Source organism: Kribbella amoyensis, assembly GCF_007828865.1.
Lineage (GTDB): Bacteria > Actinomycetota > Actinomycetes > Propionibacteriales > Kribbellaceae > Kribbella > Kribbella amoyensis.
Genome location: NZ_VIVK01000001.1, coordinates 5,740,510 through 5,798,032, shown reverse-complemented (window position 1 = coordinate 5,798,032; position 57,523 = coordinate 5,740,510). Strand labels below are relative to the sequence as shown.

Annotated in this window: 53 protein-coding genes and 1 pseudogene (1 of these 54 cut by a window edge); 29 read left to right on the top strand and 25 right to left on the bottom strand. The window is 70.6% G+C overall.

Going from position 1 to position 57,523, the window contains the following annotated elements; genetic code table 11:
• Positions 1-97: 97 nt before the first annotated feature.
• On the bottom strand, positions 98-928 hold the full coding sequence (locus FB561_RS27105; protein WP_145811457.1) for a phytanoyl-CoA dioxygenase family protein: 831 nt from the start codon (positions 926-928) through the stop codon (positions 98-100).
• Positions 929-1,000: 72 nt separating this feature from the next.
• Here FB561_RS27105 and FB561_RS27100 point away from each other — a divergent pair, with 72 nt between their 5' ends.
• From FB561_RS27100 to FB561_RS27090, 3 genes are read left to right on the top strand one after another with little or no spacing between them, the layout of a single operon-like run.
• Complete coding sequence (locus tag FB561_RS27100) at positions 1,001-1,876, top strand: helix-turn-helix transcriptional regulator (RefSeq protein WP_145811455.1); 876 nt, start codon at positions 1,001-1,003, stop codon at positions 1,874-1,876.
• 49 nt (positions 1,877-1,925) lie between these two features.
• Positions 1,926-3,101, top strand: a complete 1,176-nt coding sequence (locus FB561_RS27095) for a tyrosine-type recombinase/integrase (RefSeq protein ID WP_238335085.1) — start codon at positions 1,926-1,928, stop codon at positions 3,099-3,101.
• A 20-nt stretch (positions 3,102-3,121) separates the two neighbouring features.
• Entirely contained in the window at positions 3,122-5,017 is a 1,896-nt protein-coding gene (locus FB561_RS27090) for a DUF2207 domain-containing protein (protein ID WP_145811451.1), read from the top strand.
• Positions 5,018-5,074: 57 nt separating this feature from the next.
• Here FB561_RS27090 and FB561_RS27085 read toward each other — a convergent pair whose 3' ends face one another.
• The 4 genes from FB561_RS27085 to FB561_RS27070 all read right to left on the bottom strand — a co-directional run bounded on the left by FB561_RS27085 (position 5,075) and on the right by FB561_RS27070 (position 9,043).
• Positions 5,075-5,608: a ferritin gene (locus tag FB561_RS27085; RefSeq protein WP_145811448.1), complete on the bottom strand. Its 534-nt coding sequence runs from the start codon at positions 5,606-5,608 to the stop codon at positions 5,075-5,077.
• Positions 5,609-5,671: 63 nt separating this feature from the next.
• Positions 5,672-6,082, bottom strand: a complete 411-nt coding sequence (locus FB561_RS27080; RefSeq protein ID WP_145811445.1) for a hypothetical protein — start codon at positions 6,080-6,082, stop codon at positions 5,672-5,674.
• A 16-nt stretch (positions 6,083-6,098) separates the two neighbouring features.
• Positions 6,099-7,997: a DUF2264 domain-containing protein gene (locus tag FB561_RS27075; protein ID WP_145811442.1), complete on the bottom strand. Its 1,899-nt coding sequence runs from the start codon at positions 7,995-7,997 to the stop codon at positions 6,099-6,101.
• Positions 7,994-9,043 (bottom strand): hydroxyacid dehydrogenase, encoded by a 1,050-nt coding sequence (locus FB561_RS27070; protein WP_238335084.1) that lies wholly within the window; start codon positions 9,041-9,043, stop codon positions 7,994-7,996. The genes FB561_RS27075 and FB561_RS27070 overlap by 4 nt, the downstream gene beginning before the upstream one ends.
• Positions 9,044-9,215: 172 nt before the next feature.
• On the opposite strand from FB561_RS27070, the gene FB561_RS27065 reads away from it, so the two are divergent.
• Positions 9,216-10,130 (top strand): proteasome assembly chaperone family protein, encoded by a 915-nt coding sequence (locus FB561_RS27065; RefSeq protein ID WP_145811440.1) that lies wholly within the window; start codon positions 9,216-9,218, stop codon positions 10,128-10,130.
• Positions 10,131-10,203: 73 nt separating this feature from the next.
• Here FB561_RS27065 and FB561_RS27060 read toward each other — a convergent pair whose 3' ends face one another.
• The gene (locus FB561_RS27060; RefSeq protein WP_145811439.1) at positions 10,204-10,695 is read right to left on the bottom strand and encodes a DoxX family protein; all 492 of its coding nucleotides are present in this window, start codon (positions 10,693-10,695) and stop codon (positions 10,204-10,206) included.
• 158 nt (positions 10,696-10,853) lie between these two features.
• On the opposite strand from FB561_RS27060, the gene FB561_RS27055 reads away from it, so the two are divergent.
• Positions 10,854-11,699: an acyl-CoA thioesterase gene (locus tag FB561_RS27055; RefSeq protein ID WP_145811437.1), complete on the top strand. Its 846-nt coding sequence runs from the start codon at positions 10,854-10,856 to the stop codon at positions 11,697-11,699.
• Positions 11,700-11,869: 170 nt separating this feature from the next.
• Entirely contained in the window at positions 11,870-13,108 is a 1,239-nt protein-coding gene (thrS, locus tag FB561_RS27050; RefSeq protein WP_145811435.1) for a threonine--tRNA ligase, read from the top strand.
• 40 nt (positions 13,109-13,148) lie between these two features.
• Here the strand turns inward: thrS and FB561_RS27045 are convergent, their stop codons facing one another.
• Complete coding sequence (locus FB561_RS27045; protein ID WP_202880749.1) at positions 13,149-13,745, bottom strand: CGNR zinc finger domain-containing protein; 597 nt, start codon at positions 13,743-13,745, stop codon at positions 13,149-13,151.
• A gap of 90 nt (positions 13,746-13,835) precedes the next feature.
• On the opposite strand from FB561_RS27045, the gene FB561_RS27040 reads away from it, so the two are divergent.
• Positions 13,836-14,615 carry an MBL fold metallo-hydrolase gene (locus FB561_RS27040; protein ID WP_238335083.1) on the top strand — a complete coding sequence of 260 codons (780 nt, stop codon included), beginning with the start codon at positions 13,836-13,838 and terminating at the stop codon, positions 14,613-14,615.
• A pseudogene (locus FB561_RS27035) lies at positions 14,596-15,804 on the top strand (MFS transporter); the annotation flags it as partial. The gene FB561_RS27040 and the pseudogene FB561_RS27035, both read left to right, overlap by 20 nt.
• A 28-nt stretch (positions 15,805-15,832) precedes the next feature.
• Here the strand turns inward: FB561_RS27035 and FB561_RS27030 are convergent.
• A complete protein-coding gene (locus FB561_RS27030) occupies positions 15,833-17,029 on the bottom strand; it encodes a M20 metallopeptidase family protein (protein ID WP_145811430.1) in 1,197 nt (398 codons plus the stop codon).
• On the bottom strand, positions 17,026-17,952 hold the full coding sequence (locus FB561_RS27025) for a 5'-3' exonuclease (protein ID WP_145813407.1): 927 nt from the start codon (positions 17,950-17,952) through the stop codon (positions 17,026-17,028). The genes FB561_RS27030 and FB561_RS27025 overlap by 4 nt, the downstream gene beginning before the upstream one ends.
• 77 nt (positions 17,953-18,029) lie before the next feature.
• Here FB561_RS27025 and FB561_RS27020 point away from each other — a divergent pair, with 77 nt between their 5' ends.
• Positions 18,030-18,470 (top strand): Lrp/AsnC family transcriptional regulator, encoded by a 441-nt coding sequence (locus tag FB561_RS27020; protein ID WP_145811429.1) that lies wholly within the window; start codon positions 18,030-18,032, stop codon positions 18,468-18,470.
• A gap of 11 nt (positions 18,471-18,481) precedes the next feature.
• Here FB561_RS27020 and FB561_RS27015 read toward each other — a convergent pair whose 3' ends face one another.
• Genes FB561_RS27015 through FB561_RS27005 form a run of 3 tightly spaced genes read right to left on the bottom strand, consistent with a single transcriptional unit; the run spans position 18,482 to position 21,244 of the window.
• Positions 18,482-19,117, bottom strand: a complete 636-nt coding sequence (locus FB561_RS27015) for a class I SAM-dependent methyltransferase (RefSeq protein ID WP_145811427.1) — start codon at positions 19,115-19,117, stop codon at positions 18,482-18,484.
• Between the two features lie 60 nt (positions 19,118-19,177).
• Positions 19,178-19,720, bottom strand: a complete 543-nt coding sequence (locus FB561_RS27010) for an MOSC domain-containing protein (RefSeq protein WP_145811425.1) — start codon at positions 19,718-19,720, stop codon at positions 19,178-19,180.
• A gap of 51 nt (positions 19,721-19,771) precedes the next feature.
• Entirely contained in the window at positions 19,772-21,244 is a 1,473-nt protein-coding gene (locus FB561_RS27005) for a KamA family radical SAM protein (RefSeq protein WP_145811423.1), read from the bottom strand.
• Between the two features lie 160 nt (positions 21,245-21,404).
• Here FB561_RS27005 and kdd point away from each other — a divergent pair, with 160 nt between their 5' ends.
• The 8 genes from kdd to FB561_RS26965 all read left to right on the top strand — a co-directional run bounded on the left by kdd (position 21,405) and on the right by FB561_RS26965 (position 30,180).
• A complete protein-coding gene (gene kdd / locus FB561_RS27000) occupies positions 21,405-22,448 on the top strand; it encodes an L-erythro-3,5-diaminohexanoate dehydrogenase (protein ID WP_145811420.1) in 1,044 nt (347 codons plus the stop codon).
• 4 nt (positions 22,449-22,452) lie between these two features.
• On the top strand, positions 22,453-24,054 hold the full coding sequence (locus FB561_RS26995; protein WP_145811418.1) for an amidohydrolase: 1,602 nt from the start codon (positions 22,453-22,455) through the stop codon (positions 24,052-24,054).
• Complete coding sequence (gene kamD / locus FB561_RS26990; protein WP_145811415.1) at positions 24,051-25,619, top strand: lysine 5,6-aminomutase subunit alpha; 1,569 nt, start codon at positions 24,051-24,053, stop codon at positions 25,617-25,619. Before FB561_RS26995 ends, kamD begins: the two co-directional genes overlap by 4 nt.
• Positions 25,616-26,374, top strand: a complete 759-nt coding sequence (gene kamE, locus FB561_RS26985; protein WP_145811413.1) for a lysine 5,6-aminomutase subunit beta — start codon at positions 25,616-25,618, stop codon at positions 26,372-26,374. Before kamD ends, kamE begins: the two co-directional genes overlap by 4 nt.
• Positions 26,371-26,760 carry a 3-aminobutyryl-CoA ammonia lyase gene (kal, locus tag FB561_RS26980; RefSeq protein WP_145811411.1) on the top strand — a complete coding sequence of 130 codons (390 nt, stop codon included), beginning with the start codon at positions 26,371-26,373 and terminating at the stop codon, positions 26,758-26,760. The genes kamE and kal overlap by 4 nt, the downstream gene beginning before the upstream one ends.
• A gap of 495 nt (positions 26,761-27,255) precedes the next feature.
• A complete protein-coding gene (gene lnt / locus FB561_RS26975) occupies positions 27,256-28,821 on the top strand; it encodes an apolipoprotein N-acyltransferase (RefSeq protein WP_145811409.1) in 1,566 nt (521 codons plus the stop codon).
• A gap of 99 nt (positions 28,822-28,920) precedes the next feature.
• Positions 28,921-29,667, top strand: coding sequence for a polyprenol monophosphomannose synthase (locus tag FB561_RS26970; protein WP_202880921.1), 747 nt, complete (start codon positions 28,921-28,923; stop codon positions 29,665-29,667).
• A gap of 3 nt (positions 29,668-29,670) precedes the next feature.
• The gene (locus FB561_RS26965; RefSeq protein ID WP_145811407.1) at positions 29,671-30,180 is read left to right on the top strand and encodes an FxsA family protein; all 510 of its coding nucleotides are present in this window, start codon (positions 29,671-29,673) and stop codon (positions 30,178-30,180) included.
• A gap of 96 nt (positions 30,181-30,276) precedes the next feature.
• Here the strand turns inward: FB561_RS26965 and FB561_RS26960 are convergent, their stop codons facing one another.
• A complete protein-coding gene (locus FB561_RS26960) occupies positions 30,277-30,666 on the bottom strand; it encodes an RNA polymerase-binding protein RbpA (RefSeq protein ID WP_145811405.1) in 390 nt (129 codons plus the stop codon).
• Between the two features lie 236 nt (positions 30,667-30,902).
• Between FB561_RS26960 and FB561_RS26955 the strand changes: the two genes are divergently transcribed.
• Genes FB561_RS26955 through FB561_RS26940 form a run of 4 tightly spaced genes read left to right on the top strand, consistent with a single transcriptional unit; the run spans position 30,903 to position 34,701 of the window.
• Entirely contained in the window at positions 30,903-32,231 is a 1,329-nt protein-coding gene (locus tag FB561_RS26955) for an efflux RND transporter periplasmic adaptor subunit (protein ID WP_145811403.1), read from the top strand.
• Positions 32,221-32,913: an ABC transporter ATP-binding protein gene (locus tag FB561_RS26950; RefSeq protein ID WP_145813403.1), complete on the top strand. Its 693-nt coding sequence runs from the start codon at positions 32,221-32,223 to the stop codon at positions 32,911-32,913. The genes FB561_RS26955 and FB561_RS26950 overlap by 11 nt, the downstream gene beginning before the upstream one ends.
• A complete protein-coding gene (locus FB561_RS26945; protein WP_145811401.1) occupies positions 32,913-34,142 on the top strand; it encodes an ABC transporter permease in 1,230 nt (409 codons plus the stop codon). The genes FB561_RS26950 and FB561_RS26945 overlap by 1 nt, the downstream gene beginning before the upstream one ends.
• A 13-nt stretch (positions 34,143-34,155) precedes the next feature.
• Complete coding sequence (locus tag FB561_RS26940) at positions 34,156-34,701, top strand: DUF5666 domain-containing protein (RefSeq protein ID WP_145811398.1); 546 nt, start codon at positions 34,156-34,158, stop codon at positions 34,699-34,701.
• A gap of 111 nt (positions 34,702-34,812) precedes the next feature.
• Here FB561_RS26940 and FB561_RS26935 read toward each other — a convergent pair whose 3' ends face one another.
• Complete coding sequence (locus tag FB561_RS26935; protein ID WP_145811397.1) at positions 34,813-36,186, bottom strand: MFS transporter; 1,374 nt, start codon at positions 36,184-36,186, stop codon at positions 34,813-34,815.
• 105 nt (positions 36,187-36,291) lie between these two features.
• On the bottom strand, positions 36,292-36,687 hold the full coding sequence (locus FB561_RS26930) for a Rid family hydrolase (protein WP_145813401.1): 396 nt from the start codon (positions 36,685-36,687) through the stop codon (positions 36,292-36,294).
• 96 nt (positions 36,688-36,783) lie between these two features.
• Between FB561_RS26930 and FB561_RS26925 the strand changes: the two genes are divergently transcribed.
• Positions 36,784-37,761 (top strand): helix-turn-helix transcriptional regulator, encoded by a 978-nt coding sequence (locus FB561_RS26925; RefSeq protein WP_145811395.1) that lies wholly within the window; start codon positions 36,784-36,786, stop codon positions 37,759-37,761.
• A gap of 27 nt (positions 37,762-37,788) precedes the next feature.
• Here the strand turns inward: FB561_RS26925 and FB561_RS26920 are convergent, their stop codons facing one another.
• Positions 37,789-38,541 carry a glycerophosphodiester phosphodiesterase family protein gene (locus tag FB561_RS26920; RefSeq protein WP_202880748.1) on the bottom strand — a complete coding sequence of 251 codons (753 nt, stop codon included), beginning with the start codon at positions 38,539-38,541 and terminating at the stop codon, positions 37,789-37,791.
• A 26-nt stretch (positions 38,542-38,567) separates the two neighbouring features.
• On the opposite strand from FB561_RS26920, the gene FB561_RS26915 reads away from it, so the two are divergent.
• Both FB561_RS26915 and FB561_RS26910 read left to right on the top strand, forming a co-directional pair.
• Positions 38,568-39,704 (top strand): aminotransferase class V-fold PLP-dependent enzyme, encoded by a 1,137-nt coding sequence (locus FB561_RS26915; protein WP_238335081.1) that lies wholly within the window; start codon positions 38,568-38,570, stop codon positions 39,702-39,704.
• A 45-nt stretch (positions 39,705-39,749) separates the two neighbouring features.
• Positions 39,750-40,391: a class I SAM-dependent methyltransferase gene (locus tag FB561_RS26910; protein ID WP_145811391.1), complete on the top strand. Its 642-nt coding sequence runs from the start codon at positions 39,750-39,752 to the stop codon at positions 40,389-40,391.
• On the opposite strand, the gene FB561_RS26905 is transcribed toward FB561_RS26910, so the two are convergent.
• Genes FB561_RS26905 through FB561_RS26890 form a run of 4 tightly spaced genes read right to left on the bottom strand, consistent with a single transcriptional unit; the run spans position 40,392 to position 46,345 of the window.
• Positions 40,392-41,243, bottom strand: a complete 852-nt coding sequence (locus tag FB561_RS26905; RefSeq protein WP_145811389.1) for a carbohydrate ABC transporter permease — start codon at positions 41,241-41,243, stop codon at positions 40,392-40,394.
• Entirely contained in the window at positions 41,240-42,166 is a 927-nt protein-coding gene (locus tag FB561_RS26900; protein WP_238335080.1) for a carbohydrate ABC transporter permease, read from the bottom strand. Before FB561_RS26900 ends, FB561_RS26905 begins: the two co-directional genes overlap by 4 nt.
• Positions 42,167-42,171: 5 nt before the next feature.
• Positions 42,172-43,491 (bottom strand): ABC transporter substrate-binding protein, encoded by a 1,320-nt coding sequence (locus FB561_RS26895; RefSeq protein WP_145811385.1) that lies wholly within the window; start codon positions 43,489-43,491, stop codon positions 42,172-42,174.
• A gap of 37 nt (positions 43,492-43,528) precedes the next feature.
• A complete protein-coding gene (locus FB561_RS26890) occupies positions 43,529-46,345 on the bottom strand; it encodes a family 78 glycoside hydrolase catalytic domain (protein WP_145811383.1) in 2,817 nt (938 codons plus the stop codon).
• A gap of 183 nt (positions 46,346-46,528) precedes the next feature.
• On the opposite strand from FB561_RS26890, the gene FB561_RS26885 reads away from it, so the two are divergent.
• Positions 46,529-47,464, top strand: coding sequence for a helix-turn-helix transcriptional regulator (locus tag FB561_RS26885; RefSeq protein WP_145811380.1), 936 nt, complete (start codon positions 46,529-46,531; stop codon positions 47,462-47,464).
• Here FB561_RS26885 and FB561_RS26880 read toward each other — a convergent pair whose 3' ends face one another.
• Together FB561_RS26880 and FB561_RS26875 are read right to left on the bottom strand one after the other, a co-directional pair.
• The gene (locus tag FB561_RS26880; protein WP_145811378.1) at positions 47,465-47,923 is read right to left on the bottom strand and encodes a PGPGW domain-containing protein; all 459 of its coding nucleotides are present in this window, start codon (positions 47,921-47,923) and stop codon (positions 47,465-47,467) included.
• Between the two features lie 87 nt (positions 47,924-48,010).
• Positions 48,011-50,131: a peptidoglycan DD-metalloendopeptidase family protein gene (locus FB561_RS26875; RefSeq protein ID WP_145811376.1), complete on the bottom strand. Its 2,121-nt coding sequence runs from the start codon at positions 50,129-50,131 to the stop codon at positions 48,011-48,013.
• Positions 50,132-50,313: 182 nt separating this feature from the next.
• Here FB561_RS26875 and lpdA point away from each other — a divergent pair, with 182 nt between their 5' ends.
• Positions 50,314-51,711 (top strand): dihydrolipoyl dehydrogenase, encoded by a 1,398-nt coding sequence (gene lpdA / locus FB561_RS26870; protein ID WP_145811374.1) that lies wholly within the window; start codon positions 50,314-50,316, stop codon positions 51,709-51,711.
• Positions 51,712-51,840: 129 nt separating this feature from the next.
• Positions 51,841-52,542 carry a class I SAM-dependent methyltransferase gene (locus FB561_RS26865; protein WP_238335079.1) on the top strand — a complete coding sequence of 234 codons (702 nt, stop codon included), beginning with the start codon at positions 51,841-51,843 and terminating at the stop codon, positions 52,540-52,542.
• Between the two features lie 3 nt (positions 52,543-52,545).
• Here the strand turns inward: FB561_RS26865 and tsaA are convergent, their stop codons facing one another.
• Genes tsaA through FB561_RS26850 form a run of 3 tightly spaced genes read right to left on the bottom strand, consistent with a single transcriptional unit; the run spans position 52,546 to position 55,244 of the window.
• Positions 52,546-52,959 carry a tRNA (N6-threonylcarbamoyladenosine(37)-N6)-methyltransferase TrmO gene (tsaA, locus tag FB561_RS26860; protein ID WP_145811371.1) on the bottom strand — a complete coding sequence of 138 codons (414 nt, stop codon included), beginning with the start codon at positions 52,957-52,959 and terminating at the stop codon, positions 52,546-52,548.
• Complete coding sequence (locus tag FB561_RS26855; protein WP_145811369.1) at positions 52,956-53,702, bottom strand: metallophosphoesterase; 747 nt, start codon at positions 53,700-53,702, stop codon at positions 52,956-52,958. The genes tsaA and FB561_RS26855 overlap by 4 nt, the downstream gene beginning before the upstream one ends.
• A 27-nt stretch (positions 53,703-53,729) precedes the next feature.
• Positions 53,730-55,244 carry a PstS family phosphate ABC transporter substrate-binding protein gene (locus FB561_RS26850; RefSeq protein ID WP_145811367.1) on the bottom strand — a complete coding sequence of 505 codons (1,515 nt, stop codon included), beginning with the start codon at positions 55,242-55,244 and terminating at the stop codon, positions 53,730-53,732.
• 114 nt (positions 55,245-55,358) lie between these two features.
• Here FB561_RS26850 and FB561_RS26845 point away from each other — a divergent pair, with 114 nt between their 5' ends.
• Together FB561_RS26845 and FB561_RS26840 are read left to right on the top strand one after the other, a co-directional pair.
• The gene (locus tag FB561_RS26845) at positions 55,359-56,717 is read left to right on the top strand and encodes a dihydrolipoyl dehydrogenase family protein (protein ID WP_145811364.1); all 1,359 of its coding nucleotides are present in this window, start codon (positions 55,359-55,361) and stop codon (positions 56,715-56,717) included.
• 43 nt (positions 56,718-56,760) lie between these two features.
• Positions 56,761-57,523, top strand: partial view of an energy-coupling factor ABC transporter permease gene (locus FB561_RS26840; protein ID WP_145811362.1) — the 5' portion only. 278 nt of this gene lie beyond the right edge of the window; only the first 763 of its 1,041 coding nucleotides appear in the window; its start codon is at positions 56,761-56,763; its stop codon lies off the right edge, out of view.

The window sequence follows — 57,523 nt, the reverse complement described above, 5'->3', positions numbered from 1 at the left end:
CGGTAGTAGTTCGCGGAATCAAAACCGAGAAACCAGTTCGGCGTTTCGAAAACCAAACTACGAACCAACGAAACCGGTGTTTTGTGGTGACGACGGATCAGCGTGGCCAGAGGAGAGGCTGGAAGGCCGGATCCGTGTAATCGGGGCCGCCGAGAGCCGGATCCGAGCGGACGAGCGTGTCGTTCGGATGAGCCGAACCAGGGCGCCACCGGTTGTCGGCAGGCTGCAGGTGGATGGCCAGCGACCGCCGAGCAGCCGTACCGCGGTTCGCCGAACTCCCGTGGACCGTCCGGCAGTGGTGGAAGCTGACCTGACCACGCCGCATCCGGGGCGTCACCGGCGTCGGATCGAATCCCTGCGCCACGATCGCGGCGTTCAGCGCGTCAGCGTCCTGGGAGAAGAAGTCCAGTCCACCGACGTCCCACCGATGGCTGCCCGGCAGGAACGAGACCGCCCCGTTCACCTCGTCCACGTCCTGGAACCCGACCCACGCGGTGAGCATGTCCTCGGACGTACAGCTCTGCCAGTACTGCCGATCCGTGTGCCAGCCGACCCGGGCACTCCCGCCCGCCCGATCCACCGGCTTGTACAGCAGTTGGTCATGCCACAACCGGATCCCCTCAGCGCCCGACAACGCGGCAGCGATCGCTCCGATCAGCGGGTACGAGACCAGGTCCGCCAGCTCGCTGACCCGCAGGGACGAGTAGTCGTTCTTGCGCAGCACCTCCCCGTCGGACGGCTGCCAGCCGCGCGTCGCGGGGAGGTCGGGGAGGACGGCGTCGTGGTCGCCGGCGTAGAAGCGGACCATCCCGTGCTCGGCGGCGTCGAGCACCTCGGGAGGCAGGATCACCGGCGAGATCCAGTACCCGTGCTCGCGGAAGAAGGCGACGTCGTCGGCAGTCGGCAGCTGCTCGGCAAGTGTGTTCATGCCGACCGACCCTAGGAACGACACGACCGGCTCCGCGTTGCCGATGTTCAGGGAGTTGGACACAATCTTCAGGTGCCTCTGAACCGACCCCTGAGCCGCCCCCATGGTCTCCGCGCCGGATTCCACGCGGACGTCCGTGACTCGGTCAGCGGGCTGCTGCACGCGGGGGAGCAGTGGGCGCCCGCGGACTTCCTGATCGCCGAGCACAGTCACCCGGTCTGGGAGATCTACCTGCAGATGCACGGCGTGACCCGGTGGATCGCAGACGGCCGCACGTACCTCCTCCGGCCCGGCCACCTCTTCGCCGTACCGCCGCGGCTCCCGCATCGCCTGGTCGTGCCGGCGAACCACCACCACTTCTACTTCGCCGCGATCGACCTGGACACGGTCGAGCGCCGACGCCCCGGCCTGGTGGAGCGGTGGAAGGACGAGGTGGTCCACCGAGCCGGCGCGGCCGACCTCGCCGACGCCTTCGCGCATCTGGTCCGCGAACTGACCACCCGCTACGAGTACGCCGAGGAGGGGCTCGCTCTGGCCGTCGACCACCTCGTCCTCGCGACCAGCCGGGCGATGGTCCCGACGGCGGCACCGCAACTCCCGATCCATCCCGCGGTCCGCACGGTCCAGCGGCTCCTCGATCGCGAGTACCAGGACCGCTGGACCCTCGACCGGCTCGCGGACCGCGTCGGCCTCGCCCCGGCGTACCTGGCCGGGCTGTTCACCGCGCAGCTCGGCCGGCCGCCGCACAAGTACCTCAACGAGCGCCGGATCGACCGGGCCCGGCAGCTCCTGGCGACCAGCGACCTCAGCGTCACCGCGATCGCGCTGAGCCTCGGGTTCAGTTCCAGCCAGCACTTCGCCCGGACGTTCCGCCAGTTCACCGCCAGCACGCCGACCGCTTTCCGCAGTGCGGCGTGGGAGCACCGCGGCGAGCCGGATGCCGGGTGAGGATCAGCAGGTGAGTGATGCAGGTGAGTGATGCAGGTGAGTGATGCAGGTGAGTGATGTCAGCCCGCTGGTCCTGCTCGAGGCCCTCCGATCCCCGGAACCTCCCGCACGCCGATCCGGGGAGGACTGGCCCGGCGTCGACGACCCGGACGGGCTGAAGGAACAGATCGCCGACTGGCTGACCCAGTACGCCAACGCGGGCACCCGCCGGACCTACGCCTACGCCCTCGGCCTCCCGATCGAGTGGGTCGACCCGCCGAGCGAAGACACCGGGCGCACCAGCAAACCACCGCGCGGCCGGGAAGGTCCGTTGCACAACCTCGCGTGGTTCCGCTGGTGCGCCTCGCGACAGCTCGATCCACGACACGCCACCGGCCGGGAAGTGAAGGCATGGCTGCACTCGCTCGATGCGGCGGGCGCGGAGAAGCGCACCCGGCAACGGATGCTGTCCACGCTCTCCGCCTTCTACGGCCACCTCACCGAGACCGGGGTCGTCCCCGCCAACCCGGCCGCCCTCAACCGCGCCCGTCTCGGCCTCAACCGCAGCTCTCGCGACGCCTCACCGACGATCCGCCTGACCCCGGCCCAGCTCCACGCCCTCCTGGCCGCCGCCGGCGAACTCCCGAACCGCACCAAGCTCAAGGACCTGTACTCCGCCCGCGCGGTCGCCGTGGTCGCGTTGCTCACCCTCGGCCTCCGGGTCACCGAGTTGGTCAGCCTCGACCGCGACGACCTGATCGTCTCCGGCGGCGAACCGATGCTGCGCGTCCTCGGCAAGGGCGGCGTCCACCGTGAGGTGTACCTCACCGACCTCGCCGCCACCGCGGTCCGCAACTACCTCGCCGAGCGCGACCGCATCCACGGCGACACGACCCCGGCGGTCCGCGGCCGCACCAAGGCCACGACGAGCCCGCTGATCGCGACCCGGGACGGTAAGCGCTGTTCGCGATTCGACGTGAACGCGCTGCTCCGGCGGATCGCGGTCCAGGCCGGCCCTGCTCTGCAAGAAGTGGCGGACCGCGTCCACCCGCACGCGCTGCGGCACGCGTACGTCACCATCGCGCTCGAACAGGACGCGCGGATCCAGCACGTCCAGGCCGACGTGGGCCACGCGAGCATCTCGACCACCCAGTACTACGACCGCGGCCGGCGTACCCGGGACACCACCGCGGCCGACCTGGTGGCGGCGGCGATCCGGGCGGCGGGCGCGTCGGCGGTGGACTGACCTCCCGATACTGTCGCGACATGCGTAGAGGTTTCTTCGCCGCTGTCGTGACGCTGTTCGCCGGGCTGTTCCTGGCCGGATTCGCGATCCCGTCACCCGCCGGCGCACACGGGGCCGAGGCCGGCGACCGGGTCACCAGGATGGCGATCGACTACCGGGTCGACGAGAACGGTGTCCTGTTCGTCAAGGAGACCATCGACTACCACTTCGGCTCGTCCGGCCGGCACGGGATCTACCGCAACCTGATCACCCGGGAGGTGTACCGCGACGACACCTCGAAGGACCAGGAGTACCAGATCTCCGAGATCGAGGTGAGCAGCCCGACCGGGGCCAGCGACCGGTTCACCGAGTCCACCACGCAGTCGAACAACCAGCGCGACGAGAGCCTGCGGATCAAGATCGGTTCGGCCGACGAGACCGTGCCGACCAACGACCAGACCTACGTGATCGAGTACCAGGTGCGCGGTGCGCTGCGGCACTTCGACGACCACAGCGAGCTGTACTGGGACGCGACGGGGACCGGCTGGGACGCCGAGCTGGAGCAGGTCACCGTCGACGTCACCGTGCCCGAGGGCGTCCAACAGGTCGAGTGCTTCTCCGGGCCGGCCGGCAGCACCACGAGCTGCGAGCGGAAGGCGGTGACCGGTGAGCGTGGCGTCTTCGGTGCGTCCAACCTCAGCTCGGGGGAGCAGCTGACCATCGTCGCCGGGATCCGGCCCGGAGTGGTCGCCAACGACACCCCGATCGTCGTCGAGCCGCCGAGCGCGCTGGAGCGGGCCGGGATCACCGTGCCCGGGCTGCTCGGATCCGGCGCGGTGACCGTGGCCGCGATCGTGGCCGCGGTGCTCTACAGCAAGAACGGCAACCGCGACCAGCGGTACGCGGGCATGCCGCCTGGCTCCTTCCCGCCCGCGGGCTCCACCACGGAGGCGGTCAAGGACGACCTGCGGACCGACCAGATCCCGGTCGCGTTCGCGCCGCCGCCGATCCCGGTCGCCGAGGGCGGCCTGCTGATCGACGCGAAGGCCACCACCACCGAGACCGCGGCGACCCTGATCGACCTCGCGGTCCGGGGCGGCATCCGGATCGACAACACCGGTCCGGACCAGAAGGCGATCCTGCTCGACCCGGCCGCCGCGACGGCGCCGCACGAGCAGGTACTGATACGGAGCATCTATCCGAACCTGCTGCCCGGGCTGGAGATCACGCTGGAGCGCAGGCCGACCGGGGACACCACGATGCGCAAGGCGCACGACGGGATGATCGCGGCGCTGCGGGACCAGATCAAGGCGCGCGACTGGTACGTCCGGATGCCGCGGGCCGGGGGTGGTTCGGTGAGGAGCGCATTCCCGATCGCCTGTATGGCCATCGTCGGGATCTGGGTCTTCGGCGCCGGTATCTTCGGGACCGCGGTCGGGGCCGCGACCGGCGGACTCGGCCGGGCGATGATCGTGATCGTGCCGGTGCTCGCCGTGATCGTTGCCATCGGCATCTGGATCGGGAAGCGCGCCAAGGGCGTCCGGAACCCGGCCGGCCGCGCGGTCACCGACCAGCTGATCGGCTTCCGGACCTACCTCTCGACGGCCGAGGCGGAGCAGTTGCGGTTCGAGGAGGGCGAGGACATCTTCAGCAAGTACCTGCCCTGGGCGATCGTGTTCGGGCTGGCCGACCGCTGGCAGCGGGTCTGCGCCCAGCTGGTCGCCGCGGGTCGCATCACCCCGGACCCGTACTGGTACACCGGGCCCTCGTACTACACCTCGGGCTGGGCGGCCGGGAGCATCAGCAGCACCGTCGCCAGCACCTTCGACCCGCCGCCCGCTCCGGCCGGCAGCGGCGGAGGCGGCGGTAGCTCGTCCGGCTTCAGCGGCGGTTCGTCCGGCGGGGGTGGCGGCGGTGGCGGTGGCGGCAGCTGGTGACGGCCGGTGGGCCGCCGCGGTGAGCGGCGGCCCGGAAACTCCCGCGGGGACCTACACCTATACCTGGACCGAGCCGCCGGCCGCTGTCGGCGCGGTGGGGTCGGCGCCCTGGTCGCCGACGACCTCGCGGGCCAGGAAGTCCTCGAGGTGGAACAGGTTGTCACCGGCGCGCTTCGCGACATTGACCAGCGTAGTCATCGCGGAGACCTCCTCGACCTGCTCCTTGAGGAACCACTGCATGAACTGCTCGCCGACGTAGTCGCCCTCGTCGCGTGCGGTCCGGGCCAGCGTCTCGATCTGCTTGGTGACCGTGATCTCCTGCTGCAGCGCGAGCTCCAGCGGTGCCAGCGCGGTGTCGAAGTCGTTCACCACGTCCTCGACACCCGGGATCTGCGCCTGGATGTCCTTGTCCAGCAGGTACTGGACCATCATCATCGCGTGGTTGCGCTCTTCCAGCGCCTGCTTGTAGAAGTGCCCGGCCAGCTGCGGCAGATCCTGGTCGTCGTACCAGACAGCGACCGCCGTGTACTGCTGGGAGGCGGTGAATTCGTTCCGGATCTGTTCCTGCAGGAGTTTCACGTACGTGCTCATGCGGACACCGTAATCGGCCCGCGGCGATTTCTCACCGTTGGCGAGGCTGGCCTTAACGGCGGGTCAGCCCAGGCCCTGCACGTGCGACCGGATCGCCGGCAGGTTGCCGAGCGGCGCGAAGTACCCGCTGGTGCCGTGGTCGAAGGTGATCGCGGCGATGCCCTGCTGCAACCAGACCGCGGCCTGCGCGACCGCGTCCGCCGGGGCGAGCGCGAGCACCTGGACGTCCGCGTCGGCCGCGGCCAGCCCGTTCGCGACGGCGAAGCCGCGGGCCCGTTCGGCCGAGGTGAACGCCATCAGGAACGGCTGGTCCTGATGCACCCCGACGAACGGCTGCGGGTTACCCGGCTCGCCGCGCTGGACGAACCACCAGCGCTCGAGCGAGAAGGTTGCCGACCACAACTTCTCCTGGTTCGCCGTGCTCGGATCGCGCTGGACCGCCGCGGCCAGGGCGTCGGTGACTGGTTCGCTCATACCCCGACCGTACGTGCTAGCGGACCCCGAGGCGCACGATTTCCGTGTCGCCGCCGGGCAGTGTGATGGTGATCTCCTCACCCTCGACGGCTACTCCGATGCCCTCGGCAAGCGACTTCGGCGGGATCGTGTCACGGGTCAGCAACACAGCGTGGACAAGCACCTTCGGTGTCCCGTCGTGGCGCGCGGTCAGGTACGGCGTGGCCGAGTGCGGCCCGAACGCGTTGGCCCCGAGTTCCCGGTGTACCAAGGCGTCGGAGTACCCGTGCAGCCCGACGACCGAGGACGTCAGGCCGTCCGCGTTCCGTGCCGACGCCCACCCGGTCCCCGAAGTTGCCTCCGGCAAAGACTTGCCCGCGACGGCGAACCCACCGCCGCGAACGACGGCACCGGCCGGTCCCTCGACCAGGGCGCACCGGATCTCCCACGGCCCGTGCACGACCGAGGTGACCTGGATCGGCCACGGACCGTCGGTCCCCAGCCACGCCTTGTGCCAGGACGAGGCGGTCCGGCCGCCGACCGCGATCCGGCGGATCCGGCCGCGGGCGCTGGTCCGGCCCGCGTCGTCGGCGAGCGTGATCAGGTTGTCGATCCCGGCCGCGTTGTCGGTGAGCTCGGGCCCGGCGTGGTTCGCGTACGCCAGCCGGTTGTAGTGCGGGTCCCCGGCCGGCTCGGCGCCTTCCGGTTCGGCCGGGGGAGCGTGGTCGGCGCCGTGGTTGACCAGCCGGACCACCTGGTCGTGCCGGCTCGCGTGCACGATCCACCCGGGCGCCGGCATCGCGCGGACCTGGTCGGCCTCGTCGAGCGGAACCGTCTCCTCCGGGTCCGCCCAGACCGGGTGCTCCGGCGGCAGCAGCAACCCGATGAACCCCTTCGAGGCCCAGTACGGCGAGCCCGGCCCGGAGTACGACTGGGTGGTCGGCAGGAACGTGTCGTACCACCCGAGCGTCAGCAGCCCCTGGTCGTTCGGCACGCCGTGCTGGACGAAATGCCGCGCGATCCCCGAGCACAGCCGCCGGGTCTGTCCGGGCGACAACGCCGACGCGTCGAGCAACGCGCCCATCCAGTACGGCGCGGCCGCCGCCATCCGGTACGTCAGCGAGCGGCCCTGGTAGAGCGGGGCGCCGTCGTTGCCCACCAGGTGGACGGCGTCCTCGAGGAACAGCGCGAGCCGCTCGCGGTAGACCTTCAGCCGGTCCTCGTACTCCGTGCCCGGCGTGGCCGCGGCCATCCGGGTCCACAGGCCGGGGTACAGGTGCATGGCCCAGCCGATGTAGTTGTCGAAATTCTGCCCGTCGCCGTCGGAGTACCAGCCGTCGCCGACGTACCAGTCCTCGATCCGGTCCAGGCCGCCTTCGATGTCCTCCTTCGAGTACGGCGCGCCGACCGAGGCGAGGAACTGCTCGCTGACCACCTGGAACAGCCGCCAGTTGTTGTCGTGCGTGGTGGACCCGATGAACCCGCCGAGCCACTCCGCGACGTGTTCCTGGGCCCGGGTGTCGAGCCGGTCCCAGATCCACTCCCGGGACTCGTGCAGCGCCAGCGCGATCGCGGCCGCCTCGACCATCTGCTGCGACCGCGGGGTGAGCCGGAGCCAGGATTCCGGGTGGTCCGGGTTCGCGCCGTTGGCGACGCCGCGGGCGTACCGCTCGATCAGGTCCTCGCAGTCCTTACCGCCGACGCCGCCGATCCGGAACGCGGCCAGCATGAACGACCGGGCGAACCCCTCCAGCTCGTCGGAATCGGTGCCGGAGCGGCTCGGCCGGCCGGGCAGCACGATCCGGGCGGCACCGGGCGAGGTGTACGGGACGAGCGAGTCGAGCAGGTGGTCGGCCAGCGCCTCCCAGTGGGACCGGACCCAGCCGGTCTGACGGGACAGTTCACGGTCGGTGGGCGGCAGGACGAGGCGGCTCATGCGATCCTTCCGAGTTCGGCGGGGCTGATGGCGTGCTGGAGGGGCTGCCCGGTGGCGAGGCGTTCCACCTCACTGACGGCGAGCTCGCCCAGCCGAGCGACCTCGGTCCCGACGGCACCGGCCAGGTGCGGGGTCACGAACACGTTCGGCAGGTCGAGCAGCTTCGAGTCCGGCAGCAGTGGCTCGGGGTCGGTCACATCGAGCACGGCGTCGATCCGGCCGGCCACGCACTCGCGCTCCAGCGCTTCGGCGTCGATGACCTTGCCCCGCGAGGTGTTGATCAGCACCGAGCCGTCCCGGAGCAGGCCGAGCAACCGGGCGTCGACCAGGCCGACCGTCTCGGGGAGCAGCGGCGCGTGCACGCTGAGGACGTCGCTGCGGGCGAACAGCGTTTCCAGGTCCACCAGTTCGGTCCCGAGCTCGGCGGCCTCCGCGGCGGACAGGTACGGGTCGCTGAGCAGCACCTCGACGTCGAAGGCGCGGAGACGTTCGGCCACCATCCGGCCGATCCGGGACGCGCCGAGCAGGCCGACCGTGGTCCCGTACGACCCGGGCATCCGGCTCGGATCCGGCTTGACCTTGGTCGCCCGGTACTCCGCGGCGAGGCGGAACGCGCGCTTGCCGCTGAGCACGATCGTGGCGACGGTGAACTCGGCCACCGGCAGCGCGTTCGCGACCACCGCGGACGAGACCTGGACGCCACGGTCGAACGCGACGGGGGAGACGAAGCCCTTCACCGAGCCGGCCGCGTGCACGATCGCGCGCAGTCGCGGGGCCGCTTCGAGCACTTCAGGGGTGATCGGCGGACACCCCCAGCCGGTGAACAGGACGTCGACGCCGGCCAGCACGTCCCGGATCTCCGGGTCGTCCAGGAACGTGTGGCCGGCACGGACTCCGAGCAGGTCGGCGGTCTTCTCCAGCCGGTCACGGACCGGGGGAACGAGGACGCGGGCCAGGCTGGACTCGTTCATCGCGAGCAGCACGGTGAGCCGCTCCGCGGGGGTCGAGGCCGGGGCGGGGTGGGCCGGATCGGATTCGATGCGCACAGGGAGCACGCTAGCAAGCGCTTTCCGGGTTCGCTGCTCCAGCCGCGTCGTGTCCGGCCCGTGAAAACCTTCGCCGGACCGGAATTCCTGGGCGGACGACGGGCGTTGACTGAGGGGAAGGCAGGATAGAGGGGCCGAGACCGCCCTACGGCCAGGTGTGAAGGAGACGACGATGCTGCGACCGGACGACCTCTACGAGATCGTCGACGAGTCGGTGGCGACCGGCCCGGCGGCGCCGCCGCGGGTGCTGGTGCATTCGCTGGACGGATTCATGGACGCCGGCCAGGCCGGCCGGGTGACCGCCGACCACCTGCTCGAGGTGCTCGACAGCCGGCTGCTGGCCCGCTTCGACGTCGACCTCCTGCACGACTACCGGGCCCGGCGGCCCGAGGTGACGTTCGCCGAGGACCGGTTCATCGACTACACCCCGCCGCACCTGAGCCTGCACCTGCTGACCGACGACGCGGGCGTGGAGTTCCTGTTGCTGGAGGGCGTCGAGCCCGACAACCACTGGAACCGCTTCGCCGGCGCCGTCCGCCAGCTGATCGACCGGTACAACGTGACCCTGACGGTCGGCGTGCACGGGATCCCGATGGGCGTGCCGCACACCCGCCCGCTCGGCCTGACCGCGCACGCGACCCGGCCCGAGCTGGTCACCCGGTCGAACATCTGGGACGGCGAGATGCGGCTGCCCGCGAGCGCGGGGACGATGCTGCAGGTCCGGCTGGGCGAGGCCGGCAAGGACGCGATGGGCTTCGCGGTCCACGTGCCGCACTACCTGGCCGAGAACCGCTTCCCGGGTGCCGCGCTGGCCCTGGTGCACGCGATCTCTGCCGCGACCGGCCTGCTGCTGCCGAGCAAGGCGCTGCTGGACGAGGCCGCGGTGACCGGGCGACTGGTCGACGAGCAGGTCGAGCAGTCCGAGGACGCGGCGTCGGTGGTCAACGCCCTGGAGACGCAGTACGACGCGGCCGCCGGTTCGGTGAGCCGGGGGAGTCTGCTGGCCGGTTCCACCCCGTCGGCCGACGAGCTCGGCGCCGAGGTGGAGCAGTTCCTCGCCGACCTGAACCGCGACGAGGACGACTGACCTCAGAAGCGACGAGGACGACTGACCTCAGAAGCACTGAAAGGGCCCCGGGATCGGGGCCCTTTTCGCATGCTCAGGACGCGAGTGACGGACTGTCCGTGGCGCGCCGGGTGAGCAGGTTGTCCAGGCTGATCCGGCCGGCGCCGGTCGCGGCCAGGGTGAGCGAGAGCAGACCGAGCGCGGCGACCAGTTCCCAGCCACCGTCGGCGGCGAAGATCCCGTTCGAGGCGTGGACGAAGATCAGCGCGCCGGCCATGTCGAGCGCGAGCAGCACCCCGGCGACGGACGTGAGCACGCCGAGGATCAGCGCGGCGCCGCCGATCACCTCCGCGGCGGTCGCGTAGTACGCCGACAGGGTGGGCGCCGGGACGCCCATCTGCTCGAAGCCGGCCGCGGTGGCCTGCAGGCCGTTGGTGCGGAACTTCTGCCAGCCGTGCGCGACGAAGACGACCCCGAGGCCGACGCGGGCGAGCAGCAGGACGAGGTCCCGCGCGGCGGACCGGGCGGTGGACTGCCGGCCGGAACCGGTGGCGGATCGGGCGGCCGAGCGGGTGAGGGGGCTCAAGGGTTTCTCCCGTCGTGTTGTTGAGCGTTCAACAGCAGGCTACCGGCCGCGATCGAAAGCTCACCGAAAACCACCGGGTGACCGGAACCACACGCGCCGGCCGGCCCAGGGCGGTGCGGGTGGTCCGGGGGACCGGCGGCGACCTGTCAGGATGAGACATGCCCGAGTCCCTGGAGGATCTGGTCGAGCTGCTCGACCTGGAGATGATCGACGTCGACCTGTTCCGTGGCCGGCAACCGCAGACCTCGGCCCAGCGGGTGTTCGGCGGGCAGGTGCTCGGCCAGGCGCTGGCCGCGGCGAGCCGGACCGTCGATCCGGAGCGCGTCGTGCACTCGCTGCACGGGTACTTCCTGCGCCCTGGCGACACCGCGGTACCGATCGTCTACCGGCCCGAGCCGACCCGGGACGGCAAGACGTTCAGCAGCCGCCGGGTGGTCGCGTCCCAGCACGGCCGGCCGATCTTCTACATGTCCGCGTCGTACCAGCGGCCGGAGCCGGGGCTGGACCACCAGGACCCGATGCCCGGTGACCTGGTCCCGCCGGACGAGGCGCCGACGCTCGCCTCGGTGCTCGAGGCCGCGTCCGGGCGCAAGGCCGAGGACTGGAACAAGGAGTGGTCCGCGCTCGACGTCCGGCTGGCCGGGGTGTCCGGGCGGCAGTTCTGGATCCGGGCCGCCGGCAAGCTCTCCGACGACCCGGCCCTGCACGCCTGCGTGCTCGCCTACGCCAGCGACCTGACGTTGCTCGGGGCAAGCTTGTTGCCGCACGGCCTGATCATCGGCGACCGGCGGATCCAGCCGGCCTCGATCGACCACGCGCTGTGGTTCCACCGCCCGTTCCGCGCGGACGAGTGGCTGCTGTACGACCAGGCTTCGCCGTCCGCCTCGGGCGCTCGCGGGTTCGCCACCGGCCGGCTGTTCACCGAGGACGGGCGGCTCGTGGCGTCCGTCGCGCAGGAAGGCCTGATCCGTCCGGTCGGTCTCGACCTCGACGAGGACGAATAACGATTGACGGGTCTGCTAGTTTGGTGGACATGCAGCAGCACGCCGTAGTGACGACGACGCCGGAGTACGTCCCGGCGCGCTGACTCATCCAGTCTTCCAAGCCCCGGGGCGAGTGCCCCGGGGCTTTGTCATGCCGGTCACTCGCCCCTCATCCCAGAGCGAGGACCACCATGTACGACCACCGCAAGCTCGGCCGCGAACTCGGCCTGTTCGACTCCGACCCGCTGATCGGCGCGGGGCTGCCGTACCTGCTCCCGGCCGGTGCCGCGATCCGGCACGCCCTGGAGCGCTACATCGCCGACCTGGAACGCAGATCGGGGTACCAGCACGTGTACTCGCCGGTGCTCGGCAAGCGTGAGCTGTACGAGATCTCCGGGCACTGGTCGCACTACAGCGACGACATGTACCCGCCGATGGCGATCGGCGAGGAGGAGATCGTGTTGCGGCCCAGTCTGTGTCCGCACCACGCGCTGATCTACCGATCCCGGTCGCACAGCTATCGCGAACTGCCCTTGCGCTATGCCGAACTCGGCGGGATGTACCGCTCGGAACTGTCCGGCGTCCTCGGTGGGCTGACCAGGGTCCGGTCGATCCAGCTGAACGACGGGCACATCTTCTGCACCCTCGACCAGGTGGCCGACGAGGCCCGGCTGGCGCTCGACCTGATCCTGCGCGCGTACGCCGATCTCGACCTGCGGCCGGTGCGGTTCCTGCTCTCGCTGCCGGCCGAGGACGCGAAGATCGGCGACCCGGCGAGCAAGTACGTCGGGGACGCGGCGAGCTGGGCGCAGTCGGCGGCCCTCCTGCGCGAGGTGCTCGACCAGGCCGGGGTGGAGTACGAGGAGGCGCCCGGCGAGGCGGCGTTCTACGGGCCGAAGATCGACATCCAGATCGCCGACGCGGCCGGCCGCGAGTCCAGCCTGTCCACCATCCAGGTCGACTTCCACCAGCCCGCCCGGTTCGAGCTGGAGTACGTCGGTGCCGACGGCAACAAGCACCGTCCGGTGATGGTGCACCGCTCGATCATCGGCAGCCTGGAACGCGTCATCGCCCAGCTGATCGAGACCCACGGCGGCGCCTTCCCGGCCTGGCTCGCCCCGGTCCAGCTGGTCGTGCTGCCGATCTCGGACGCGGAGGAGGGGTACGCCGCCCAGATCGTCCGGCGTGCCGTCGATCGTGGGCTGCGGGTCGAGCTCGCGCACGCCGACGAGGGCAGCCTGGGTGCCCGGATCCGGGAGAACCATCAGGTCCCGTACCTCGCCGTGGTCGGGGCTCGCGAGGTCGCCGCCGGACAGATCGCGGTCCGGCACCGGTCGGGCGACCAGGACGCGGCGGCCGACGCGGGCGACGTCCTGGACGAGCTCGCGATGCAGTGCAAGCCGCGGTCCGAGCAGAGGGGGAAGGTGTAACGGACGTCGGCACAAGGACGGCGCCTTCGGTGCGGACCTGCTACCGCGTTGGCTGGGTACGCCGGGCGTAGGCTCGGGCGGCTCGGACGCGATCACCGCAACGGGTTGAGCACCAGTGCCTCCGGCCGCGGCGTACCAGGTACCGATTGCACGGACTCGCATCACAGCTGACCAGGAGTTCGGCGTCGGCGCCGGTGAGGAGATCGGCCGCGTCGGCGGCGATGGTGGCGAGGGCGTGATCGAGGATCTCGTTCGGCGGGCACGAGGACGCGCGGTACGGTCCGTTCTTCTCGTCCCACAGGAGCAGGGCCGCGGTCGGCGTACGGGTCAGCGCGTCGTTGACCGCCGACAGCGCTGACGGCAGCGCTGGAAGTCCACCGGCGCGCGCCGCGAACAACGCCCGCAGGTGCTCGCGCAGCGCGCGTAACTGGGTCGCGCACATCTCCTGGACGCCCGCGTCCTCGGGCGCCAGCGCGTGGCCGGTGAGCCAGTGGTTGACCGCTTTCGGCGTGCCGAGGAGGTCGACGTACTGGCCGCCGGGCAGGGCGATCGCAGTGTTGACGAAGTCGAGCGCCAGGTACTCGTCGGCGCCGGGGGCGGGCGGGAGCACCGGATCGATGATCGACGACGGGTCCATGGATCTCATGGTATCGCTTGCGATTATCCGTGAGAATCGCCTACCGTCTCTCACGGATAAACAGTACTTCTTCCGTGAGGTGATCTGGTCGTGCCCTCTGTGTTCCCGGTTCGCGTCCTCGGCGGTCCGACCGCCCTTTTCGAGTACGGCGGCCTGCGGTTCCTCACCGATCCGACGTTCGACGATCCCCGTGACTACCACGTGTCCGGCCGGAAGATCCTGACCAAGACCGCGTCGGCCGCCACCCGTGCCGACGAGCTCGGCCGCATCGACGTCGTGCTGTTGTCGCACGACGAACACCCGGACAACCTGGACACCGCCGGCCGCGCGCTGCTGGCCGATGTACCCCTGACGCTGACCACTCCGAGCGGCGCCCTCCGGCTGGGGGGCCGGACGACCGGACTGGCGGACTGGGAGTCGGTGGAACTGGACCGGCCCGCGGGCGGCACGATCACGGTGACCGGGGTGCCGGCGATCCATGGGCCCGGGCAGCGGGAGGTCGTCGAGGCGGTCACCGGGCAGGTCGTCGGGTTCGTCCTGACCGCGGATGCGCTGCCGACGGTCTACGTCAGCGGCGACAACGCGTCGCTCGCCGCGGTGGAGGAGATCGCGGCTCGGTTCGGGCCGATCGGTACTGCGCTCCTGTTCGCCGGGGCGCCGCGGATTCCGGTGCTGTTCGGCGGCGAGCCGATCGTGCTCGACAGCGCCCAGGCCGTCGAGGCGGCGACGATCCTCGGCGCGACCCGGGTGGTCCCCCTGCACTACGACGGCTGGGAGCACTTCACCGAGGGTCGCGAGCAGCTCGTCGCCGAGTTCACCGCGGCCGGCCTGGCTGATCGCCTCGACCTCGGTGACGCCAGTGCCGATTGAGGTGATCTCCCGCAGCGATGGCGTCGCTAAATCCGCGGTCCAGCGCCGGGTGCTGGTTGTGCTGGCCGGTGCGCAGATCCTCAGCGGGGTCGGGCTGGCGGCCGGTGTGACCGTCGGTTCGCTGCTGGCCCAGGAACTCCTCGGGTCGACGAGCCTGGCGGGCCTGCCGGCCGCCGTTTCGACCGCCGGGGCCGTGCTGGCGGCCGTCGCGGTCGGACGGATCTCGGACGCTCGCGGCCGGCGGATCGGTCTCGCCGCCGGCTACCTGGCCGGTTCGATCGGCAGCGGGGGAGCCGTGCTGGCTGCTGTCACCGGTGCCCCGGAGCTCCTGTTCGCGTCGCTGTTCGTCTACGGCGCGGGCATGGTGACCAGCCTGCAGGCCCGTTATGCCGGCGCCGATCTGGCCGCCCCCGGCCGCCGCGCGCGGGCCGTCTCGATCGTGCTGGTTGCCACCACGCTGGGCGCGGTGGCGGGCCCGAATCTCGCCACACCCACGGGCGACCTCGCCGTCTCGCTGGGGCTCCCGTTCTTGGCCGGTCCCTTCATCCTTGCCGCGATCGCCTACCTGGCGGCGGCGCTCGTCCTCCTCGTCTGGCTGCGTCCCGACCCGCTTCTTCTCTCCAGAATCCTCGCCGAGAAGGAGCCGGTAGCGCTGGACGACGGGACGCGGCGATCCTCGGACCTGCTCGCCGGCGCTTCGGTGCTGGTGCTGACTCAGCTGGTGATGGTCGCCATCATGACCATGACACCGGTCCACCTGCACGACCACGGGCACAGCCCCGCCGCCGTGGGCCTGGTGATCGCCGTACATCTCGCGGCCATGTACCTTCCTTCACCCGTGACCGGCTGGCTGGTAGACCGCTACGGCGGGCCGGTACTGGCGACCGGCGCCGCGGTGGCCCTACTCGGCGCCGGCCTTCTGGGGGCGGTCGGCAACTCGGTCGGTGACCTCGCGGTGACCCTCGGCCTGGTGGGGCTCGGGTGGAACCTCGGACTGGTCAGTGGCACCGCGATTGTCACCGATGCCGTGGCCCCTGCCGGGCGGGCCCGGACCCAAGGGCTCGTCGATGTTGCCATCGCGATCTCCGGAGCCGCCGGGGGTACGGCGTCGGGCTTCGTCGTCGCCCTCGCGGGCTACTCCCACCTGGCCCTTGGTGGCGGACTGCTCGGCCTGGCCGTTCTGCCGGTGGTCCTGGTCGCCCCGAGAGCGGGCGGGGTCAGCCGCGCGCGAGCCGGCGTACTGCGAGCTCGGCCAGGAGTGCTGACCCGTCCGGCAGGACCGAGTCGTCGAAGTCGGCGAGCGGGGAGTGGTTGTCGGCGGCGAGGGCGGGATCCGCGGCGGCGCAGGCGCTGAGGTTCAGGTAGACGCCGGGGACCTCGTTGAGGACGTACGACATGTCCTCGGCGCCGCACCGCGGGTTGGGTCGTTCACGGAAGCGCTCCGGGCCGAACAGGTCGACGATGACGTCCCGCGCGAACCGGTACTCGTCCGGGTTGTTGACGGTGACCGGATAGCCGATCTGGTACTCCACCTCGGCGGTCAGCCCGTGCGCGGCCGCGAGCGACTCGACCAGCTGGACCGAGGTCCGCTGGATCTTGCTGCGCGACTGTTCGGAGAAGGTCCGGACGGTGGCGTCGAAGACGGCCTCGTCCGGGATGATGTTCTCCTTCGTGCCGCCGGCGATCCGGCCGACCGTCAGGACGACCGGGTCGAACACGTCGAACTGCCGCGTGATCATGGTCTGCAGCGCGCCGACCATCTCACAGGCGACCGGGATCGGGTCCTTGCCGCGGTACGGAGTGGATCCGTGCGTGCCCGCGCCCACGACGCGGACGTGCAGCTGGTCGGCCGCGGCCATGAAAGAACCGGGCCGGCTGCTCCACATCCCCAGCGGCTCGACCGCGGACCCGACGTGCAGGCCGTAGGCGGCGTCCGCCCGGCGCCCGGCCGCGTCGAGGACGCCCTCGCGGATCATGATCGGTGCGCCGCCGGTGGTCTCCTCGCCCGGCTGGAACATGAAGACCACGTCGCCGGCCAGCTCGTCGCGCAGTTCGTGCAGGATCTTGGCCGCGCCGACCAGGCCGGCCACGTGCAGATCGTGGCCGCAGGCATGCATCATCCCGGCGTGCTGGGAGCGGAACGGGACGTCCGTCCGCTCGGTCACGGGCAGCGCGTCCATGTCGCCGCGCAGCAGCACGACCGGACCTGGCCCGCCACCGCCCCGCAGGACCGCGGTGACCGAGGACAGCTCCTTGCCGAGCGTGATCTCCAGGTCGAGGCCGTCCAGAGCCGCGAGGACCAGGGCCTGGGTCTTCGGCAGGTCCAGGTCGTACTCGGGAACCTGGTGCAGGGCGCGGCGCAGCTCGACGATCTCGGTGCGGAACCGCTCGGCCAGAGCGACGGTGCTGCTCACGCCTGGTCCTTGGGGCCGAGGTCGAGGGCGGCCATCACCCGCTGGGCGCTGCTGCCGAGCTCGAGCAACTCGACCAAGTCGAGCCAGCGCTGCGGGTCGTGCACCTCGGCCGGCAGGGTGGCGTCGAACGTCCCGACCGGCGCGTCCTTGGCCACGGCAACGACCTTCGGCGCCACGTCCAGGTAGTCGCTCGCGTCCAGGATCTTCCGCTTCACCGAGGCCGACATCGGCGTCGACGGATCCGCGGCCGCCGTCCGGATCGCGGCCAGGTCGCCGTACGCCGTGACCAGCGACGCGGCCGTCTTCTCGCCGACCCCCTTCACGCCGGGCAGGCCGTCGGAGGCGTCACCGCGGAGCGTCGCGAAGTCGGCGTACCGGTTGGCGGGGATGTCGTACTTGGCCAGCAGCGCCTTCTCGTCGTACACCTCGGCCCGGCCGACCCCGCGGGCGGCGGTGTAGATCACCCGGATCCCGCGGGCGTCGTCGATCAGCTGGAACAGGTCACGGTCCCCGGTCACCACGTCCACCGGCATCGTGGCCTGGTGGGACAGGGTGCCGATCACGTCGTCGGCCTCGTGGTCGGCGGCCCCGACGATGGCGATGCCGAGCGCCTCCAGGCAGGCCCGGATGTAGGGCACCTGGACCTCCAGCCGGTCCGGGACGTCCTCGACCTGGTCGCCGCCGGAGGTGACGAACTCGACCCGCTGCGCCTTGTACGACGGGATCAGCTCGACCCGCCAGGACGGCCGCCAGTTGTCGTCCCAGCACGCCACCAGATGCGTCGGCCGGTGGTTCTCGACCAGCCGGGCGATGAAGTCGAGCAGGCCGCGGATCGCGTTGGTGGGCGTCCCGTCGGCGGCCTTCATCGTGTCCGGCACACCGAAGAAGGCGCGGAAGTACAGCGACGCGGTGTCGAGCAGCATCAGCCGCTGGGGGGTGGTCGTCTCAGCCATGGGGCGATGCTTTCATGCCGAAGGCGCTGGGCAGTAGGGTCATGCCCGTGGAGGAACTGGACCGCAAGATCGTCGGGCTGCTCGCCTCGGACGGCCGGATGAGCTTCACCGACCTCGGCAAGGCGACCGGCCTGTCGACGTCCGCCGTGCACCAGCGGGTGAAGCGGCTCGAGCAACGCGGCCTGATCCTGGGGTACTCGGCAACCATCGACCACGACGCGCTCGGCCTGCCGCTGACGGCGCTGATCTCGATCCGGCCGATCGACCCGTCCCAGCCGGACGACTCGCCGGAGCGGCTGCGCGACGTCCCCGAGATCGAGTCCTGCTACTCGGTGGCGGGCGATTCCAGTTACGTGCTGATCGTCCGGGTGGCGACCCCGGCCGCGCTGGAGGAGCTGCTCGCGGTGATCCGCGGCCGCGCCAACGTCTCCACCACGACCACGATCGTCCTCAGCACGCCGTACGAACGCCGGCCACCCGCGCTCTAGGCCCGCTCCATCTAGGCCGGGTCCGCCTTCTGCGCGAAGAAGGCGGCGTACCCGCGGTCCGGCCGGATCCCCGGCTCGGTCAGTTGCGCGGTCAGGGTGAGACCGGCTTCGGCCAGGGCTCCCACGATCACCTCGGGCCGGTACAGGTACGCGGTGTAGCTGACCGCGACGCCGTACGCCTTGCGTGGTTGCAGGGTCTCGTCCGCGCCGAAGTGGGTCCCGATCAGGACCCGTCCACCCGGCCGGAGGACGCGGCGGAACTCCTTGAACACCGCGGGCAGCTCGTCCTGGGGGATGTGCGAGATCGAGTACCAGGCGAGCAGGCCGCCGAGGGCGCCGTCGCGGTAGTCGAGGTCGGCCATCGATCCCACCTCGAACAGGATGCCGGGATGGTTCGCGCGGGCCAGCTCGACCATCTTCGGGGACAGGTCGATCCCGGACACGTCGCAGCCGGCCGCCTTCAGGAACCCGGTGGTCCGGCCGCCCCCGCAGCCGACGTCGACGATCGGGTCCCCGGTCAGCTCGGCGAACGCGACCAGCATGGCCCGCTCCAGCGGATTCCCCGCCATCCGGTCCTTCACCAACTCGTGGTAGGCACCCGCCACGTTGTCGTACGAAGACCTCGTGGCCGCCAGGTGATCAGTCACCCACGGAAGCGTAGCCGCCCGACCGCGCCCAGTACCCACCGGCACCGGGCCGCTGCGGCGTCAGACGAAGTCGAGCGGGACGTGGTCGCCGGCGGGGTACTCGATCTCGATCGGGTCGTCCGGGTGCACGACGCCACCGGTCCGCACGATCGACATCAGGCCGGCCCGGCGGGTGACGGAACCGTCCAGGTTCTTGCGGACCATGAGTTTCAGCAGCCCGGCGCCGAGGCCGTTGATCTGCGAGCAGGGAGCGCGGAGCCCGGTGGCTTCGACGACCGCCTCGGGGCCGAGGCGGAGCAACGCGCCCTGCGGGAGTCCGAGCAGGTCGATCCCGTGGGTGGTCACGTTCTCACCGAGCTGACCCGGCTGCACCTCGTGCCCGAGCCCGGCCAGCTCGGCCAGGAACTCGGCCTCCATCAGGTGCACCTGGCGGAGGTTCGGCCGGTGCGGATCGGTGCGGACCAGGTGGAGGTGCTGGACGGTCGTCCCGGCGTGCGCGTCGCCCTCGATCCCGTACCCGGCGATCAAGGTGATCGAGTCGGCGACCGGCTTGCTGAAGCTGTGCCGGTCGTCCCGGCTCACTGCGACCACGGATGCACCCATGCCGGCCATTCTCCGGGCCGGATGCAGGCCCGGAGAAGGCGGCCCGGGTGATCAGCCGATCTGGAGCAGCTTCTGCGCCTCGGCGGCGTCACGGGAAGCGGCCGCCCGGGCGGTGGCCTCGGCGAGGGTGTCGCCGGCGTGCTGACGCCACCAGTCCTGGCCCTCGGCCGGGAGCGAGTCGATCGGGTCGTAGTACTCGTACGTCCGGTTGAGCGCCTCGGGATCGGTGACCTCGATACCGGTGCGGTAGTTCTTCTTCCAGTACGAGATGCCGCGGACCTCGTCGTAGTCGGACAGCTGGTGGACCCAGCGCTTGCCGACGTACGGCACGTCGCAGACGATCCGCGGGGTGGCGAAACCGGGCAGGTACCCGAGGATGCCGTGCTGGAGATGCTGGGCGTCCTTCACCGACACCCGCCAGTGCTCCGAGAACGGGATCATGTCGCACATGTAGAAGTAGTACGGCGTGATCGTGGCGCCGTCGAGCAGGGCGAAGCACAGGTCCAGCAGTTGCGGGACCGAATCGTTGACGCCGCGCATCAGGACGCCCTGGTTCCGGACGTCGCGCAGCCCCGCCTCGAACATCGCCTTCGTCGCCTCGGCCACCAGTGGGGTGACCGACTGGGCCGCGTTCACGTGGGTGTGCATGGCGATCATCACGCCGCGCTCGCGGCCGATCCGCGCCACCCGCTCGACGCCGGCCCGGACGTCGTCGGACAGCCAGTGCTGCGGCATCCCCATCAGCGCCTTGGTGGCGAGCCGGATGTCGCGGATGTTCTCGATCTCCAGCAGGCTGGTGAGGAACGACTCCAGCCGTGGCCACGGCATGTTCGCGACGTCGCCGCCGGAGACGACGACGTCGCGGACACCCGGCGTCCGGCGCAGGTAGTCGAGCATGTCGTCGAGCCGCTGCTGCGGCTTGGTGACGAACTTCAGCTTGTCGATCACCGGCGTCGAGTTACCGACCAGGTCCATCCGGGTGCAGTGCCCGCAGTACTGCGGGCACGTCGGCAGGATCTCGGCGAGAACCTTGGTCGGGTAGCGGTGGGTCAACCCCTCCGTGGCCCACATCTCGTGTTCGTGCAGGGAGTCCCGGGTCGCGTGCGGGTGCGACGGCCAGTCGCTGCGGCGGTCGGTGAACAGCGGCAGCATGTACCGGCGGACCGGGTCGGCGTAGAACGCCTCGGTGTAGTTGTCCGCTCCGTTCGGCACGATCGTGTTCAGCATCTGCGGGGGCAGCAGCATCGACATCGTCGCCCGCTCGGCCTGGTCGCGCTCCAGGTCCTCGTAGACGCGGTCCTCGAGCAGGTCGCCCATCACGGCGCGCAACTGCTTGACGTTCTTCACGCAGTGGGCGCGCTGCCACTGCACCGAGCGCCATTCCTCCGCCGTGACGTCCTTCCAGCCGGGCAGCCGGGTCCAGTCCGGCTCGACCAGCTCCACCCGCTGGTACGCGTACGGCTGGCCGCCGAGGTGGTCGGCAGGCTCCGGAACGGCGCGTTCCGGGCTGATCAGATCAGTCACGAGAGTCCTCCGGGGGCTCCACGGGCATTACGGTCTCATGTGAGGATAACAAGAGAACTTCTCTCACATCCGTGAGTATGCCGCAAGATTTCCTCCGAGGTGGGCAATCAGTAGTATTTTGCCCGGCTCATCTCGGAGCCTGGAGAGTCGAGGAGGACCCGTGACGTCAAGCCCAGTCGGACTGCACCGCGTACTCGAGCCGGCCGGCGTGCTGCCGCAGGCCGCGGCGCGGCTGGACGCGCGCCCGCAGCTGTGGCCGGACGAGGTCCGGATCGCCGTCGAGCGGCTGAACCTGGACGCGGCCTCGTACCGTCAGCTCGCCGAGGCGCACGGTCACGACGGGGCCGCGGTCCGCGAGGCCGTGCTCGGCATCGTCGAGCAGCGCGGCAAGATGCAGAACCCGGTCACCGGGTCCGGCGGCATGCTGGTCGGCGTCGTCGACGAGGTCGGCCCGGAGTCGCCGCTCGGGCTGCAGCCGGGGGATCGGGTCGCCACTTTGGTGTCGCTGACCCTGACGCCGCTGCGGATCACCGACGGCCTGGCCCGCTGGGACGGCCAGGGTGAGCAGGTCCCGGCCGAGGGGACCGCGATCCTGTTCGCCCGCTCGATCGTCGCCAAGCTGCCCGACGACCTGCGGCCCGAGCTCTCGCTGGCCGTGATGGACGTGTGTGGCGCGCCCGCTCTGACCGCCCGGGTGGTCCGCCAGTATGTCGACAAAGGCACAAAACCTGTCGTGTCAGTTATTGGCGGCGCAGGGAAAAGTGGCTCACTCTCGCTGGCCGCGGCCCGGCAGGCCGGTGCGGCCAGGACGATCGGCGTCGTGCCGGTCGAGCGTGAAAGGGAGACCCTGACCGCGGCCGGACTGGCCGACGTGGTCGCGCTCGCCGACGCGCGGGATCCGGTCGCGCTGGCCCAGGCGGTCGAGGAGGCCGGGGGACCGGCGGACATCACCGTGGTCTGCGTCGACGTCCCCGGGTGCGAGCACGGCGCGGTCCTCGCCACGGCGGCCGGCGGGACGGTGATCTTCTTCTCGATGGCCACCTCGTTCTCCGCCGCCGCACTCGGTGCCGAAGGGCTCGCTGCCGACGTCACGATGCTGGTCGGCAACGGGTACGTCCCGGGTCACGCCGACTTCGCGCTCGACCTGTTGCGGAGCGAGCCGGGTGTCCGTGGTCTGTTCGACAGCAGGCTGGCGGAGGATTAGGCCTGTGCGCACACTTCTGACGAACGGTTCCGTCTACTCTCCCGCCGACCCCCACGCGACCTCGATCGCGATCGACGACGGCGTGGTCACCTGGCTCGGCGACGACACCGGCGCGGCGTCGTACGCGAACGGCGCGGACGAGGTGATCGACCTGCGCGGCAAGCTGGTCACGCCCGCGTTCGTCGACGCGCACGTACACGCCGCGCAGACCGGGGCGCTGCTGACCGGGCTCGACCTCATCGGCACGACCAGCCTCACCGAAGCGCTCGACCGGCTCGCCGCGTACGCCGCGACGCTGGCGCCCGACGCCGTGATCGACGGCGCGGGCTGGGACGAGACGAAGTGGCCCGAGGGCCGGCCGCCCACCGCGGAGGAGCTGGACCGGGCCGCTGCTGGACGGCGCGTCTACCTGTCCCGGGTGGACGGTCATTCGGGCGTCATCTCGTCCTCGCTGGCGGCCGCGGTCGACGGGCTCGCGGGGCGCGAGGGGTACGACAGCACCGGCCGGGTCGAGCGGGACGCGAACCACGCCGTCCGGGACGCGCTGAGCGAGCTCGTGACCGCCGACCAGCGACTGGAGTACGCGCGAGCCGCCGTCCGCGCGATGGCGGCCAAGGGGATCGGCGCCTTCCACGAGATGGCCGCACCGCACATCGGCCCGCTCTGGGAACTACCGCTGGTCCGCCAGGCCGCCGACGAGCTCGGTCTGGCGGCCACCCTGTACTGGGGTGAGAGGGGCGTCTTCGACAACGTCACCGAGTACGGCCTCGCCGGGCTCGCGGGCGACCTGAACGCCGACGGCGCCCTGGGATCGCGGACCGCGGCACTGCGGGAGCCGTACGCCGACCGCCCGGGCCACCGCGGTCACGCGTACCTGACGGCCGAGCAGATCGCCGAGCACGTGATCGCGTGTACCGAGAAGAACGTGCAGGCGGGCTTCCACTGCATCGGAGATGTTGCCCTGGACAACATCGCGCGCGGGTTCGAGCTGGCCGCCGAGAAGGTCGGCGTGCAGGAGCTCGTCGCCGCCCGGCACCGGCTGGAGCACGTCGAGATGGTCGACGAGGCCGCGATCGCCACCCTCGCGCGGTGTGGTGTCGTCGCGAGTGTGCAGCCGATGTTCGACGCACTGTGGGGCGGACCGGACGACATGTACGCCGAGCGTGTCGGCGACCGCTGGCAGGGGATGAACCCGTTCGGTTCGCTGGCCCGGTCCGGGGTCGTGCTGGCCTTCGGCTCCGACGCGCCGGTCACCGAGCTCGGTGGCTGGGAGGCCGTCCGGGCGGCCGCGTTCCATCACAGCCCGGCCGAGCGGATCACCGTCCGGGCCGCGTTCCAGGCCCACACCCGCGGTGGTTGGCGGGCGGCCGGGATCGACGACGCCGGCGTGCTCGCCCCCGGGACCGCGGCGACGTACGCGGTCTGGGAGAGCGACGCCGACCTCGTCGTGCAGACGCCGGACGAGCGCGTCGCGGCGTGGTCGACGGACCCGCGCGCCGGCGTACCGGTGCTGCCAGACCTCAGTGACCAGGCTCCTGTGCCGACCTGTCTGCGGACCTCCGTGGGCGGGCGGCTCGTGTACGACTCCGAAGGATGGTCGTCGTGACCCGTGCAGTGAAGAAGCTCGACCTCGACCCGGTCACCGTGCGGAAGGCGCGCAGCCTGGCCCGCAAGGCCGGCCGGCCGATCGTCAACCTGGCCCGGCAGCACACCACGGTCTCGGTCGAGCGAGCCGTACTGCGGCTGGCCGGGCTGACCGGCGCCGACAGCGAAGGCATCCCGTGGGTGAACCGGCTCGCGGACACCGTGCGCGCCGACGTCGGCCTGGAACACGGTCTCGCCCTGCCGGTCTGGGGCGCCCTGGTCCGCGGTGAGGCCGAGGACCTGTCCGTCCTCGCCCAGAAGGCGGCCTCCGGCTCGGTCACGTTCCGGCTGCCCGAGGGCCGGGACGCGGTCCGCGCGCGCTCGGCGGCCCGGAAGGCCGCGACCGCCGGGATGCGGCGGGTGGACGCCCGCCGGCGGGAGCGCGACCGGTTGGTCAAGCGGCACGGCGATCCCGAGCAGCGGCCGTGGATCTACCTGATCGTGGCGACCGGCGACATCTACGAGGACATCCCGCAGGCCCAGGCGGCCGCGCGTGAGGGCGCCGACATCATCGCGGTGATCCGCTCGACCGGGCAGTCCCTGCTCGACTACGTCCCCGAGGGCGCGACCCGCGAGGGCTTCGCCGGGACGTACGCGACCCAGGAGAACTTCCGGCTGATGCGGGCCGCGCTGGACGAGTCGTCCAAGGAGCTCGGCCGCTACGTCCGGCTGACCAACTACGCGTCCGGGCTGTGCATGCCGGAGATCGCGACGCTGGCCGGCCTGGAACGGCTGGACATGATGCTGAACGACTCGATGTACGGCATCCTCTTCCGCGACATCAACCCGATCCGCACCTTCGTCGACCAGCGGTTCAGCCGGCAGATCCACGCCCGCGCGGGGATCATCATCAACACCGGCGAGGACAACTACCTGACCACCGCGGACGCCGTCGACGCCGCGCACACGGTCACGGTGTCCCAGTTGCTGAACGAGTACTTCGCGAAGGAGGCCGGGCTGGCCGACTGGCAGCTCGGGCTCGGGCACGCGTTCGAGATCAACCCGGACCTGCCCGACTCGTTCCGGCTCGAACTGGCGCACGCGATGCTGGCCCGCCAGCTGTTCCCGGACGCGCCCTTGAAGTGGATGCCGCCGACCCGGCACATGACCGGCGACGTCTTCCGCGGATACCTGCTGGACGGGTTCTTCAACCTGGCCGGTGCGATGACTGGGCAGGGCATCCTGTTGGTCGGGATGATGACCGAGGCCGTGGTCACGCCGTGGATCTCCGACCGCGACCTGGCCCTGCAGAACGTCCGCTACGTCCTGGGGGCCGCGGGCAACCTGCACGAGGACTTCCGGCCGGAGCCCAGCGGCTTCATCGCCCAGCGCGCCCGGCAGGTACTGGCCGAGTCGGTCGAGCTGCTGGAGGAGATCGTCGACGACGGTCTGCTGAACGCGATCGGCGACGGCACCTTCGGCCTGATGCGCCGCCCGCAGGACGCCGGCCGTGGTCTCGAGGGCGTGGCGAAACGCTCCGACGCGTACTACAACCCCGCGATCGAGCTGCTGGAGGAGGGCCAGTGAGCATCATCAGGCCGTACGGCGACACCACCGGCGACGGGATGGTGCAGCTGTCGTTCACGTTGCCGATCCCGCACGACAAGCGGGCCGAGGGCGCCGCCGTGCAACTGGCGAACAAGATGGGCATCGACCCCGCGCTCGTCGTGCACAGCAAACCGATGGGCCCGGACTTCACCTTCTTCGTCGTCTACGGACCGGTGCACCACCTGGTCGACCCGAGCAAGGTCGAGGTGATCGAGCGGGACTACCCGCTGCTGTCGCCGAAGGAGGCGAACCTCGCCATCCGCAAGGGACTGCGCCGCCGGCTGACCGTGGTCGGTGCCTGTATCGGGACCGACGCGCACACCGTCGGGATCGACGCGATCATGAACATCAAGGGCTTCGCGGGGGAGAAGGGCCTGGAGTACTACCGCGAGCTCAAGGTGGTCAACCTCGGCGCCCAGGTCGCGGTCCCGGAGCTGGTGCGGCGCGCGAAGGCGGAGAAGGCGGACGCGATCCTGGTCTCGCAGGTGGTCACCCAGCGGGAGGCGCACGTGCTGAACACCAAGGAGATGTCGGCCGCTTTCCGGGAGGCGTACCCGGAGCACACCCGCCCGGTATTGGTTGCCGGAGGCCCCCGTTTTACCGAGCAGATGGCGGCCGAACTCGGCGTGGACCGGGTGTTCGGCCGCGGCACCACCCCGGGCGAGGTGGCCAGCTACCTGGTCGACGCCCTGGTCACCCGACGTACCCGGACGCCGAACAGGAGAACCGCATGACCAAGGCCGAGGTCGGTCTCACCGTCACCCACCGCCGGTACGTGCCGTACAGCCACGCGCACTACGCCGGCCACCTGGTCGACGGGGCGTACGTGCTCGGGTTGTTCGGTGACGTGGCGACCGAGGTGTGTATCCAGGCCGACGGGGACGAAGGGCTGTTCGCCTCCTACTCCGACGTGCAGTTCCTGCAGCCGTTGCGGGCCGGCGACGTGGTCGAGGTGACGGCGACGATCACCCGGGTCGGCAACCGGAGCAGGGAGATCGAGTTCGCCGCGGCCGTGGTCTGCCGGGGCCGGCCGGACGTGTCGGAGTCGGCGGCCGAGGTCGTGGACCCGCCGTTGCCGATCACCCGCGCCACCGGGACGGTCGTCGTTCCGGTCCGGTGACAATTAGTTGCCCTGGGTAACGATCACGTGGAGTGCCGAGACGGCTCTGTAACGTGACATCGGCCCGGATCGGCCGTTGAACAAGGAGCCGGGGCAAATGTGTTACAACGCTTTGAAGGAGACCCTGGAGAGGTTGACACCGTCGTCGGGAGCGAGCATCGTTTTGGGGGTCGTCATCTCCCGTTTCTCCGACGGGAACCAGAAGTTCGGCTACCGGATGATCCCGCGACGCTGACCAGGCCAGTGCCAGGCCTGAGTCGACGGGGGCTGAGATCGCCGGTGGTTAGCCCCCCGCGGGGCAGAGGTGGAAGAGGCTCGGTGCCCAGTAGACAACAGCCGGGCGGATCGCATCCAGCGACTTCGTCGGTTGGTCCGAAGGGCCGCCGAGCCTCTTTCCTCTCTGGACTCTGACCGCGCCTTGGCCGTGACGGATACCTTCGTTGTACCGTCATGCGACCGGCACCCGGCCGGACGGTGAGGCCAGGAGGTGCCTGAGTGGATCGGCTGAGGGCGTTCGGACGTCTGCTGCCCCGACTGGTCGTCGCGATCGGGGCCGGCGCCCTGCTCGGTCTGGCCTTCGAGCCGCACGACTATCCCTGGCTCGCCGTGGTTGCCGTCCCGCTCTTCCTCGCCACCCTCGACGGAGTCTCGGTGAAGGCCGGCATCCTGATCGGTGCCGGCTTCGGGATCACCTACTACTCGGTCCTGGTGCCCTGGCTCAGTGTCATCGGCGGCGACGCCGCGATCGCGCTGGCGATCCTGGAGGGCTTGTTCTACGCGGTGTTCGGCGCGTTCGCGAGCCAGGCGCTCAGGCACAGACTGTGGATGCTGTGGATTCCGTGCCTGTGGGTGGCCACGGAGTACGCGACCGCTTCGGTGCCTTTCGGCGGGTTCCCGTGGGGCCGGCTGGCCTGGGCGTTCGCCGACTCGCCGGTCGGCAAGCTCGCTTCCCTGGTCGGGATCCCCGGCCTCAGCTTCGCGATCGCGTTGCTCGGCGTCCTGGCGTACGCCGTGCTCCGGCGGCGCAGCAAGCTCGGTCTGCGGGTGGTCGCCCTGGTCGCCGGGGTGGCGATCGTGGGCGGCAGCGCGCTGATCTCGCTGGACACGGCGGGCAACGGCAAGACCGTGACGGCCGCGATGGTGCAGGGCAACGTGCCGGGCAAGGGCCTGGAGTTCCTCGGCCGGGCCCGGACCGTGACCCGCAACCACCTGGCCGCGACGCTGGAGCTGCAGGAGCGCGTCAAGGCCGGGTCCCAGGTGAAGCCCGACATCGTCATCTGGCCGGAGAACTCCACCGACATCGACCCGTTCCGGGATCCCGAGACCAAGGCCGACATCGAGCAGGCGGTCAAGGCCGTCGGCGTACCGATCCTGGTCGGCGCCGTGCTCGAGGGTCCGGGTGACAACGAGCGTCAGACCACCGGGGTCGTCTGGGATCCGGTGACGGGTCCCGGCCAGGTCTACGCGAAGCGGCACCCGGTTCCGTTCGGCGAGTACATCCCGTTCCGCGAGCAGCTGCTGCCGTACATCAAGCGGCTGGAGATGGTCGGCCGGCAGACCGCGCCCGGCAAGGTGCCTGGGGTGCTGCCGATCAACGGGGTCACCTACGGCGACGTGATCTGCTTCGAGGTCGCGTACGACGACGTGGTGTCGGACGTGATGAAAGGCGGCGCCCAGATCCTCGTGGTGCAGACGAACAACGCCACCTACGGCGGGACCGGCCAGCCCGAGCAGCAGTTCGCGATCACCCGGATGCGCGCGATCGAGACCGGCCGGACCGTGCTGATCGCGTCCACCTCCGGGATCTCCGGGGTGGTCCGGCCGGACGGGACCGTCGAGCACAAGTCGGGCCAGTTCGTCCCGGACGTGTATGTCGCCTCGGTTCCGGCCCGCGATGCCCATACCCTGGCCACCCGGCTCGGCGGCTGGCCGCAGTGGATCTTGACCGGGCTGGGGATCATGGGAGCAGTGGTGGCGCTGGTGTCCCGGCGCCGGCGGACCGACCCCGACCCGGGGACGCCGCCGGCCGCGACGCCGAGCCGGGAGAAGATCCCGGCCTGACCCGCGGCCGCCGGGACGACGCGAGGAGAGGCAACAGCAGTGAGCACGCCGGACGGACACCCCGACCAGCCCGGGACCAGCGGGTCCCGCTGGGCCGAACTGGGCGAGATCCTGGTGATCATCCCGACCTACAACGAGGCCGAGAACCTCGAACCGATCGTCGGCCGGCTCCGCGCCGCCGTGCCGGAGGCGCACGTCCTGATCGCCGACGACAACTCGCCCGACGGCACCGGGGAGCTGGCCGACAAGCTGGCCGCCGGTGACGACCACGTCCACGTCCTGCACCGGCAGGGCAAGGAGGGCCTCGGCGCTGCGTACATCGCGGGCTTCCGCTGGGGTCTCGAGCACGGGTACGGCGTCCTGGTCGAGCACGACGCGGACGGTTCGCACCAGCCGGAGCAGCTGGACCGGTTGCTGGACGCACTGCGTGACGCGGACCTCGTCCTCGGGTCGCGGTACGTCCGCGGTGGCGCGGTCGAGAACTGGCCGAAGTCGCGGGAGATCCTCAGCCGGGGCGGCAACATCTACACCCGGATCGCGCTCGGCATCCCGCTGCGCGACGCGACCGGCGGGTACCGCGCGTTCCGCCGGGAGACGCTGGAGGGGCTCGGCCTCGACCAGGTGGCGTCCGCGGGGTACTGCTTCCAGGTCGACCTGGCCTGGCGGGCGCTGAAGGCCGGGTTCCGGGTGGTGGAGGTGCCGATCACCTTCGTCGAGCGGGAACGCGGCAAGTCCAAGATGTCGCAGGCGATCGTGCTCGAGGCGATGGCCCGGGTCGGCCGGTGGGGCCTGGCGCACCGCGCCCAGCAGGTCAAGGGCCTGTTCGGCGCGGCCGGGAAGGGGTGACCGATGCCGTGGTTCGTGGCAGTGGCGTTGCTGGTGGTGCCGATCGTGGAGATCTTCGTGATCATCCAGATCGGTCAGGTGATCGGTGGCTGGCCGACGGTCGGGCTGTTGCTGGTGGAGAGCGCGCTCGGGGCCTGGCTGATCAAGCGTGAGGGCCGCCGTGCCTGGAACGCGTTGCAGACGTCCTTCCAGACCGCGCGGATGCCGGGCAAGGAGCTGGCCGACGCGGCGCTGATCCTGGTCGGCGGCACGCTGCTGCTGGCGCCGGGATTCGTCACCGACGTCTTCGGCTTCTTCTTCGTGCTCCCGTTCACCCGGCCGCTCGCCCGGCGGGTGCTGGCGGCGATCCTCGGCCGCCGGATCGTCGCCCAGCTCGGCGGCAATCCGATCACCGGCTTCATGCCAGGCGGCTACAAGCCGCCGACCGCCGAGCAGGCCGAGGCCCAGCGGCGCCGCAACGAGGACATCGTCCAGGGCGAGGTCGTCGACCCCGACAAGAAGCAGGACAAGTAGCCGGCCACGGCTCCAGCGGGGGAGCCGGCCGGTTGTTCCGGACATGACGAACGGGCCGTCCGCCGCGTAGTGCGGTGGACGGCCCGTTCGATGCTGTCAGGCTGTGCGCTTGCCGCCGCCGGTGGGGCGGTTGCGGTGGAGGTGGGCCGGGCCGATCTCGCCGTTGCGGAGCAGTTGCACGCGCTCGGCGAGCAGCTCCTCCAGCTCCGAGATGCTGCGCCGCTCGCGCAGCATGTCCCAGTGGGTGCGGGCCGGCTTCTCCTGCTTCGGCTCCGGCTTCTCACCGGTGGAACGGGCGGCCTCGTTGCCGCAGTGCGGGCACTCCCAGACGGCGGGCACCTCGGCGTCGTGCGCCATGGTGACCTCGACCACGTGACCGCGTGGGCAGTCGTACGTGATCGTCTGACGCGGCGCGAACTCGACGCCACGGTCGTCCTCGAAGCTGACCCCACCCAGCCCCGAACCACGCAGAACGCGATTAGACATGTCAAACCTCCGAGTTTCGTCATCCGTGCCAACGGTCGGCCGACCCGGATCATTCCCATTTTGGCATGCCCGAGCCCCCGGTACGCACCTGACACAACTGTCATGACCCGGTGTCACCAGGCGTACACACATCACTGTGTGTCGCAAGCCACACCGGGGTCGACCCGAATTTTTCACAGCCAGTTGCCAGGATTCCCCGATCCATTCCTCAGCAACCGTCCCTAGCGTGCGGCTCCATGGTCCTCCCACGCCACAAGCTCCGTGGCCTCAGCCTGCTCAACGTCGCCCTCGTCGCGATCGTCCTGGCCATCGCCGTCACCTCCTACCTGCTGTTCTTCCGCGACGAGTCCGAGGCCGCGAGGACGGCGCGGCCGACCGTCGCCGTGGCCCGCGGGGACGTGACCGCGAGCGTGAGTTCGAGCGGCACCCTGCAGAGCTCGCGGTCGGCGTCGCCGCAGTTCGAGACCGCGGGCACCGTGACCGCGGTGTACGTGAAGGTCGGCCAGGTGGTCGCCAAGGGCGCGGCGATCGCGAAGATCGACGCCACCGCGGCGCGGCGGCAGGTCCGGATCGCCGAGCAGAACCAGATCGCGGCGAACAACTCGGTCGAGGCGGCGCAGGAGTCGCTCGACGACGCCGAGGAAGCCGCGGACGCGGCCGAGTCCAGCCCGAGCCCGACGCCTGCTCAAGGTCAGCAACAGGGCCAGTCTCAGCAGACCCAGGATCCGGCGATCGTGGTGACGAACGCGAAGGCGAGCCTGGCCCGGGCGAAGGCCGACAAGGAGCAGGCGGACCAGAACGCCGAGGCCGCCCAGGCCGCCGTCGACGCGACCACGCTGCGGGCGCCGATCGCGGGCACGGTGACCGCGGTCAACGGGTCGGTCGGCTCGGTCGCCGGCGGATCAGGCTCAGGTACAGGGTCAGGGTCCGGTGGTTCGTCCGGCCAGACCGGGAGCTCAGGCTCGACCTCAGCTCAAGCCACCACCACCGGCGGGTTCGTCGAGCTCGCCGATCTGAAGTCGCTGCAGGTCGTCGCCGCGTTCCCGGAGGCGGACGCGATCAAGATCAAGGCCGAGCAGGCGTCCACCGTCACGCTGAACGCCGACCCGGGCAGGACATTGACCGCCACCCTGGTCGCGGTCTCGCCGACCCCGACCACCACGAACGGCGTGGTCTCGTACTCGGCGACCTTCAGCCTGGCCAAGCTCCCGGCCGAGGCGCGGATCGGGCAGACCGCGAACGTCACCGTCCAGACCGCGAAGGCGGCGAACGCGCTGCACGTGCCGACGATGGCGATCGCGACCAGCGGGACGACGAACACCGTGACGCTGGCCGACGGACAGAGCCGCGAGGTCCAGGTCGGGGTCCGCGGCGACAGCTACACCCAGGTCACGTCCGGACTCGACGAGGGTGAGCAGATCCAGCTGCTGCAGGGCGCGATCGGCACCGGGGCGGCGGGCCAGGGTGGGCAGGGCCGGACCGGGCAGTTCCCGGGTGGTCAGCTCCCCGGTGGCCAGGGTGGCGGGCAGGGCGGCTTTGGTGGGGGAGCGAACCGTGGCCGGTGACGCCCTGATCGAGATCAAGGACGTCACCAAGACCTACGGAGCCGGCGAGACCGCGGTGCACGCGCTGCGCGGGGTGTCGCTGCGGGTCCGGTCCGGCGAGTACGTCGCGGTGATGGGGTCGTCCGGCTCCGGCAAGTCCACGCTGATGAACATCCTCGGCTGTCTCGACGTCCCCAGCCGCGGCGAGTACTGGCTGGACGGGACGAACGTGGCCCGGTTGTCGGAGGATCAGCAAGCGCTCGTCCGCGGCCGCAAGATCGGGTTCGTCTTCCAGTCGTTCAACCTGATCCCAAGGACCACGGCGCTCGCGAACGTCGAGCTGCCGCTGACGTACGCACACCTGCGCCGGACCGACCGGCGGCAGCGGGCTCGTCGCGCACTCGAACTGGTCGGCCTGGCCGATCGCGAGGACCACCGGCCGAATGAGCTGTCCGGTGGTCAGCAGCAGCGGGTAGCGATCGCCCGGGCGCTGGCAACCGGCCCCCGGATCCTGCTGGCCGACGAGCCGACCGGGAACCTGGATGCGCGCTCCACCGACGAGGTGCTCGGCATGTTCGACGAGCTGAACGCCGACGGCCGCACGGTCGTGGTGATCACGCACGAGGACGAGGTGGCCCGGCGGGCGCGCCGGCTGATCCAGGTGTCCGACGGCCGGATCGTCGCCGACGAGGTGACCCGCTGATGTCACCTCGCGATCTGTTCGGGGCCGCGCTGCGTGGTCTCGGGGCGAACAAGCTCCGCTCTCTGCTGACCGTACTCGGGGTCGCCATCGGCGTCGGCGCGGTCATCGTCCTCGTTGCGGTTGGCAACGGTTCGGGGAAGGCGGTGCAGGATCGGCTGGAGGCGATGGGGACGAACCTGCTCACCGTCTCGACCACGGGAGGGGGCGGCGGGTTCGTCCGCGGCCAGGCCGGCCCGTCGGCGCAGCAGTACGCCCTGTCGATGGAGGACGCCGAAGCACTGGCCGATCGGCGGCTCGCCCCCGACGTGGCCGCGGTCGCGCCGGTGATGACGAGCTCCGGTACGGCGACCAACGGCGACACCAGCTACACCGTCAACCAGGTGATCGGGACGACCCCGGAGTACCTGCCGGCCACGAACACGCCGGTCGGGTCCGGCCGCTCGTTCACCCAGCAGGACGTGGACTCGTCCCGGCGCGTGGTCCTGCTCGGTCAGACGGCGGCGTCGGAGTTGTTCGGCCGGCCGGCGGCCGCGGTCGGCCAGACGGTCAAGCTGGGGGCGATCGACTTCACCGTGCTCGGGGTGCTGGCGAGCAAGGACAGCACCGGATTCGCCGATCCGAACGCGGCCGTGATCGTGCCGATCAGCACGCTGCGCGCGACCCAGGCCGGGTACGGCGCACTGAGCCAGCTGGTCGTCCAGGCGGCCGGCAAGGACCGGGTCGACCTGGCCCAGGCCGAGGTGACCCAGTTGCTCGCAGCCCGGCACCAGGTCCCGGCGAACCAGCCCTCGCCGTTCCGGATCACCAACTCCGCGCAGATCCTGCAGACCAGCCAGGACACCGCGGCGACCTTCACCGCGCTGCTGGCCACGGTCGCCGCGATCAGCCTGATCGTCGGCGGCATCGGGGTCACCAACATCATGCTCGTCACGGTCACCGAACGGACCCGGGAGATCGGGATCCGCAAGGCGCTCGGTGCGCGGCGGCGGGCGATCCTCGGCCAGTTCCTGATCGAGGCCACCTTGCTGAGTCTGCTCGGCGGCGCGGTCGGCGTGGCCGCCGCGCTGGTGGTCAGCCGGTTCCAGCTGGCCGGGGTGCAGCCCGCGCTGGTGCCGTCGTCGATCGCGCTCGCGTTCGGCGTGTCCGCGGCCGTCGGGTTGTTCTTCGGCAGCATGCCCGCGCACCGGGCCGCCGGTCTCCGTCCCATCGACGCCCTCCGTCACGAATGAGAAAGGTCCAGCCATGAGCTCGCAGTCCCCGGACGATTTCGCCCAGATCGGCTCCGACGAGGAGGTCGACGCCGCCCTGCGCCCGAAGCAGACGCTCAACCTGCCGCTGGCGACCGCGATCCTGACCGGGATCGTCGTCCTCGCGGTCGGTCTCGCCGGCGGCGCCGGCCTGCACGCGGCGTTCGCCTCCGACTCGGCCCAGCCCCAAGCGGGCGGTCGCGGCCTCGGTGGGTACGGCACCTTCCGCGGCCAAGGCGGCGGTCCGGGCCAGGGTCCGGGTGGCCAAGGGGGGAACGCGGCGATCGGGACCGTGGTGTCGGCGACCGGCCAGCAGGTGGTGGTGAAGACCCAGAACGGCGACGTGACCGTCAAGATCACCGGCGACACGGCGTACGAGATCACCAGCAAGGGCACCGCGGCCGACCTGAAGACCGGCCAGCAGGTCGTCGTCAGCGGCGAAACCACCGACGGCACCCTGACCGCCCGCACGATCCGGCAGGGCAACCTCCCGGCCGGCGGCTTCGGCCGGACCCCGAACCCGTCGGCGTCACCGCGCTGAGGCCCGGACCTCCACCACTCCCCAACCGCTGGGCGGATGCCGTGGTCGGCCTCCGTCCAGCGTGGAACCCGACTGCACCGTGGACTTGATGAGTGCTGGAGGTCCGCCCGGTCAGACCAGGGTCGGTTGGGTGTTGCCGGCTTCGGCGATGCCGCGGCGCATGTCGACGCGGGTGAGCAGGACCAGGCCGACCAGGAAGAAGAGGCCGAGGGCAACGATCGCGGGGCGGTACGAACCGGTGATCTGGTGGACCAGGCCGAAGACCAGGGTGCCGAGCCAGGAGGTACCGCGCTCGCCGGCCTGGTACAGGCTGAAGTACTCCGCCTCGCGGCCCTTCGGGATCAACTGGCTGAACGCGGACCGGGACAGCGCCTGGGTGCCGCCGAGGACGATGCCGATCGCGACGCCCATCGCGAGGAACGGCACGATCTGGCCGGCCGGCAGCAGGAATCCGGCGATCACGATCAGCATCCAGACGACCAGGCCGCCCATGATCGTGCGCTGCGACCCGTACCGGCGGGCGAACCGGCCGAACGCGAGCGCGCCGAAGAACGCGACGAGCTGAACCAGCAGGATCGTCGCGATCAGCACCTGCGTCTCGAACCCGAGCTGCTTCTCGCCGTAGGTGGACGAGACCGAGATGACGGTCTGGATCCCGTCGTTGAAGAACAGGTACGCGACCAGGAACAGCAGCGTCATCGGGTACGCGCGCAGGTGCCTCAGCGTGGCCGCGAGCTGGCCGAAGCTCTGCCGGACCAGGCTGCCGCTACGGACCGGGACGACGGCGGCGGGTGGACGGTTGCGGAGCCGCACGAACGGGATGAACGTGAACAGGCCCCACCACAACCCCGCACTGAGCAGACTCAACCGGACCGCGGTGCTCTGGCTCATCCCGAGCGCGTCGTGCGCGGTGACGACGCCGAGGTTGATCGCGAGCAGGATGAACCCACCGAGGTACCCTAGCGCCCACGCCCGCGAGGACACGTCGTCGCGGTCGTCGGGTGGAGCGATGTCGATCAAGATCGAGTCGTAGACGACCAGCGAGGACCCCAGACACAGGTTGCCGATGAACAGCAACAGCGCCCCGAGCGCCCACCGGCCGTCGGCGACGAACACCATGCAGCTCGCGGCCAGCGCGCCGGTCCAGGCGAACCCGCACATCAGCAGCTTCTTCCGCGGCGTCCGGTCCGCGATCGCGCCGACCACGGGCAGGAAGAGCGCGGACACCAGGGTCGCGACGGTCACGACGTAGAACGCGAGCGACCCGGGGGAGACGCCGAGCCCGAGGATCTCCAGGTTGGTGCGGCAGGGATTGTCGGTCGTTCCGACCCGCCCGCACGCGGCGGTCTCGGCGACCGAGGTGAGGTACGGGGCGAAGAGCACGGTGCCGGTGGTGGTGACGTAGCCGGAGTTGGCCCAGTCGTACAGGCTGAAGCCCCAGTACTCACGCGAGTCGACCGCAGCCGGAGCGGAGAGCAATCCCATGCGCGGAAGTCTGACAGGTCGAACCGCCGGCAGGTGACATCCCCGATAACACTTCAGTAGCTCGGGGCGGACGGTGTTGCCGACTGCCGGCGGTGGGGCCTCACGTCAGGCGACAGCGGTGGCCTCGAGCTCGACCAGCAGGTCGGGGAGCGCGAGCCGGGTCACCCCGAGCATCGTGGTGGGCGGTGCGACGCCGACGCGGCCCAACCGCGACGCCAGGACGCCGTAGTGCTGGAAGAGCAGGTCCACGTCCGTGGTGTAGACGGTCAGCCGGACGACGTTCGGGAGGGACAGGCCGGCGTCGCCGAGTACGGTCTCCAGGTTGTCGAGGCTCAGGGCCAACTGGGCCGCCAGGTCGTCCGGGTGCTGCGGTTTGCCTTCGGCGCTCATCGCGGTCTGCCCGGAGCAGTACAGGGTCCGGGTGTGCCCGGTGACCACCTCTGCCTGGTTGTACCCGAGCTCCACCGACCACGGCCACGGGTTGACCGCGGTACGTTCCACTGCCATTTCAGCTCCATTCGGTGCGTTGCTGTTGGTGCTGAAAGCCTGGCAACGATTCACGACACCCTGTGTCGTGTATGCCGGTAGGGTTTCCGGATGCGTGCCGATCGGCTGGTCTCGCTGGTGCTGCTCCTGCGTCAACGCGGTCGGTTGTCCGCGGCCACGTTGGCCCGCGAGCTGGAGGTGTCCACGCGGACGGTGCTGCGCGACATCGAGGCGCTGTCCGCGGCCGGGATACCGGTGTACGCCGAGCGGGGGCGGTACGGCGGGTTCGAGTTGTTGCCCGGGTTCCAGACCGAGCTGACCGGGCTGAATCACGACGAGGCGCTTGCGTTGCTGGTCGCCGGATCCCGACGAGGCGCTCAGGTCTTCGGCCTCGGATCAGCTCTTGCCTCGGCGATGCTCAAGATCCTCGACGCTCTCCCGGAAGAGCAACGCGCCACCGCGGCGGGTGCGGTCCAGCGGCTGCTCATCGACCCCGAGACCGACCTCCTGTCCCGCCGTCAGGTTGTCGAGGAGGAACTGCCTGATCCGGTGGTGGGGGAGATCCGGCGGGCGGTGTTCGCGGGTCATCGGCTCCGGCTCCGGTACGCGGCTGTGGGTCAGGAGGCGACGTGGAGGACGGTGGACCCGATCGGGCTGGTGACTGTCCGGCAGCAGGGCTATCTCCTGGCGACGAAGGCGGGCGAGGACCGCACGTACCGGCTGTCGCGGGTGCAGGCGGCCGAGGAGCTCGACGAGCTGGCCGAACGCCCGGAAAGGATCGACCTGGAGCGAGCGTGGCAGGAGAGGAGCACCCGGTTTCGCACCGGCGGCGACCAGGTGGCGGTGAAGCTCCGGCTGAACCCGGCGCGCCGCGAGCAGCTTGTTCGTACCGCCTTGGCTGTCCTCTCCGAAAGCCTCGAAGATGACGGCCGGCTTGTTCTGGAGGTCACCTTCCAAGACAAGAGACACGCCGAGTGGGCTCTCTGGCAGCTTGCCACCGACGCCCAGCCGCTAGCCCCAGCCTGGCTGATCCATTCCCTCCAAACCCGAGCCACAGCCCTCGACAACCACTACAACCAACACCTTTGAGAACCACGTAGCGGGCGCGGTCGGTACTTACGTCCATTGGTTTCGGGCTTGGAGGACTTGGCGGAGGAGGTCTGTTCGGTCGGTGATGAGGCCGTCTACTCCTTGGTCGAGGAGGCGGTGCATGTCGGCTGGGTCGTCCACCGTCCAGACGTGGACCTGTTTGCCGAGGGCGTGGGCTCTTTTCAGCAGGCCTGGGGTGAGGACCCGCAGGCGGCCGTAGACCTCGGGGATCTGCAGGCAGGCGCCCGCGGAGTTCACCGGGAACGGGGTGAACCTCAGCCGGGCGATCTCCTGCTGGCCCAGCCCTGTCGCCAGGCGGGGACCCAGTTCGCGGCGGATCTGGCGGACTCTGGCTTGGCTGAAGGACGACACGCACACGCGGTCGAGCGCCCCGGCCGCGCGGATCACCTCGGCGGCCGGGAGGACGCCGTTGTCGGCTTTGATGTCGAGGTTGAGCTTGACCTCGGGGAAGGCGTCCAGCACCTCGGCGAGCAGCGGGATCGGCTCGTGGCCGTTGATGCGGGCTTTGCTCACTTCGGACCAGGGCAGGTCGGCGATGACGCCGGTGCTGTCGGTGACGCGGTCGAGGCGGTGATCGTGGAAGGCGACCACGACGCCGTCGCTGGTGGCGTGCAGGTCGGTTTCCAGGTAGTGGTACCCGAGTTTCACCGCGTGGGCGAAGGCGTGCATCGAGTTCTCGTACCCCAGGTTGTCGGGGTGCAGGGCGCCGCCGCGGTGGGCCATGGCGATCGGGCCGTCGTGGACGAGGTACGGGTACACATCGGAAAGTATGTACCGTTTGGGTGGTGACGCTTCTCAACCCCCGCCCCGACCTGTGGACCCTCGAACCCGAGGTGCTCCATCTCAACCATGGTTCGTACGGCGCCGTGCCGCGCCGGACGCAGGAGCTGATGGCCCGGCTGCGCACCGAGGCCGACGCGAACCCGATGGTGTGGTTCCGCTCGGTGGCCGACCGGCTGACCACCAGCCGGCTCGAGCTGGCCGGCTTCCTCGGTACCGATCCCGCCGGGTTCGCCCTGGTTCCGAACGCGAGCGCCGGCGTCACGGCGGCGCTGGCCACAATCCCGATCCCGGCCGGCAGCCGGATCGTGCTGACCAACCACGCGTACGGCGCGGTCCGGTACGCCGCGGAGCGGTTCTGCCGGGCCCGCGGAGCCGAGATCGTGGTGGTCGACATCCCGTTGGAGGCCGACGACGACACCGTGGTCGCGACGATCTCCGCGGCGCTGGACGAGCGGACCGCGGGGCTGATCGTGGACCAGATCAGTTCGGCGACCGCGATGGTGTTCCCGATCCGCCGCCTGGTCGAGGCGTGCGGCGGCCGCATCCCGGTGATCGTCGACGGCGCCCATGCTCCGGCGCTGCTCGACGCACCCGCGGAGGACGGCGCCGACTTCTGGACCGGGAACTTCCACAAGTGGCCGGCCGCACCCCGTGGTACCGCCGGCCTGGTGGTCGCGGAGAAGTGGCGGACCGCGACGATGCCGCTGATCGTGTCCTGGTCCGAGTACGACGAGCGCCTGCCGGAGCGGTTCGACATGCAGGGGACGTACGACTACGTGCCCTGGATCGCGGCGCCGGAGTCGGTGCGGGTCCTCGCCGAGTTGCAGTGGCCCGAGCGCCGGACCCAGCTGTCCGGGTTGATCGACGAAGGCGCCCGCGTCCTCGCCAAGGCGCTCGGCACCGGGATCCCCGACATCGCGAGCCCGGCCGCGACGATGCGCCTGGTCGAGCTGCCGTTCTCGGGGGTCGCGACCCCGGGGGAGGCCGAGTCGGTGAAGATCCGCGCATCCCGTGAGCTCAAGGCCGAGATCACCCTGACCGGGTTCGACGGCCGGACGTACATCCGGTTGTCGGCGCACGCGTACAACAGCCTCCACGACTACGAGGTACTCGCCGAGCGGCTGCCCACACTGCTCTGAGTCGCCAGCGCCAACTGTCGGTGCCGGGTTCTAGGGTCCTCGGCCATGACCTCCTACCTCGACTCCACCCGCGCCTCCTACGACACCGTCGCCGCCGACTACTACAAGATCGTCGAGCCGCTCTTCATCGCGGACCCGTTCCAGCGGGCGATGATGGGGCTGCTCGCCGACCTGGTGGCCGAGGGTGGCGGGGGACCGGTCGGCGATCTGGGCTGCGGTCCCGGGCACGTGACGACGTACCTGGCCGGGCTGGGCGTGGACGCGTTCGGGGTGGACCTGTCGAGCGGGATGGTCGAGGTCGCAAGGGCGGCGCATCCCGAGCTGCGGTTCGAGCAGGGTTCGTTGCTCGACCTGGACCTGCCCGACAACGAGCTCGCCGGTGCGCTCGCCTGGTACTCCCTGGTGCACACGCCGGCCGAGGACCTGCCGCGGGTGTTCGGCGAGCTCTTCCGGGTGGTGCGGCCGGGTGGGCTGCTGCTGCACGGGTTCAAGATCGGCGAGGGCACGCGGCACCTGGACCAGGGGTACGGGCATCCGCTGTCGCTCGACGTCTACCGGTACCAGCCGGACGTGATCGCGGGGCTGCTGGCCGGGGCCGGGTTCGTCGAGGTGTCGACGACGACCACGGCCCCGAGCAGCATCGACCAGCTCCCGCAGGCGTACCTGCTGGTCCGCAAACCGGCCTGATCAGCCCTTCACGGCGCCGGACGTCATGCCGGCCACGATCTGCCGGTTGAAGAATAGGAACATGATCAGCGGCGGGATCGTGATCAGCAGGATGTTCATGAAGAGCAGGTTGTACTGGGTGGAGTACTGGCTGGAGAAGTTGTAGAGGGTGAGCTGGACGGTGGCGTTCTTGTCGCCGGGCAGGAAGTACAGCGGGTTCACGAAGTCGTTGAACACGGTGACCGACTGGACCACGACGACGGTCACGATCACCGAGCGCAGCAGCGGGAAGACGACGCCGAAGAACAACCGCAACGGCCCGGCCCCGTCGATGACGGCCGCCTCGTCCAGCTCCCTCGGGATGGTCGCGACGAACGCCCGGAACAGCAGGATGCAGAACGACAGCCCGAACGCGATCTCGATCAGGATCAGCCCCGGCATGGTCCGGAACAGCCCGAACTTCTGCAGTACCCAGATCGTCGGCACCACGGCGGGCGGGATGATCAGGCCGGACAGCACCAGAAAGTTGATCATCGGATTCCACCGGCTCTTGCGGCGTTGCAGCACGAACCCGGCCATCGCGGCCAGCACCACCATCCCGGTGACACTGGCGACGGTGAGGATCGTGCTGTTGATGAAGGCGATCACCAGCATGTAGTCGCGGGCCTCGACCACCTCGATGAAGTTCTGCACGAACCGGAACTGGTGCGGCCAGGAGAAGTCGAGGTCCGCGGACTGCTGCCGGTCCTTGACCGCGGTCAGCAGGATGAACGCGAACGGGACGACGAACACCACGATCGACGAGACGATCGCGACCGCGCTGAGCAGGTAGTTCCGGCCGGGCCGGTGGTTCACGAGGTCGGCGGTGCTCACAGGTCCACCTCCCGGCGGTTGAGGAACCAGGACAACGGCAGCACGATCGCGGTGACCACGACGAACAGCACCACGTTCCCGGCCGTCGACAGGCCGTAGAAGCCGGCCTGGTACTGCTTGTAGATGACCGAGGCGATCACGTCGGAGGTGAAGCCGGGACCGCCCCGGGTCATCGCCCAGATCAGGTCGAACGACCGCAGCCCGCCGATCAGCGACAGGATGATCACGGTCACCGTGGCCGGCCGGGACAGCGGCAGCACGATCCGGCGGAACGTCTCCCACGACCCGGCGCCGTCGACGCGCGCGGCCTCGACGTACTCGCGCGGGATCGAGACGATGCCGGCGATGTAGATCAGGGTGGCCAGGCCGACGCCCTTCCAGACGTCGACCGCGGCCACCGACAGCAGCGCCCACTTCGGATCGGTCAGCCAGCCCGGGCCGTCGATCCCGACGACGCTCAGCGCGCCGTTGATCAGGCCGCGCTCGGGGTTCATCAGCACGGTGAAGGTCAGGCCGACGCCGATGGTCGAGACCAGCACCGGGAAGAAGACCACCGACCGTAGGTAGCCGCGGGCAACGATCTGCGAGGTGAGCAGGACCGCCAGCAGGAGGCCGAGGACGACCTTCGACCCCGACGTGACCACGGCGTACACGAGGGTGTTGGTGAAGCCCTTGACCAGGGCCGGTTCCTGGAAGAACAGCTTGAAGTTGTCCAGCCCGATGAACTTGGACTCGAACAGGCTCCACCGGGTCAGGCTGAAGTACAGGGAGGCGAAGTTGGGGACGAGAAACAGCACCCCGTAGATCACCGCGGACGGCAGGTAGAACCAGTACGAGTACGGGCGGTACACCTTCCCCCCGGCCGCCGAGGCGGCCGGGGGCGCGTCGGAGCGCGAACCTGGGCGGATCGAGGCGATGGCCACCCGGCTCACCAGCCCGCGAGTCCGAGTTGCTGCGCCTGCTTCTTCACATCCTCGTCGTACCGGGCGGCGCCGTCCTTGGCCTTGCGGATGCCGGAGCCGACCTCGACGGTGATCTGCTCCAGCGAGGGACCCTTGACCGGCGAGACGAACTCCAGCGCCAGGCTGGACGCGCCCTGCTGATCGAGGTACGGCTGCATGTCCTTGATCGCCTGCGGGACGTCGTCCGGCAACTCGCAGCCCTTGACCGCGTACGGACCGGTCGGCGCGCCGACGGAAGCCTGTGACTTGCAGCCTTCCGGGCTGGCGACGAAGGCGAGGAACTTCTTGGCCGCGTCCAGCTTCGCGTCGGCGGTCGTCTTCGGGATGTACAGCGCGCCCGGGGTCCAGACCGTCAGGCCGTTCTTGCTCGCGTCGTCACCAGGCAACGCGAACAGGCCGACGTTCTTCGCCGCGTCGGGATGGGTCGCGACCATGTCGGCGACCACCCCGGACAGGATCGGGTACTGCGCACCCTTGCCCTGGGCCAGCATCCGGAGGCCGTCCGGGAGCTTGGCCGAGGCGAAGTCGGGATTCTCGTACCCCGCGTCGTGCACCGCCTGGGTGTGCTCGAACCCCTTCAGCGCGGCCGGCGAGGTCGCGTACTTCGCCTGGTTCTTGGTGTACCGGTCGGCGAAGTCCGGCTCGGCGGTGGCGACGTTGTGGAAGTCGCCGAGGACGAACAGCTGTGAGGTCCAGGTCTCGCCGTAGGTCTGGATCACCGGCGCGATCCCGGCGGCCTTGATCTTCGCGCTGTTGGCCATGAACTCGGCCCACGTCCTCGGCGGCTTCAGCCCGAGCTTGGTGTACACGGGGATGTTGTAGAGGACCGCGCCGCCCATGAAGCCGCCGACCGGGACGCCGTACACCTGGCCGTCCGCGGTCACCGTCTTCTTGAAGTTCTCGTCCAGGTCGCCGATGTAGGGCTCGTCGTTGACCGGGAGCAGGTTCTTCTGCGGCGCGATCGCCTGGAACAGCGACCCGGTGTTGTAGTTGAAGACCTCCGGCATGTCGCCGGTGGACAACCGGGTCTTGATGATGTTGTCGCCCTCGGTACCGGCCGGCCGGGTCTCCACCTTGACCGTCAGGTCGGGGTACTTGGCGTGGAAGTCCTTGGCCAGCTGTTCGGCCTCCTTGAGGTCCTGTTCCTGATTGGTGATCAGGTAGGTGATCTCGACCGAGCCCCCGCCCGAGTCGTCACTGGAGCCGAGGCTGCCGGCGCTGCACGCGGTGAGTGCGAGCGAGCCGGCGGCGACGACAGCGAGGGTCCAACGCGAGCGGATCGTCATGTGAGCCTCCAGGGGGTGGTCGTCGAGCGGTGGTTCGTCAGTGCCTGCTGGTCGGGGTGTCGAGGGTGATGCCGAGGAGCCGGCCGAGTTCGGCGCGGAGGGCCTCGGCCGCGGGGGAGAAGCCACCGCCGGCCACGTCGGCCAGTCGCGGCGCGGGCGCGTCCAGGTACCGCTCGAGCCGGCCGGCGAGCTGGGCGTCGGTGTCGGCGATGCCGGCGTCCACGGCCACCGCGGCGATCGCGTTCCAGCTGGCCTCGTGATCCATGAACTGGCGGATCGTCGGCTCGGCCGGGAGTTCGGCGACACCGGCGAACGGGTCGTCGGCGGTCCATTCGTGCGAGCCGTGCGCAACCTCTACGGGCTCGGCCTGTCCGGGAACGTGAACGGTCGCGGTGGCCCCGACCGGCACGGTGACGCTGAGCCGCAGCCGCCCGTCGGCGCGCTCCCACGCGACGGCGGCCTCGCCGTACGGCGTGAGGTGGCGGGCGGCGGCGCGGGTGAGCCGGGAGTCGGGGACGGGGTTGATCGTCAGTTTGCGGTAGCCCGGTTCGGCCGCGGCGAGACCGGCGACGCGGCGGTGCAGCCAGTCCGCGACGGCGCCGAGGGCGTAGTGGTTGAACGAGGTCATCTCGCCAGGGTTGATGCTGCCGTCGGGCAGCATGCTGTCGTACCGCTCCCAGACCGTGGTGGCGCCCATCGTCACCGAGTACAGCCAGGACGGGCACCCGGTCTGCAGCAGCAGGCGGTACGCGAGGCCGGTCTCGCCCGCGTCGGTCAGCGCGTCGGTCATCAACGGCGTACCGACGAACCCGGTGCTGATCCGGAAGCCCGAGATGCGGACCAGATCGGCCAGCCGCTGCCCGGCCCGGCGACGCTGCTCCTCACCCGGCAACAACGCCCACTGCAACGCCAGCGCGTACGCGGTCGGGGCGTCGCTGAGCACCCGGCCACCCTCGGTCGCGTACTCCGCGGCGAACGCGGCCCGCACCCGAGCAGCCAGGTCGGAGTACTCCGCGGCCAGGTCGGTGTCGCCGACGAGCGCGGCCGCTTGGCCGACGACCTCGGCGGACCGTGCGAGGTGAGCGGTCGCGACCACATCCGCATCGGCCTTCGCGCGGAACGCGTTCTCGGGCGGCGCGGTCGGGTCGAGCCAGTCGCCGAACTGGAACCCGCCGGACCAGAGCAGGTTGTCGCCGGCCAGGTCCCGCATCCGGTCCACCCAGGCCCGCATGCTCGGCAGTTGGCGGGCGAGCAGGTCGAGGTCACCGAACCGCTCGTACAACACCCACGGAACGAGCGTCGCCGCGTCGCCCCAGGCCGCGGTGGCCGGGTCGGCGTCACGCAGGACGTCGGGGATCACGTACGGGACCGCGCCGTTCTTGTGCTGCTCGGCGGCGAGGTCGGCGAGCCAGTTGGTGAGGAATCCGGCCGTGTCGAACAGGAAACTCGCGGTCGGCGAGAAGACCTGGATGTCGCCGGTCCAGCCGAGTCGCTCGTCGCGCTGCGGGCAGTCGGTCGGCACGTCCAGGAAGTTGCCGCGCATGCCCCACACGACGTTCTCGTGGAACCGGTCGAGCAGCTCGTCGGACGACTCGAACCAGCCGGTGCGGGCCAGGTCCGACCCGACCACGACGGCCTCCAGGTCCTCGGCCCGCAGATCGGCCACCCCGGTCACCTCGGCGTACCGGAACCCGTGGAAGGTGAGCGCCGAGTCCAGCGTCACCTCGTCGGGCCCGGCCAGGACGTAGGAGTCGGTCGCCTTGGCGGTCCGCAGCGGGCGGACGCCGAGTTCGCCGTTCTCCAGGACCTCGGCGTGCCGGACCACGATCTCGTCGCCCTCGGCGCCACCGCGGACGGTGAGCCGGACCCGGCCGACCAGGTTCTGCCCGAAGTCGATCAACGTCTTCCCGGCCGGCGACGTGCTGATCGAGACCGGCGGGAGGACCTGGGTGATCCGGACCGGCGGACCGTCGGGCGCCACCAGCAGGCCGAGGTCCGCGTCCAGCACGTCGACCCCGGTCACGCTGTCCGGGCTCCGGCGCAGGTCGGTGCGCTGACCGTCGTACAGGTCGTCGGCGACGATCGCGCTCTCCCGGACGGTCCAGCCGTCGCCGGACCCGAACACCTGGGTCTCGCCGTCGGCCGTGGTCACCTCGAGCTGGGCGAGCACGGCCAGCCGGTCGCCGTACACGGCACTCTGGTCCTGGAACCCGAGCCGGCCGCGGTACCAGCCGTTGCCGAGCAGGAACTCCAGCCGGTTCTCGCCCGGTACGACGAGATCGGTCACGTCGTAGGTCTGGTACCGGTGCCGGAACTGGTACGCGGTCCAGCCGGGCGCGAGCTCGTCGGTGCCGACGCGCTGCCCGTTGAGCTCGGGCACGTACACGCCGTACGCCGTGACGTAGAGGCGGGCGCGGACGACGTCGCCGGGGAGCTCGGTGACTCCGGCGACGAGGGGAGCGGGGGCGCCGATCGCGCCGGCCTCGCTCGGTGAGACGAAGCGGGCGGTCCAGTCGGCCGAGTTCAGCAACCCGACCTCGACGGTGGCCGGCTCGCTCCAGCCACTCCAGTCACCGGTACCGCGGACCCGGATCCGGACCTGGGCGGACTCGCGGGAGGCCAGCGGGTCACCCGGCCAGGGCACCAGGACCTGGTCGGCGGACTCGACGGTGTGGATCACCACGTCGGCGTCGTCGCGGGCGATCTCGACCTGGTACGCGGCCTGCGTGTAGCCGGGATCGGCGGCCGGCACCTGCCAGGACAACCGGGGCGATCCGGTCCCGAGGCCCAGCACGGGGCCGGCGTCGGTGCGGTGCTCGAAGCGGACGGTGGACGGCGCGGAAAGGGGCGTCATGACACTCCAGACGGGGGGATGAAACGATTCATCGTCGGTGCGGCGGAAGTGGCGGCTGGTCGGTTCCGGAAGGGTGCGAGGAGATTTCCTCTGTCCACCGATCCTGAGGCCGGACCCGGATCTGACATAGCCCGCAGTGCACGAGAGGTAGCACGAAACGCACCTCGGACCTTAGGTTGAGGCATGGCCGAGCCGCCCGTCGAGACCAGCCGGACGATGCTGTACTTCGTCGACGGCGCTCTCGCGTATGCCGGGCCGTACGTGCACGAACGCGGCCATCCGATGCACACCCACAGCTTCTTCGAGGTGGCCGTGGTGACCGGTGGCGAGGGCGTCCACCAGAGTCTGGCCGGCCGCCAGCAGCTCCGGGTCGGCGACGTGATCCTGCTCCGGCCGGGGGTGTGGCACAGCTACGAGGACTGCCGCGACCTGCGGATCTACAACTGCTGTTTCGCCGCGGACCTGCTGCAGCGCGAGCTGGCCTGGACCCGTGAGGACCCGCTGCTCGGCTACCTGTTGTGGACCGGCCCGTTCTCCGCGGAGCGCCGCGGCATCCTGACCACGCACCTGGACGCGGCTCCGCTGCACGACGCGCTGGACCACCTACAGGGCCTGGAGGAGCTCCGCGACCAACCGGTCAAGCTGCACCGCGGTGACATCGTCGGCCGGCTGTCGCTGTTCCTCAGCTGTGTCGCCCGAGCGCTCGAGGGCATCGGTACCTCCGAGGGCGAGACGCATCCGGCGGTGCTGGCCGCGATGCGGAGGATGGAGGCCGATCCGGCGCACCAGTGGACGCTGACCGAGCTCGCCTCCGAGCTGCACCTGGCCCCGGGGTACCTGGTCCGGCTGTTCAAGTCGAGCACCGGGCTGCCGCCGATGGCGTACCTGTCACGGCACCGGGTCGAGCTGGCGGCCGACCTGCTGCTGCACACCGACCTGGCGATCTGCCGGATCGGCGAGGCGGTGGGCTGGCCGGACCAGAACTACTTCGCCCGCCGGTTCAAGTCGCACTACGGCCTGACCGCGTCGAACTACCGGGCCAGCTTCACCCATCCCGGCCGCACCGGAGCGGTTCCGAGGGAGCGCCGGGACTCCGCTCCGGCCCGGACGGGGGCCTGATCAGCCCAGCAGCGGGAGCTTGTGCAGGAAGTCCTCCCACGCGTCCGGCAGCCAGCCGGGCACGCCGAGGACGGCCATGTACAGCCAGATCGCGACCAGCACGCAGAGGAAGAGGGCCAGGGTGCCGAGCGCCTTCAGCCAGGCCGGCTGCTTGCCGGTCCAGGCGGTGAGCTCCTTCACCCACTCCTTGACCCGGTAGAGCAGCCGCTGCGCCCACTCGAACTCGCTGGCCAGGACGGCCAGACCCGCGATGAACAAGGGGATGCCGCCGGGACCGGGGAGCCAGCCGGTGAGCGGGGCCGCGATGATCAGCAGGCCGCCGAGCACCCCGACGCCGATGCGGTAGATCAGGTGTTTGCGAGGGTTCGCGCGGATCTTGCGCCGCCACTCCCAGCGGTCGTCCTGGGCGTCCAGCGTGATGTTGTCGTCCGTGCGGTCGGGACTGGTTTGCTCGGCCACAGCAACAGCGTACGTGCTGGTGGGGGCGGTTCCGGGGAGCGCGGAACCCTGACTCGACCCTGGGTCCGGATTGTGATGCGTCAGCGATCACGCGCCGGCAGGACGGGTGAACTCCCAGTGCCAGGGCTCCTCGCGGTTGCCGCCCTGTTTCGCCCAGGCCGGGTGCACCCAGCCGTACGCGGTCGCGTGCTGCACCATCCACTGGTACTGCGCTGTGCCGAATCTCTCGATCCCGCCGCACAGGTCGACCGCGAGACCCCAACCGTGGTTGGACGTTCCGGGCAGCGCGGCCAGGGACGGCTTGCGCCCGTACAGGTCGACCTGCGCGGCGTACGACCGGTACGAGTCGGTGATGCACAGCTTCCTGCCGAAGCGCTGCTCGTACGCGGCGGCGAGCTGGGCGTACGAGGCGGCGGCGTCGCAGCGCAGCGAGTGGCCGTTGCTCAGGGCACAGAGTTTCGACGCCGGGATCATGCCGTTGCTGTAGCCGCCCCAGCCGAGGCTGGTGCCGCCGGTGGCGAGGAACGGCATCGGGTTCACCGCGTCGCCGCCGAGCCGGACCTCGAAGTGCAGGTGCGGCCCGGTCGAGTTGCCTTCGGTGCCCACGGCACCGATGCGGTCACCGGCCGCGACCCGGGTGCCGTCGGGCACGTCGATCGAGGACAGGTGCGCGTACAGCGTCTCCAGGCCGTCGCCGTGGTCGATCCGGACCAGGTTGCCGGCCCACGCCGGGTGCTCGACCCGGACGGTACCGGCGGCGACCGCGCGGACCGGCGTCCCGACCGCCGCCGGGAAGTCCTGGCCGGTGTGGATGCCACTGGCCCACAACGCGCCGGGCTGACCGAACGGGGTACCGATCTGGTAGCCGCCGTCCGCGATCGGCCACGTCCAGGCGCCGGTGCCGACCTCGTACGAGGTGGCCGTGTTGCCGCAGCGGAACTGGTACGCCTCGGAGGTGGCGGCCGGGGCGACCTGGGCCTTGGCCGGCTTGCCGAGGGTCGGGCGGAGCGCGGCGTACAGGCTGTCCGGGACCGAGGTGACGACGACCGAGCCCTTGGCCTCGTCGGCGGCGATCATCTCGCCGTTGTCGAGCGCGATGCCGATGTGGAACAGGCCGACCGAGCGGCTGCCCATCAGCAGCAGGTCGCCGGGCTGGACCGACGCGGCCGGCACCTGCTGATAGTCCGGGTACACCTTGCCGACCAGGTTCGGCAGGGTGGTGTACGGCTGCCACGCGACCCGGGCGGCGCCGAGGCAGCCGTACTTGTCCGGGCCGGTCGCGGCGACGCCGTACGGCTTGCCGAGCAGTGCGAAGGCCTGGTTGACCGCGCGGATCGTCTCGGTCGGCAGCACCCGGACTGTCCGGCCGCCGTCGGTGACCGCGGCCGCGCCGGGCACGGTCTTGCCGGCGGCGGTGAGCGGCTTGAGTCCGGCCGGCAGCTTCGCCGGGTTCTTCAAGGTCGAAGCGGCGGGAGCCTTCACGCCGGCGGCGGCCAACTCGGCCAGGTACGTCCGCCAGCGCGACAGCGCCTGCTGGTTCCGGCTGCCCTGGAGCTGCTGCGACAGCTGGGTGGCGCCGGCCAGGTCACCCAGCTGGCCCTCCATCGTCATCGACGCGTTGGCCGCCTTCTGCTGCACCTCCTGGCTCAGCTTGCGCGCGGTCTCGGCGGCCTTGTCGGCGGCGGCCCGCTTGGCGGTGGCGTCGGCGGCCGCTGTCCCGGCGGCGCTCTCCGCGGCGGAGGCGGCCTTGTACTGGGCGACCTGGTTCGCGCCGAGTTGCTTGATCGCGGTCTGCCGGTCGGCGATCTCCTGGAGGTTCTCGGCGATCGGGGCCAGCGACCAGAGCATCGACTCGGCCCCCATCACGGTCGGGATGCCGGTCTGGTACGCCTGGACGGTGAGCAGGCCGAGCTTGCGGCGCTCCCCGTCCGACTTCGACTTCGAGGCGGCCGCGTACTGCTCGGACCTCTTGGCCGCCGCCTCGGCGACCTGGGCGGCCTTGAGCGCGGTCGTGTACGCGATGGTGGCCTTGGCGAAGTCGGCCTGGACGGCGGCGGCCTCGGCCTGCAGCTCCTCCAGGGAGCGGTTCACGTCGGTGACGGAGGCGGGCGGGGGCGGCGTGGGGTCCTCGGCGTACGCGGGCACGGCGGTGCCGACCGCCAGCAGTACCCCGAGGGCTGCCAGGCGCAGCCCACGCTGGTTCCCCATCGAGCCCCCCATCGAACCGTCGCCTCACGCGCGCACGGGAGAGAGACGGCCCCCGTGCGTGCTCAGCGTAGGTGCCGCGGGGCCCCTTGCGGAAGCCCGGTTCACGATCCGTGACGATGACCCGGGCCACACCGGCCGCCCGGTGGCGAGCCGGCTGGGCGCCACCGACTAAAGTTCCTCGCATGGCCTCGCACTTTGACGTTGTTGTCCTCGGCGCGGGTCCGGGTGGGTACGTCGCGGCGATCCGCGCCGCCCAGCTCGGGCTCAAGACCGCCATCATCGAGAAGAAGTACTGGGGCGGTGTCTGCCTGAACGTGGGCTGTATCCCGTCCAAGGCGCTGCTGCGCAACGCCGAGCTGGCGCACATCTTCCGGACCGAGCAGAAGACGTTCGGGATCAGCGGCGAGGTCAGCTTCGACTTCCCGACCGCGGTGCAGCGCAGCCGGAAGGTGGCCGACGGCCGCGTCAAGGGCGTGCACTTCCTGATGAAGAAGAACGGCATCACCGAGTTCGACGGCTGGGGCTCGTTCACCGACGCGAACACCCTGGACGTCACGCTGAACGACGGCTCCTCGGAGACGGTGACGTTTGGCAGCTGCATCGTGGCGACCGGTGCGACCACCAAGCTGCTGCCGGGCACCCAGCTGAGCGAGCGCGTGGTGACCTACGAGGAGCAGATCCTCACCGAGGAGCTGCCGGGCAGCATCGTGATCGCCGGCGCCGGCGCGATCGGGGTCGAGTTCGCCTACGTGCTGGCGAACTACGGCGTGAAGGTCACCATCGTCGAGTTCCTGGACCGGCTGGTCCCGCTGGAGGACCCGGAGGTCTCCAAGGAGCTGGCCCGGGCGTACAAGAAGCTCGGCGTGGACGTGCTCACCTCGACCCGGGTCGACTCGATCGACGACTCCGGCGCCAAGGTGAAGGTCACCGTCACCGGCAAGGACGGCAACCAGCAGACGATCGAGGCCGACAAGGTCCTGCAGGCGATCGGCTTCCAGCCGCGCGTCGACGGGTACGGCCTGGACAAGGCCGGCGTCGAGCTGACCGAGCGCGGCGCGATCGCGATCGACGGCTTCTGCCGGACCAACGTGCCGAGCATCTTCGCGATCGGCGACGTCACCGCCAAGCTGATGCTGGCGCACGCGGCCGAGGCGATGGGCGTGATCGCGGCCGAGACGATCGCCGGGGCCGAGACGATGGAGCTCGACTACGCGATGATCCCGCGGGCCACCTTCTGCCAGCCGCAGATCGCCAGCTTCGGGTACACCGAGGAGGAGGCGAAGAAGCTCGGCCACGAGGTGAAGGTCGCGAAGTTCCCGTTCACCGCGAACGGCAAGGCGCACGGCCTCGGCGACCCGAGCGGTTTCGTCAAGGTGATCAGCGACGCCAAGTACGGCGAGCTGCTGGGCGCGCACCTGATCGGCCCGGAGGTCACCGAGCTGCTGCCGGAACTGACCCTGGCGCAGAAGTGGGACCTCACCACCAAGGAGCTGGCCCGCAACGTGCACGCGCACCCGACGCTGAGCGAGGCGCTGCAGGAGGCGTTCCACGGTCTCGAAGGGCACATGATCAACTTCTGATCACCGCTGCTCGACACGGCGGCAGGCACCCGGGAGTCCCGGGGGTCTGCCGCCGTTGCCGTGCCGGAACCAATTCCGTATCCCGTTCGTGGCAACCACAGAAGGTCACGCGCGAGAAGGGCGGTCCAGGTGAAGGCCAGGTACGACGAGGTCGCGGCGGAGTACGACCGGTGGGTGGGTGAGGGGTCGGCGCTGGCGGATCCGACCTTCACCGAGCTGACCGGCGAGGTGGACGGCCAGGAGGTGTGCGTGGTCGCCTGTGGTCAGGGCCGCGAGGCGCGGTACCTCTCGGGCCGGGGTGCCGTGGTCACCGGCGTCGACCTGTCCGAACGGCTCATCGAGCTCGCGCGATCGCACGAGGAGTCCCAGCAGCTGGGGATCACGTACCTGACCGGCGACGCGCAGACCCTCGACGGGCTCGCGGACGCATCGTTCGACGGGGTCGTCTGCCATCTGGCGCTGATGGACATCCCGGAGCTGGACGCCACCCTGCGGAGCATGGCGCGCGTGGTCCGGCCGGACGGCTGGTTCGTCGTCTCGATCACGCATCCGTGTTTCAAGACCCCGGCGACCGGCGAGATCACCGACCACGTCGACAAGAGCATCCGGCGGACCGTCGGCCGGTACTTCGTGGAGGGCTACTGGGACGGCCCGGGCCGGCACCGGGACGCGCTCCCGGTCGGGGCGTACCACCGGACGCTGAGCACGTACGTGAACGCGCTGGCCGACGCCGGTCTCGTCATCGACCGGATGCTCGAACCCAAACTCGACACCCCGATCTGGCGCGAGGTCCCGTGCCTCCTCTACGTCCGTGGCCACCGGGTGACGTAGCGGTCAGCGGTCGGCGACGTCACCGAGGACGGGCTTGAGGTCGAGCACCGGCGTCCCGTCGATCGCTTCCAGCGGGCCGACGTGGAGCCGCTGCGCGTCGATCGCGAGCAGGGTGATCCGGTGCAGCCCGATCGGGTTCGGCCGGTCGGGGGACCGGGTGCTGAAGACGCCCGTCGGCGGCCGGGTCACGTCACTGCGCGGATGAACGACGAGGGTCTCGCGATCGGCCCGGTCGAACCAGGTGAACAGCAGCAACTCGTCGCCGACCACCAGGTGCTGCCAAGCCTCCGCGAACGCCGGGTCGAGGACGAGCCACGCGTCGGGTGCGCCCTCGTCACCCTGGCGAGGTGCGCCGGCCAGGTCGGTCAGGTCGGACTCGACGACTCCGATCGGCCGCAGGACGAAGTCGGTACTCACGGCAGGTACCGGTACTTGGTGATCAACGGGCTCCCGTCCGCCACGACGTGCAGCGCGAATCCCGGGGGAGCGGTGACGTCCACGAGAGCGGTCGAGGGGACGGGCTCGAACGGCAGCGGCACGGTCGACCGGATCCCCGGGGCCAGCAGCAGCGGGTGACCCGCGAACGTGGTGGCCAGGCCGTTGTGGAGGTGGCCGGCGAGCAACGCGGTGATCGGCCGATCGCGGATCACGTCGGCGAACGCGTCCGCGTCCCGCAGCAGCCACTGGTCCATCGTCGGGTGCTGCAACCCGATCGGCGGATGATGGAACGCGACGAACAACGGCCCGTCCACCGGCTCGGCCAGGACGCCGCGCAACCACTCCAGCGACTCGGCACTGAGCAGCCCGTGGTCCTCACCAGGCACCGTGCTGTCGAGCAGGACGAACCGCGCGCCGCCGAGGTCGCGGACCTCATGCACCGGATGACCTGAGCTGTCGACGTACTTCGCGAGACCGGATCGGAGCGAACCGCTCAAGTCGTGGTTGCCGGGCAGGACGAGGACCGGCAGGTCACCGAGGACGGCGAGCTCCTCGGCGACCTCGGCGTACTCGGTGCCGTGGTCGGCCAGGTCGCCGGTCAGCAGGACGACGTCGACCGGCCGGGCGAAGTCGAGCAGGTACGAGGTGACGCGGCGCAGGCGGTCCCGCGGTTCGGCGGTCCCGTCCAGGTGGGGATCACTCAGGTGCGCGATGACGAACAAAGCTGCCTCCTTCAGGACAGCAGCACCCTAACCACACAACGAGCCGGGCAGCTCCGCACACGGCACCAGCCCGTCCCGGACCAGGACGGCTCGCGCCTGCGCCGATCCGGCGTACTCGAGGAACGCCGCGGCGAGCGAGTCCGGCTCCGGCGCCCCGTACGTGTAGGCGTACTCGACCTCCCAGAACCGGTACGTGGTGTCGGCGACCCGGGCGGCCTGCGGGACCACGCCGTCGATCTCGGCCGCGGTCAGCCCCGGGTACTTGCGCGAGCCGCCGAGCTCGGCGTACCCGATCGCGCCTTCGATGTCGTCGACCCGGCTGAGCAGTTCCTCGGTGGTCCCGACCTCGCACCGGTGCTGCCGAGCGGCCGGGTCGTCCTTGGTCCGGCAGTCGTCGGAGGTGATGCCGAGCTCCTGGTCCCCGGCCAGTACCTTCTCGCGGAAGGTCCGGCGGGAGCCCGAGTCCGGCCCGACCCGGCTGATCATCCGGATCGGCAGATCGCGGCCGCCGAGCTGCTTCCAGTTCGTCAGCCGGCCCGCGTAGATGGCGCGGAGCTGGTGCGTGGTCAGCGCGTCGATCTCGGCGGAGCGGTTCACCACGACCGCGAAGACGACCACCGCGATCGGCCGGCCGCGCAGGTCGGGTGCGTTCTCGGCCGGGCCGTCGGACATCGCGATCACCGACTCGGCCGATGCGGCGTCCTTCTTGCCGGTTTCGTCGAGGGACCGGACCCCGCTGCGGCTGCCGGTGGTGGCGATGGTGATGTCGGCCTGCGTGCACTCGGCGGCGTACGCGCTGCGGAGCTCCTTGATCGTCGGCTCCACCGCGGTCGAGCCGACGATCCGCAACTGGCCGGACGCGCAATTGTCCGGCGGCTGGAACACGTCGACGAGGAACAGCGCGACCAGGGCGCCGACCAGGACCGACGCGACCGCGCCGAACATCAGCGTCCGCCGGCCCGGTCCGCGCGGCCGCGGTTCGTGGTACACCCCGCCACCCGCCGAGCCACCGGCCAGGTACCCGGAGTGGGTGACGCCCTCGCCGCGGCCGCTGAGGACGAGGAGGAACTTGAAGCTGTCGCCGCGGTTGATCGCGATCCGGGGCACGATCAGCTTGCCGGTGTCGACGAAGTTCTCGGTGTCGAGCCGGCGCTGGAGGATCCGGCCGAGCGCCTCCGGGGTGGCCTCGGTGACCTCCAGACCGACGATCTTGCGGTCCGGGAACGCGAACGAGACCTTCTCGTGGACGTGGTGCGGCTCGATGTCCATCCCGCCGGCGTTGTCGACGCGGAGCAGCACGACGCTCGGGTCCTCGACCACCTCGTCCTGGTGCCGGACCTCGACGTCGACCATGTGGGAGCTCGGGTACACACCGATCGGCGCGTCCACCTGGACCCGGTAGACCAGCCGTTTGCGGCGCAGGAAGTACCGGTCGACCAGCCACGCGATCGCCGTCCCGACCAGCGCGATCCCGGCGATCACGGTCTCGAGGTTGATGTCGCCGAGTCCGGAGAAGTCCAAAGCCAACACGAGGTGCCCCACTTCGGTCACCGTAGGCAAGCAGCATGAACGGCCGCTGACCGGCGGATGGCCGGCGATCGCGGAGTCCGGCGGGGATGCTTGGCCGCGGCGGTGCGGTCTGCGACATTGGGCGGCATGGCTGAACAGGTTGATGTGGTCGTGGTCGGGCTCGGTGTCGGCGGCGAGGAAGCGGCCGGGCGGCTGGCGCAGGCGGGGCTGAACGTGGTCGGGATCGACCCCCGGCTGGTCGGCGGCGAGTGCCCGTACTGGGGCTGTGTGCCGAGCAAGATGATGATCCGGGCCGCGAACCTGATCGCCGAGACGCGCCGGGTGGACGAGATGGCCGGCCACGCGACCGTGCAGCCGGACTGGGCGCCGGTGGCGCGGCGGATCCGTGACGAGGCGACCGACAACTGGAACGACCAGGTCGCCGTGGACCGGCTGGTCGGCAAGGGCGTCACCTTCGTCCGCGAGCGCGCCACCCTCACCGGGCCGGGCCGGGTCCGCGCGGGCGACCGCGAGTTCGAGGCAGGCCGGGGCGTGGTGATCGCGACCGGTACGGTGCCGTCGATCCCGCCGATCGAAGGGCTGGCCGGGACGCCGTACTGGACCAACCACGAGGCGATCGAGGCGGACACGTTGCCGGCCTCGATCGTGGTGCTCGGCGGTGGCGCGATCGGGCTGGAGCTGGCCCAGGTGTTCGCCCGGTTCGGGGTCCAGGTGACCGTGGTCGAGGCGGCCGGCCGCATCCTCGCGCTGGAGGAGCCGGAGTCGAGCGAGCTGGCCCAGGAGGTGCTGGAGAAGGACGGCATCACGGTCCGGACCGGGGTACAGGCGACCGGGGTGAGCCACGGCGCCGGCGGGTTCACCGTGACGCTGGCCGACGGGGACACCGTCGCCGGCGAGAAGTTGCTGGTGGCAACGGGACGGCGGCTGGCGGCGGAGGGGCTCGGCCTGGACGCGGTCGGGCTGGACCCGAAGGCGCGCCGGATCGAGGTGGACGAGCATGTCCGGGCCGGCGACAAGCTGTGGGCGCTCGGTGACGTCACCGGGGTCGGTGCGTTCACCCACACCGCGATGTACCAGGCGAACATCGCCGTGCACGACCTGCTCGGGACCACGGACGCGCCGACGGCGAGTTACCACGCGATGCCGCGGGTGACGTTCACCGATCCCGAGATCGGCGCCGTCGGGCTGACCGAGCAGCAGGCCCGGGACCAGGGGCTGACGGTGCGGACCGGGACCAGCCAGATCCCGTCGTCCACGCGGGGCTGGATCCACAAGGCCGGCAACGAGGGCTTCATCAAGCTGGTGGTCGACGACGACCGTGGTGTCCTGGTCGGCGCGACCAGTGCGGGTCCGACCGGCGGCGAGGTGCTCGGCGCGCTCGCGGTCGCCGTCCACGGTGGCGTTCCGGTGAAGTCGCTGCTGCAGATGATCTACGCGTACCCGACGTTCCACCGTGCGATCGGTGACGCGTTGCGCGCACTCTGAGACTCAGTTGCGATTCGGTCGCAGGTAGATCAAGAATGGCGGCATGCATGTACCGGACGGCTTCTTCGACGCGCCCACCTCTGTCGCCACCGGACTGATCGCGGCCGGCGCCGTCGGGGTCAGCCTGCAGCGAGCGAGCCGCGAGATCCGGGAGACCGGTCCGGCGCTGGCCGGACTGGTCGCCGCGTTCGTGTTCGCCGTCCAGATGGTCAACTTCCCGGTCGGCGCCGGCACCAGCGGTCACCTGCTCGGCGGCGCCTTGGCCGCGGCCCTGGTCGGACCATGGACGGCGGTGCTGGTGATGTCCACGGTGCTGCTCGTGCAGGGCCTGCTGTTCGCCGACGGTGGCCTGACCGCGCTCGGCACGAACATCACCCTGATGGGTCTGGTCACCGTGGTCGTCGGGTACTTCGCGATCCGGGCGGTGCTGCAGGTCCTGCCGAAGCGAGTCGGCAGCGTGGTCCCCGCGGGCGCGCTCGGTGCCCTCGTCTCGGTGCCGCTGTCGGCGCTCGCCTTCACCGGCCTGTACGCGATCGGTGGCGCGGTCGAGATCCCGCTCGGCAAGCTGACCACCGCGATGGTCGGCTGGCACGTCCTGGTCGGCCTGGGGGAGGCCGTCATCACCGCGGCCGTCCTGAGCGCCGTCGTCGCGACCCGGCCCGACCTGGTGTACGCGGTCCGGCACCTGCAGCCCGAGCTGGTCCTCGTCGATGCCGACGGCAACCGTTCGACCGTGGCCGCGGACCGCCCGGTGGCCACCCGCCCGGCCGGCCGGAGTCTCGGGATCGGGGTCGCCGTCACCTTCC

Coding starts and splice junctions, on each gene's coding strand:
- FB561_RS26960 (WP_145811405.1), bottom strand. CDS start 30,666: ATGTCTAATCGCGTTCTGCGTGGTTCGGGGCTGGGTGGGGTCAGCTTC.
- FB561_RS26845 (WP_145811364.1), top strand. CDS start 55,359: ATGGCTGAACAGGTTGATGTGGTCGTGGTCGGGCTCGGTGTCGGCGGC.
- FB561_RS26910 (WP_145811391.1), top strand. CDS start 39,750: ATGACCTCCTACCTCGACTCCACCCGCGCCTCCTACGACACCGTCGCC.
- FB561_RS27105 (WP_145811457.1), bottom strand. CDS start 928: ATGAACACACTTGCCGAGCAGCTGCCGACTGCCGACGACGTCGCCTTC.
- FB561_RS27055 (WP_145811437.1), top strand. CDS start 10,854: ATGCCCGAGTCCCTGGAGGATCTGGTCGAGCTGCTCGACCTGGAGATG.
- thrS (WP_145811435.1), top strand. CDS start 11,870: ATGTACGACCACCGCAAGCTCGGCCGCGAACTCGGCCTGTTCGACTCC.
- FB561_RS26935 (WP_145811397.1), bottom strand. CDS start 36,186: ATGGGATTGCTCTCCGCTCCGGCTGCGGTCGACTCGCGTGAGTACTGG.
- FB561_RS26965 (WP_145811407.1), top strand. CDS start 29,671: ATGCCGTGGTTCGTGGCAGTGGCGTTGCTGGTGGTGCCGATCGTGGAG.
- FB561_RS26895 (WP_145811385.1), bottom strand. CDS start 43,491: ATGACGATCCGCTCGCGTTGGACCCTCGCTGTCGTCGCCGCCGGCTCG.
- FB561_RS26875 (WP_145811376.1), bottom strand. CDS start 50,131: ATGGGGAACCAGCGTGGGCTGCGCCTGGCAGCCCTCGGGGTACTGCTG.
- FB561_RS26890 (WP_145811383.1), bottom strand. CDS start 46,345: ATGACGCCCCTTTCCGCGCCGTCCACCGTCCGCTTCGAGCACCGCACC.
- FB561_RS26885 (WP_145811380.1), top strand. CDS start 46,529: ATGGCCGAGCCGCCCGTCGAGACCAGCCGGACGATGCTGTACTTCGTC.
- FB561_RS26940 (WP_145811398.1), top strand. CDS start 34,156: ATGAGCTCGCAGTCCCCGGACGATTTCGCCCAGATCGGCTCCGACGAG.
- FB561_RS27025 (WP_145813407.1), bottom strand. CDS start 17,952: ATGCTGCTCGACACCGCGTCGCTGTACTTCCGCGCCTTCTTCGGTGTG.
- lpdA (WP_145811374.1), top strand. CDS start 50,314: ATGGCCTCGCACTTTGACGTTGTTGTCCTCGGCGCGGGTCCGGGTGGG.
- FB561_RS27075 (WP_145811442.1), bottom strand. CDS start 7,997: ATGAGCCGCCTCGTCCTGCCGCCCACCGACCGTGAACTGTCCCGTCAG.
- FB561_RS26925 (WP_145811395.1), top strand. CDS start 36,784: ATGCGTGCCGATCGGCTGGTCTCGCTGGTGCTGCTCCTGCGTCAACGC.
- FB561_RS26955 (WP_145811403.1), top strand. CDS start 30,903: ATGGTCCTCCCACGCCACAAGCTCCGTGGCCTCAGCCTGCTCAACGTC.
- FB561_RS27010 (WP_145811425.1), bottom strand. CDS start 19,720: ATGGGTGCATCCGTGGTCGCAGTGAGCCGGGACGACCGGCACAGCTTC.
- kal (WP_145811411.1), top strand. CDS start 26,371: ATGACCAAGGCCGAGGTCGGTCTCACCGTCACCCACCGCCGGTACGTG.
- FB561_RS27065 (WP_145811440.1), top strand. CDS start 9,216: ATGCTGCGACCGGACGACCTCTACGAGATCGTCGACGAGTCGGTGGCG.
- FB561_RS27085 (WP_145811448.1), bottom strand. CDS start 5,608: ATGAGCACGTACGTGAAACTCCTGCAGGAACAGATCCGGAACGAATTC.
- FB561_RS27090 (WP_145811451.1), top strand. CDS start 3,122: ATGCGTAGAGGTTTCTTCGCCGCTGTCGTGACGCTGTTCGCCGGGCTG.
- FB561_RS27080 (WP_145811445.1), bottom strand. CDS start 6,082: ATGAGCGAACCAGTCACCGACGCCCTGGCCGCGGCGGTCCAGCGCGAT.
- FB561_RS27045 (WP_202880749.1), bottom strand. CDS start 13,745: ATGGACCCGTCGTCGATCATCGATCCGGTGCTCCCGCCCGCCCCCGGC.
- FB561_RS26945 (WP_145811401.1), top strand. CDS start 32,913: ATGTCACCTCGCGATCTGTTCGGGGCCGCGCTGCGTGGTCTCGGGGCG.